Source organism: Saccharothrix sabaoui (genome assembly GCF_051756985.1).
GTDB lineage: Bacteria > Actinomycetota > Actinomycetes > Mycobacteriales > Pseudonocardiaceae > Actinosynnema.
Window position 1 is genome coordinate 1 of the sequence record NZ_JBPKJK010000055.1, and the last position, 53,952, is coordinate 53,952.

Here is a 53,952-nt window from a genome sequence, read left to right on the forward strand (position 1 = left end):
ACGCTGCGCATGAACGTGCCGGCGCGCCACTCCAGCTCCTCCTCGGGCACGGCGATCCGCAGCCCGGGCAGGCGCGTGAGCAGCACCTCCAGCGCCACCTGCATCTCCATCCGCGCCATCGCCGCGCCCAGGCAGTGGTGCGGGCCGTGGCCGAACCCGACGTGCGGGGTCGGCGGCCGGGTCAGGTCCAGCTCGTCGGCGCGGTCGAACGCGTCGCCGTCGCGGTTGGCGGAGCCCAGCGACGCCACCACCGGTTCGCCCGCGCGCACCAGCACGCCGCCGACCTCGACGTCCTCCAGCGCGTAGCGCGCCAGCACGGGGCCGAGGCCCAGCGGCACGTACCGCATGAGCTCCTCGACGGCGCGGGGCACCAGCTCCGGTCGCGCCCGCAGCCCGGCGAGCTGCTCGGAGTTGCGCAGCAGGGTGTAGGTGAAGTTGGGGATCTGGCTGGTGATGTTCTCGTGCCCGGCGCCCAGCAGCACGATGGCGAGGCTGAGCACCTCGTGGTCGGTGAACCGGTCGTCGGCGTCGCGGGCCTGCACGAGCGCGCTGAGCAGGTCGTCGGCCGGTTCCTCCTTGCGCTGCCGCAGCAGGTCGGCCATGTAGGCGCCCAGCTCCCCCACGTACTCGGCCGTCCGCTCGGCGGTGAGCGTGGTGGCCGAGGCGAACACCTCCGACCAGACGAGGAAGTGGTGCCGGTCGGCGGACGGCACGCCGAGCAGGGAGCAGATCATGGTCACCGGCAGCGGGGACGCGAAGTGCTCGACCAGGTCGGCCGGCGCGCCGTGCCCGACCAGCCGGTCCACCAGGGCGTCGGCGACCCGGTGGGCCTCGGGGCGCAGGCGTTCGACGTTGCGCTGGGTGAACGCCTGGGCGGCGAGGCGGCGGATGCGGGTCTGCTCGGGCGGGTCCATCGACAGGATGACGTCGCCGCCGACGGTCTGCGGCGACGTGCGCGGCTCGTCGCGGCCGACCGCGGCGGCGCGGCTGAACCTCGGGTCGCCCAGCACGAGCCGGACGTCCTCGAAGCGGGTGGCGAGCCAGGACTCCTCGCCGTAGGGCATCGTGACGCGGACCAGGGTCCGGCCGGCGCGGGCCCGCGCGTAGCGCTCGTCGAGTTCGAGGTCCTCGGCGCGGTTGAAGGGGTAGTCGATCGGCTCGGCCCGAGTGGTGTCCACGGCGTCCTCTCCCAGTGCTCGCCGGGCCGGGCGGGCGACGCGCGGGTGACCCGGCCTGCCGGTCGGGGAGGTTATGCGGGCGGCATAGCGTCCCCGTAGCACCCGTGGCGGGGGCGGCGCCGCTATCGGGACGATAGCGGCGGTGCCCGACCATGGCGGCCGACCCGTTCCACCCGGCAGGGAGGTCCCGTGACGGCCGCAGCACGCGACACCGGTCCGCCGCTCGTCGTCGTCGGCGCCGGGGTGATGGGCACGGGCATCACCGCGCTCGCCCTGGCGCACGGCCTCGCGGTGGTCCTGGTGGACCCGGACCGCGCCGTGCTGGACCGCGCCGGGGCCGCCGTGGCCCGCCACCTGCGGACCGCGGCGCTGCTGGGCGCGTGCCCGCCGGACACCCCGGTGGGGCCGCTCACCGCGCTCACCTCCGTCGAGGACGCCCTGTCGGGGCCGCCGCCGGCGGCGGTGGTCGAGGCGGTCGTGGAGGACCCGGCGGTGAAGGCGGGCGTGCTGGGGCGGGTGTCGGCGGCCGTGCCGGGCGGCACGCCGCTGGTGTCGAACACCTCGTCGATCCCGGTGGACGAGCTGGCGGGCGCGGTGGCCCGGCCGGAGGACCTGCTGGGCGCGCACTTCATGAACCCGGCGTACCTGATCACCACCGTGGAGGTGGTGCCCGGGCCGCGCACGGCGGCGGCCGCGGTGGCGGCGGTGGCGGAGCTGCTGGGCGCGCTGCGGCGCACGCCCGTCGTGGTGCGCGACTCGCCGGGGTTCGTCACCAGCCGGCTGCTGCACCCGATGATCAACGACGCGGCGCGCCTGGTGCAGGAGGGCGTCGCGTCGGCCGAGGACGTGGACGCGCTGATGCGGGGCTGCCTGGGGCACCCCACCGGTCCGCTGCGCACCGCGGACCTCATCGGGATCGACAACCTCGTCGACTCCCTGGTCGTGCTGCACCGGCGCACGGGCGACGAGCGCAGCCGGCCGTGCGACCTGCTGCTGGCGAAGGTCCGCGACGGGCACCACGGCCGCAAGAGCGGTCGCGGTTTCTACGAGTACGAAGAGGCGCTGACATGACGGTCTCCTCCACGACACCCGACGTCATCGAGCGGGAGCTGATCGAGTTCCTGGAGAACCGGACGAAGGCGGGCTGGACGGCCACCCGCGACCTGTTCGCCGAGGGCGGCCTGTCCTCGTTGTTCGCCATGGAGCTGGTGGTGCACCTGGAGCAGCGCTACGGCGTCGCCATCGGCGGCACGGACCTGAGGCTGCCGAACTTCCGCACCGTGCGCGCCATGGTCGGGCTGGTCGTGCGGCTGCGCGACGCCTGACCTCAGGTCCTGCGCCGCACCAGGGTCATCCCGTCGGCGACGGTCAGCAGGGAGACGTCCACGGACGGGTCGTCGCGCACGAGGGCGTTGACCCGCCGCACGCCCTCGGTGTCCGGGTCGGTCGCCGAGGGGTCGACGACCCGGCCGAAGTACAGCGTGTTGTCCAGCACCACCAGCCCTCCCGGGCGCACCAGCCGCACGCACCGCTCGTAGTAGGCGGGGTAGCCGGCCTTGTCGGCGTCGATGAACGCCAGGTCGAACGCGTCCGCCGCGCCGTCGTCCAGCAGGGAGTCCAGTGTGGACAGCGCCGGGCCGACCCGCAGGTCGATCCGGTCGTCGACGCCCGCCCGCGCCCAGAACGGGCGGCCGACCGCGGCCCAGCGGGGGGTGATGTCGCAGGTGACCAGCCGGCCGCCGGCGGGCAGCGCCCTGGCCATGCACAGGGCGCTGTACCCGGTGTAGGTGCCCAGTTCCAGCACGGTCCGCGCGCCGACCAGGCCCACCAGCAGGCCGAGCAGCTGGCCCTCCTCGGGCATCACCTGCAACGACCGGCCGCCGGGCAGCTGCGCGGTCTCCTCCCGCAGCTCGCGCAGGACGTCGTCCTCGCGCAGGGACGTCGCGCGCGCGTAGTCGGCCAGCGCCGGGGTCAGCTCCAGCCGGTCAGCCACGGTGGCCCCCGGTGGCCGCGAGGTCGACGGCGTCGAGGGTCACGACCCGCGGCGCGGGACGGGGCGCGGGTCGCAGGTGCAGCCGCCGGACGTCGTCGCCGGCGGCGGGGCCGAGGCCGGCGAGGCAGGGGCAGTCCTCGTCGTCGAACCCGGCGAACCGGTAGGCGACGTCCATGATGCGGTTGCGGTCGGTGGGCCGGAAGTCGGCGGCCAGGTGCACGCCGGCGTGCGCGGCCCGGTCGGCGAGCCAGTCGAGCAGGGTGGCGCCCGCGCCGAACGACACCACCCGGCACGAGGTGGCGAGCAGCTTGAGGTGCCACGCGCCCGGTGACCGGCGCAGCAGCACGAGCCCGACCGCGCCGTGCGGGCCGAACCGGTCGGACATGCCGACCACCAGCACCTCGTGCGCCGGGTCGGTCATCAGCCGGCGCAGCGCCGCGTCGTCGTAGGGCACGCCGGTGGCGTTCATCTGGCTGGTGCGCAGGGTGAGCTCGGCCGCGCGGGCGAGTTCCCGCTCGGTGGCGCGGACGACGGTCATGCGCAGGTCCAGGGTGCGCAGGAACTCCTCGTCGGGGCCGGTGAACGCGGCGCGCTCGGCGTCGCGCCGGAACCCGTCCTGGTACATCCGCCTGCGGCGGGCGGAGTCCTCGGTGACCACCGGCGGGCTGAACTCGGCCAGCCCGGTCAGGTGCGCGGCCTGCTCGGCGGGGTAGCAGCGCACCTGCGGCAGGTGGAAGGCGACCTCGGCGCGTTCGGCGGGCTGGTCGTCGACGAACGCCACGGCGGACTCGGCGAAGCCCAGTTCCCGCGCGATGGCGCGCACCGAGGCGGACTTGGGTCCCCAGCCGATGCGCGGCAGCACGAAGTACTCGGCCAGGCCGAGCTGTTCGAGGCGGGCCCACGCGTGGTCGTGGTCGTTCTTGCTGGCGACGGACTGGAGCACGCCGCGCGCGTCCAGCTCGGTGATCACGCGCCGGACCCCGTCCGGCACGACGACGTCGTCGCCCTCGGCCAGGGTGCCCCGCCACAGCGTGCCGTCGAGGTCCCACACCAGGCATTTCACGGTCATGCCGTCCCCGTTCTCATCGGCCGTTGCCGAAGTCGGCGTCGAGCAGCGCGAACAGTTCGTCCGCGCTGGCGGTCCCCAGCCCGGCGGTGCGGGTGGGCGGGCCGTCGCGGCGTTCGTCCCAGCGGCGCAGCAGGGCGCGCAGGCGGGCCCCGACCTGCGCGTCGGCGGGCAGCCCGGCCAGCACGCGGTCGAGCCGGTCGAGGTCGGCGAGCACGGGCGCCACCGGGTCGGGCGGCGCGCACAGCCGCTCGTGCAGGTGGCGGGCCAGGGCGGCGGGGGTGGGCTGGTCGAACACCACCGTGGGCGCGACGGCCAGCCCGGTGGCCGCGGCGAGCCGGTTGCGGAACTGCACGGCCAGCAGCGAGTCGAACCCGGCCGCGGCGAACGGCGCGTCGGGGCGGACCTCCGCCGCCGTGCCGTGCCCGAGGGCGGCGGCGGCCTGGGCGGTGACCAGGCCCAGCAGGACGCGCAGCTGCTCGTCGCGGGGCAGCGCGGCCAGCCGGCCGGCCAGGTCGTCGCCCCCGGTGCTGTGGCGCGCCTCCCGCGCCTTCCGCGCCTCGCGCACGCCGGGCAGGTCGGCGAGGAGGGTGAGCTGGCGGGGCGAGGACACGGCGGAGACGACTGCGGCCCAGTCGACGTCGAGCACCGCGACGTCGGTCTCGCCGTGCTCCAGGGCCTGCCGGGCGGCGGTCATGACGTCGTCCACGCCGACCGGGCGCTGCTCGGGGGCCCACGGCTCCCAGCCGCCGACCGCCACCACCACGCCCCGGGGGAGGGCGCGCACCCGGGCCGCGGCCTCGGCGCACCGCGCGGTGGCGGCCCCCTGCCGCGCCGCGCCCCACAGGCCGCCGAGGGGGTGGAGCAGCACGACGGTGCCGGCGGCGGGCACCTCGGGGGTGTCGCCGGGCCCGGCGGGGTCCGCGTCGATGTCCACGTCGAGGTCCGCGTCCGGCAGCACGGCGGCGGGCGGTTCGGCCGGCAGGACCCGGACCACCGTGTCCGGTGGCCAGGGCGCCTCGCCGACGCGGACGTCCTCGGCCCCGTGCCGGTCGAGCCAGGCGACCAGCTCCGCGGCGAGCCCGGTGTCGGCGCCCAGCACGAGGACCCGGCCGGGGTGCCACGGCCGTCCGGTGCGGGCCGGCGGGTCGAACGGCACCAGCCGCCGGGCGTGGACGCCGTCGGCGCGCACGCGCACCTGGTCCTCGTCGCCGCCGAGCACCCCGGTCAGGCGGGTGAGCACCGCCTCGTCGACGTCGGCGGGCAGGTCGACCAGCCCGCCCCACCGGTCCGGCTGCTCCAGGCCGAGGACCTGGCCCAGCGCCCGGGTCCGGGCCTGGTCCGGGTCGTGCTCGGCGTCGGTGGTGACCAGCCACAGCGGGATCGCCGGGTCCAGCCGCCGGATCAGGTCCAGGGTCGCGGCCGGCGGCAGCGCGGACACCACGGCGGCGGCCCGCCCGACGTCGGCGACGTCGGTGACGACCCGTGCGCCGGGCAGGGCCGCGACGGGGTGGCCCTGCGGCGGGGTGACCACGACCCAGCCGTCGAGGGAACGCGGCGCGGGGTCGGGCAGCCGGCGCCACTCCGCGCGGTGGGTGAGCCGCCGGGTCGGTGCCGCGCCTGCCCGGCCCGGCGCGGGCAGCCAGTACCGCTCGGTCTGGAACGGGTACGGCGGCAGCGCGACGAGCCGGCCGGAGCCGGTGACGGTGCCCCAGTCCACCTCGGCACCCGCGACCCACGCCTCGGCCAGCGCGGTGCGCAGCCGGCGTCGTCCGGCGTCGTCGCGGCGCAGGGTGCCCAGGACGGCGACGGGCCGGTCGGCAATGGGCCGGTCCGTGCCGGGCCGGCTGGTGGCGGGGTGGTCGGCTGCGGGGCGGTCGGCGGCGGTGCTCTCGATCGCGGCGACCAGGACCGGGTGCGGGCCGACCTCCACGAACACGGTGTGGCCGAGGTCCAGGAGCCGGTCGGTGGCCGCCGCGAAGCGGACCGGTTCGCGCAGGTTGCGGTACCAGTAGGCGGCGTCGAGGGCGGTGCCGTCGACGGGTTCGCCGAGCACGCTGGACAGCAGGGGCACGCGCGCGGCGCGCGGCGCGATCCCGGCCAGGGCGGCGAGCAGCCCGTCGCGCAGCGGTCCGACCTGGGCGGAGTGGGCGGCGTAGTCGACGGGGAGGTACCGGGCCCGCACGCCGTCACGCGTGCAGCCGGCGACCAGGTCGGCCAGCGCGGCGGGGTCCCCGGCGACCACGACGGCGTCCGGTCCGTTGACCGCGGCGACCTCGACGCGGTCCGTCAGCCGGTCGCGCACGGCGGCCTCGCCGGCGGCGACGGCGACCATGCCGCCGCGCCCCGCGATGCCCAGGACGGCGCGGCTGCGCAGCGCCACCACCCGCGCACCGTCCTCCAACGACAGCGCGCCCGCCACCACGGCCGCCGCGATCTCGCCCTGCGAGTGGCCCACGACCGCGTCGGGCTCGACGCCGTGGGCACGCCACAGGGCGGCCAGCGACACCATCACCGCCCACAGCGCCGGCTGCACCACGTCCACCCGTTCCAGCGCCGCCGCGTCGCCCAGCACGTCGGTCAGCGACCAGTCCACGTGCGGGGCCAGCGCCCGCGCGCACTCGTCGAGCCGGGCCGCGAACACCGGTTCGACGGACGCCAGCTCCAGCGCCATGCCGGTCCACTGGCCGCCCTGCCCGGGGAAGACGAACACGACCCCGCCGCCGGTGGCGCGCCCGCGCACGACGTGCGGCGCGGTACCGGGGGCGGCGAGGCCGGCGAGGTGGTCGCCGACGACGACGGCCCGGTGCTCGAACCTCGGGCGCGCCACGAGGGTGCGGGCGACGTCGGCGGGCGCGAGCGGGCCGTGGTCGCGCAGGAAGGCGTGCAGGCGGGCGGCCTGGTCGTCGAGCGCGCGGGCTGTCCGCGCGGACAGCGGCAGCGGCAGGTCGTCGTGCGGGAGCAGCGGCAGGTCGTCGTGCGGCGGCACGGGCGGGGTGTCCTCGGCGGGGGCCTGTTCGAGGACGACGTGCGCGTTGGTGCCGCTCATGCCGAACGCGGACACCCCGGCGCGGCGCGGGCCGTCGGCCCACGGGCGGGGTTCGCGCAGCAGCCGGGCGTTCCCGGCGGACCAGTCCACCCGCGGGGACGGTTCGTCCACGTGCAGCGTGCGCGGCTGCACGCCGTGCCGCATGGCCATGACGACCTTGATGATCCCGGCGACGCCGGCCGCCGCCTGGGTGTGGCCGATGTTGGACTTCACCGATCCCAGGCCGAACGGGCGGTCGCGGTCCTGGCCGTAGGCGGCCAGCAGCGCGGTGGCCTCGACGGGGTCGCCGAGCGCGGTGCCGGTGCCGTGCGCCTCCACCAGGTCCACGTCGGACGGCGCGAGGCCCGCGTTGGCCAGGGCCTGCCGGATGACGCGCTGCTGGGCGAGCCCGTTGGGCGCGGTGAGGCCGTTGGACGCGCCGTCCTGGTTGACCGCGCTGCCGCGCACGAGCGCCAGCACGGGGTGGCCGAGCCGGCGGGCCTCCGACAGCCGTTCGACCACCAGGACGCCGACGCCCTCGGACCAGCCGGTGCCGTCCGCCCCGGCGCCGAAGGGCCGGCACCGGCCGTCGGCGGACAGCCCGCGCTGCCGGCTGAACCCCACGAACACGTCCGGGCTCGCCATCACGGCCGCGCCGCCGACGAGCGCGAACGAGCACTCCCCCGCGCGCAGCGACTGCCCGGCCAGGTGCAGGGCGACCAGCGACGACGAGCACGCCGTCTCCACGGTGACCGCCGGGCCCTCCAGGCCGAGGACGTAGGACAGCCGGCCGGACGCCACGCTGGTGACCGTCCCGGCGAGCAGGTGGCCCTCGACGTCCCCGGCCGGGCCGCTGCCGTAGCCCTGGGCGGCGACGCCGACGAACACGCCGCCCGCGCTGCCGCGCAGCGCCGACGGGTCGATGCCGGCGCGTTCCAGCGCCTCCCAGCCGGTGGTGAGCAGCAGCCGCTGCTGCGGGTCGGTGGCCAGCGCCTCGCGCGGCGAGATGCCGAAGAACGCGGCGTCGAAGTCCCCGGCGTCGGGCAGGAACCCGCCGCCGCGGGCGTAGAAGGTGCCCGCCCGGTCGGGGTCCTCGTGGTAGAGGCGCGCGAGGTCCCAGCCCCGGTCGTCGGGCAGGTCGCCGATGGCGTCGCGGCCCTCGTCGACCAGTCGCCACAGGTCCTCGGGGCCGGTCACGCCGCCGGGGAAGCGGCAGGCCATGGACACGATGGCGAGCGGTTCGGCGACCGGGGCCGTCGTCGCGGCCGGTGCCCGGTCCTCCCGTGCCCGCCCGGCCAGGGCGTCGGCGAGGGCGGCGATGGACGGGTGGTCGAACACGGCGGTGACCGGCAGCGCGCGTCCGGTGCGCGCCACGAGCCGGTTGCGCAGCTCCACGGCCATCAGCGAGTCGAACCCGAGGTCGCGGAACGAGCGGTCGGCGTCCAGGCCGGCCGGGTCGTGGTGGCCGAGCACGTCGGCGACCAGCTCCGCCAGCTCCCGCCGGGGGATCGCGGCGGTGACCGCACCGGCTGCGTCGGTCGCGCCGACCGCGTCGGTAGGGGTCGCGGCGCGGGCTTCGGGCAGGTCGCGGAACAGCGCGCTCGGGCGGGTCGCGGTGAACGCGGGCAGGAAGCGGGCCCAGTCGACGTCGGCGACCACGACGGTGGTCTCGTCGCCGTCCAGGGCGTGCCGCAGGGCGGCCAGCGCGACGTCCGGCGGCATCGCGGTCAGGCCGAGCCGGTGGAGGTGCCGCCCGCGTCCGCCGGCGGCCATGCCCTCCCCCGCCCACGGCCCCCAGGCCACGGAGGTGGCCTTCAGGCCGCGTCGCCTGCGGTCGGCGGCGAGGGCGTCGAGGGAGGCGTTGGCGGCGGCGTACCCGGCCTGCCCGCCGCTGCCCCAGGTCGCGGCGACCGAGGAGAACAGCACGAACGCGTCCACGTCGCCGACCAGCTCGTCGAGGTGCCGCGCGCCCAGCGCCTTGCCCGCGGCCTGCTCGGCGAGGTGCCCGGGACCGCAGTCGGCGAGGGGCCGGTCGGCGGCGACGCCGGCGGCGTGGAACACGGCGGTGAACGGGCCCAGCTCGGCGACCAGGCGGGCGACCTGGTCGCGGTCGGCGACGTCGCACGCCCGCACGGTGGTGGGCACGCCGAGGTCGGGTGCCTCGCCGCCGGTCCGGCCGACCAGCACCAACTCGTCGACGCCCTGCCCGGCCAGCCAGCGGGCGACGTGCCGGCCGAGGCCGCCGAGGCCGCCGGTGACCAGCACCCGGCCGTGCGGTCGCCTCCGGGTGGCGGGGCGGGTGCGGGCCGCGCGCACGAGCCGCCGCGCCCGCACGCCGTCCGGGCCGAGGGACACCTGGTCCTCGCCGTCGTGCCCGGACAGCACGGCGAGCAGGTCGGCGACGTCCGCCCCGGGGCGCCAGGCGACGAGCCCGCCCCAGCGGTCGGGGTGCTCCAGGGCGGCGACTCGGCCCAGGCCCCAGAGCGCGGCCTGCGCCGGGTCGTCGGGGTCGGCGAGCACCCACACCGGCGCCTCGGCCCCGGCGAGCACGTCGACCAGCGCGTCGGGCGTGCAGCCGGGCAGCACGAGCACCCCGGCGGGGGTGTCGCCGGCGGGGGTGTCGCCGGTGGGGAGGGCCGCGGCGATGTGGTCGGGCGCGTCGCCGACGACCCGCCAGCTCCCGGGCCGCGGGGTCCCGGTGGGGTGGACGGGCACCCACTCGACGCGGTAGCGCAGCCGGTCCACGGCGGCGGCGAACCCGTCCTCGGGCCAGAACCGCTCCCGCTGGAACGGGTAGAGCGGCAGGTCGACGTGCGGCCCGGCGGGCCAGCGCACGGGCACTCCGCGCAGGTGGGCGCGGGCGAGCGCGGTGACCACGGCCTCCGGTTCGGGGCGGTCGTCGCGCAGCAGCGGCAGCGCGCCGTCGACGAGGGCGGACAGCACGCCGGCCGGGCCCAGCTCGAACGAGGTGCGGGCGTCGAGGGCGAGGACGCCGTCGGCGAACCGCACGGTGGCGCGGACGTGGCGCACCCAGTGCTCCGGGGAGCGCAGCTGCTCGGCGGTGGCGGGCGCGCCGGTGAGGGTGGAGATCACCTCCAGGCGCGGCGGCCGGTAGGTCAGCCCCTCGGCGACCTCGCGGAACGCGTCCAGCACGGGCTCGACCCGGGCGGAGTGGAAGGCGTGGCTGACCGGCAGCGCCTTGGTGCGGCGGCCCCGGTCGCGGAGGGCGCGGGCGACGCGGGCGACCGCGTCGGCGTCACCGGAGAGCACGACGGCGTCCGGCCCGTTGACGGCGGCGACGTCCACGGTGCCGTCGGCGGCGGCGCGGGCCTCGTCCTCGGTGGCCTCGACGGCGGTCATCGCGCCGCCGGGCGGCAGCGCGTCCAGCAGCCTGCCCCGGGCGGTGACGAGGGCGACGGCGTCGGCGAGGTCGAGGACCCCGGCGAGGTGGGCGGCGGTCAGCTCGCCGACGGAGTGGCCCAGCAGCACGTCCGGCCGCACGCCGCGGTCGTCGAGCAGGCGGGCCAGCGCGACCCCGACGGCGAACAGGGCGGGCTGGGCGTAGCGGGTGCGGTCGAGCAGCGCGCCGTCGGCCATCGCCTCGCGCAGGGGCCGGTCGAGGTGCCGGTCGGCCAGGGCGCAGACCTCGTCCAGGGCGTCGGCGAACACGGGGTCGGCGGCGTGCAGGGCGGCTCCCATGCCGGGGCGCTGGCTGCCCTGGCCGGGGAGCAGGAACGCGATCCGGCCGACGTCGCCCGCGGTGCCCACGAGGGGGCGGACGGCGCGCGGGTCGGCGGCGGGGACCACGAGGGCCGCCCGGTGCGGCAGGTGGGCGCGCCGGGTGGCCAGGGCGGCGGCCAGCGCGGGCAGGTCCGCCCCGTCGAGGCGGGCGCGGACCAGCTCGACCTGGGCATCCAGCGCCTCCCGGGTCGCCGCCGACACCAGCAGCGGGGTGGGCAGCCCCGGCGCGTGCCGGGGCGGAGGAGCTTGGTCCGGGTGCTCCCGGTCCGGGGACGCCTGCTCCGGGGCGCTCTCCAGCACGACGTGCGCGTTGGTGCCGCTGATCCCGAACGCCGACACGCCCGCCCGGCGCGGCCCGTCGTGCTCCGGCCACGGTTCGCGCGCCGTCACCAGGCGCAGCACGGCCGGGTCCCAGTCGATCTCCGGGTTCGGCTCGCCGACGTGAGGGCTCGGCGGCAGCTCGCCGTGCCGCAGCGCCAGCACCGCCTTGATCACCCCGGCCACGCCGGCCGCCGCCTGGGTGTGGCCGAGCACCGCCTTGACCGCGCCGAGCAGCAGGGGCCGCCGCCGGTCCGCGCCGTAGGCGGCGCGCAGCGCGTTGCCCTCGACCGGGTCGCCGAGGCGGGTCCCGGTGCCGTGCGCCTCCACCACGTCCACCTCGTGCGGGGCGAGCCCGGCGTCGGCCAGCGCGGCGGCGATCACCCGCTGCTGCGCCAGGCCGTTGGGCGCGGTGAGGCCGTTGGACGCGCCGTCCTGGTTGATCGCGCTGCCGCGGACCACGGCGTGCACCCGGTGCCCGCGGGCGAGGGCGTCGGACAGCCGTTCCAGCACCAGCACGCCCACGCCCTCGCTCCAGCCGGTGCCGTCGGCGTCGGCGGAGAACGCCTTGCAGCGGCCGTCCGGGGCGAGGCCGCGCTGCCTGCTGAACTCGGTGAACAGCCACGGCGTGCTCATCACGGTCGCGCCGCCGGCCAGCGCCAGCGAGCAGTCGCCGCGGCGCAGCGCCTGCACGGCCAGGTGCAGCGCGACCAGCGACGCCGAGCACGCGGTGTCCACGGTCAGCGCCGGCCCGGCCAGGCCCAGCGCGTAGGCGACGCGCCCGGAGAGCACGCTGGCCAGCGCGCCGGTGAGGCGGTGCCCCTCGGGGACGTCGGTGCCGCCGGCGAGCGCGACCGGGTAGTCCTGGCCGTTGGTGCCGACGAACACGCCGACCGGCTCGCCGCGCAACGAGGTCGGCGCGATCCCGGCGTCCTCCACGGCGTGCCAGGTGGTCTCCAGCAGCAGCCGCTGCTGCGGGTCCATGGTCAGCGCCTCGCGCGGGGACACGCCGAAGAACGCGGCGTCGAAGTCGGCCGCGCCGGTGAGGAACCCGCCCTCGCGGCAGTAGCTGGTGCCGGGGTGGTCGGGGTCGGGGTGGTGCAGGGCGTCGAGGTCCCAGCCGCGGTCGGCGGGCCACGGCCCGATGGCGTCGCGCCCGGACAGCAGCAACCGCCACAGGTCGTCGGGGTCGTGCACGTCGCCGGGGAACCGGCAGCCCATGCCGACCACCGCGATCGGCTCGTGCCGCGCGAGGACGGCGGTCGGCGGGGCGGACTCGTGGGCACCGCCGTCGAGGTGCGCGGCGAGCGCCTCCGGCGTCGGGTGGTCGAACAGGGCGCTGGTGGGCAGGCTGCGCCCGAACGCGGCGTTGAGCCGGTTGCGCAGCTCCAGCACGGTCAGCGAGTCCAGGCCCGTCTCGGCGAACGCGGTCCGCGCGCCCACCGCGTCGGCGGAGGCGTGCCCGAGGACGGCGGCCAACTGGGTGCGCACCACCTCCAGCGTCGCCCCGCGCGCCGGGCCGGGCCGCGCCGTACCGGACGGGGTCGCGCCGGACGGGGTCGCGCCGGGCAGTTCGGCGACCAGCGCGGCGCGCACCCCGGCGGCGGTGGTGTAGCGGGCCCAGTCCACGTCGGCGACCACGGTGAGCGGTTCCGCGACCCGGCCGAGCAGCTCGACGGCCCGCGCCGGGTCCATGCCGGGCAGGCCGCGGGCGGCGAGCTTCGCGGCCAGGTCGTCCGGCAGCATCCCCGGCCCGTCCCACGCGCCCCAGGCGATCGACAGGCCGGGCTGCCCGGCGGCGCGGCGGCGGGCGACCAGCGCGTCCAGGGCGGCGTTCGCGGCGGCGTAGTTGGCCTGCCCGGCGTTGCCGACCACGCCCATGACGGAGGAGAACACGACGAACGCGTCGAGGTCGCCGGCCAGCTCGTGCAGGGTCACCGCGCCGGTGACCTTGGCCCGCAGCACCGACGCCAGCCGCGCCGGGGTGAGGTCGTCGAACGCCGCGTCGTCGCGCACGCCGGCCGCGTGCACCACCGCGTCCACGGGGTGCTCGGCCAGCAGCCGCGCGACCGCGTCCCGGTCGGCGACGTCGCAGGCCAGGGCGGTGACCGCCGGGCCGAGGTCGGCCAGGCCGGGCGTGTCCGGCCCGCGGCGGCCGACGAGCAGGACCCGGTCCGCGCCCGAGGCGAGCAGCCAGCGGGCGACGGCCGCGCCCAGCCCTCCCGTGCCGCCGGTCACCAGCACGGTGCCGCGCGGTCGCCAGCCGCCCCCGGAACGCGCCCCGGGCCGCAGCCGGCGACCGTGCAGACCGCCGCGCCGCACCGCGAGCTGCTCCTCCTCGCCGTGCGCGAGCGCGGCCACGACCAGCGCGGCGGCGCGGGCGTCGAGGTCGCGGGGCAGGTCCACCGCGCCGCCCCAGCGGTCGGGGTGCTCCAGGCCGAACGACTTGGCGAGCGCGACCACCGCGGCCTGGCCGGGCTCGACCGGTTCCCCGGCGCCGTCCACCACGGCCGCGCCCCGGGTGAGCACCCACAGCGGCCGGGTCGTCCGGCGCGCCAGCGCGGTGGTCGCCCACAGCGCGCGCGGCAGGTCCGGGTGGTCGGGGTGCGGTTCCCCCCGGTCGAGCGCGAGCAGGGACAGCACCCCGACGACGTCATCGGGCGGCACGTCGTCCGGTCCGCACGCGGTCACGTCCAGCCCGGCGTCCCGCAGGGCCGCGACGACCTCCCCGGCCTCGGGGACGCCCTCCGGCAGCACCGCCAGCCACCGCCCGCCGGGCGCGGGCCGGGGCGTCAGCCGCCGCCAGCCGACCCGGTGGCACCACGCGTCGCCCACCACGCCGCCCACCGCGCCGGCCGGGGGCGCGGGACGGCCGGGCGCCAACCAGAACCGCTCCCCCTCGAACGGGTAGGCCGGCAGGTCGACCCACCCGCGCACACCCCCGAAGAACGACTCCCAGTCCACCGCGACACCGCGCACGTGCAGCCGGCCCGCCGCGAGCAGGACGTGCCGCCACCCGTCCCCGCCGCGCCGCAGCGTCCCGGTGACCAGCGCGCCCGGCACCTCGATCCCCGGTGTCAGCACGGGGTGCGCGCTCACCTCGACGAACGCCCCGAACCCCGCCTCCGCCGCCACCCGCACCGCGTCGTCGAACCGCACCACCCGCCGCAGGTTGCGGTACCAGTACCCGGCGTCCAGCTCCCGCCCGTCGAGCCACCCGGCGGTGACCGACGACAGGAACGGCACCGCGCCGGGACGCGGCACGATCCCGGCCGACGCCGCCAGCACCCCGTCCTCGATCCGCTCCACCTGCGCCGAGTGCGACGCGTAGTCCACCGGCACGCGGCGCGCCCCCGGCACCGACGCCACCACCGCCTCGACCCCGGCGACCTCGCCCGACACCACCACCGACGACGGCCCGTTGACCGCCGCCACCGACACGCCCCCCGGCAGCAGGGCCCGCACCCGCTCCACCGGCAGCGGCACCGAGGCCATCGCGCCGCCGCCCGCGACGGCCAGGATCGCGCGGCTGCGCAGCGCCACCACCCGCGCACCGTCCTCCAACGACAGCGCGCCCGCCACCACCGCCGCCGCGATCTCGCCCTGCGAGTGCCCCAGCACCGCGTCCGGGACGACGCCGTGCGAACGCCACAGCGCGGCCAGCGACACCATCACCGCCCACAACGCCGGCTGCACCACGTCCACCCGCCCCAACGCCGCCGCGTCACCCAGCACGTCGGTCAGCGACCAGTCCACGTGCGGCGCCAACGCCCCCGCGCAGTCCGCCATCGACCGCGCGAACACCGGCGACCGCCCCAGCAGGTCGCGCGCCATCCCCACCCACTGCGCGCCCTGCCCCGGGAAGACGAACACGACCTTCCCGCCCGCGTCCCGCCGCCCCGCGACCACCCCGTCCGCGCCGCCGCCGGACGCGAGCGCGCGCAACCCGGACGCCAGCTCGGCGACGTCACCGCCCACCACCACCGCCCGGTGGTCGAACGACGACCGGGTCCGCACCAGCGCCGCACCCACAGCCGCCGCACCCACAGCCGCCGCACCCACCGGCGCCGACGCGCCGTCCCCGACCAGGGGCAGCAGCCGGGCGGCCTGCTCGCGCAACGCCGACGCCGTGCGCGCCGACAGCACCCACGGCCACGCGCCCCCCGCCGGCTCCGCGACCTCGTCGTCCTCCGGCGCCTCCTCCAGCACCACGTGCGCGTTCGTCCCCGACACCCCGAACGACGACACCCCCGCCAACCGGGCGCGCCCCGCCTCGCGCGGCCACGGCCGCGCCTGCGACACCACCTCCAGGTGCCCGCCCGACCAGTCCACCCGCGACGAGGGCACCTCCGCGTGCAACGTCCGCGGCACCAGGCCGTGCCGCAGCGCCAGCACCACCTTGATCACCCCGCACACCCCCGACGCGGCCTGCGCGTGCCCGGTGTTCGACTTCAGCGACCCCACCCACGCCGGGCGCGCCGCGTCCCGCCCCCGCCCGTAGGTCGCCAGCAGCGCCCCGGCCTCGATCGCGTCGCCCAGGACGGTGCCCGTGCCGTGCGCCTCGACCACGTCCACGTCACCCGCCGACACCCCCGCGTCCGCCAGCGCCGCCCGGATCACCCGCTCCTGCGACGGCCCGTTCGGCGCGGTCAACCCGTTGGACGCGCCGTCCGCGTTCACCGCCGACCCGCGCACCAGCGCCAGCACCCGCCGCCCCCGCGCCCGCGCCGCCGACAACCGCTGCACCACCACCACGCCCGCGCCCTCGGCCAGGCCGAACCCGTCGCCCGCCTCGCCGAACGCCCGGCACCGCCCGTCCGGCGACAACGCGCCCAGCTGCGAGAACTCCACGAACATGGTCAGGTCCGGCAGCACGGTCGCCCCGCCCGCCAGCGCCACGTCCGACTCACCCGACCGCACCGACCGCACCGCCAGGTGCAGCGCCACCAACGACGACGAGCACGCGGTGTCCACCGTCACCGCCGGCCCCTCCAGCCCCAGCGCGTACGCGACCCGACCCGACGCCACGCTGCCGGTGGACCCGGTGAACCCGTAGCCCTGCAACCCCGACGCCGGGTCCAGCGGCGACCCGTACCCCAGCGTGTAGAGGCCGGTGAACACGCCGGTGCGGCTGCCGCGCAACGACCCCGGCGGGATGCCCGCCGACTCCAGCGCCTCCCACGACGTCTCCAGCAGCAACCGCTGCTGCGGGTCCATCGCCAGCGCCTCGCGCGGCGAGATCCCGAAGAACCCGGCGTCGAACCGGTCCACGTCGCGCAGGAGCCCCGCCTCGCGCTGGTAGTGCCGCCCCGGCGTGCGCGGCCTCGGGTCGTACCCCGCCTCGTCCCACCCCCGGTCCGCCGGGAACGGCCCCACCGCGTCCACCCCGTCGACCAGCACCCGCCACAGGTCGTCCACACCGGACACACCACCGGGCAGCCGGCACGCCACGCCCACGATCGCCACCGGGTCGTCCTCGTCCACCACCACCACCGGCCGCGCGACCGCCCCCACGCCGGGACCGGGCCGCGCCACCAGGAAACCCGCCAACCGCACCGGCGTCGGGTGGTCGAACACCACCGTCGCGGGCAGCGGCGACCCCACCGCCGCCGCCAACCGCGCCCGCACCTCCACCGCCGTCGCCGAGTCCACCCCCAGGTCCAGGAACGACCGCTCCCGGTCACCCGCGCCCAACCGGTCCACGCCGAGGACCGACGCCGTCACCGAGCACACCAGCTCCAGCGCCGACCCCGCGTCGCCCATCACCTCGTCGGCCACCACCGCACCCTCGACCGCACCACCGCCGACCGCACCACCGCCGTCGTCGTCCAACGCCACCGGCGGCACCGACGCGTCCGCACCACCCGCGCCCACCGCCCAGTCCACCCGCGCCCCCGCCGCGAACAACTCCCCCCACGCCGCCGACACCGCACGCGGACCCCCCTGCCCGCGCCGCAGGGTCGCGCACACCCCGTCCGCGCGCCCCGCCTCCTCCACCAGGTCCAGCAACGCCCCCGTCAACACCGGGTGCGGCCCCACCTCCAGCAGCACGCGCCGACCACCACCCGCCGGCAACGACCGCACCGCCTCGGCGAACCGCACCCGGTCCCGCAGGTTGCGGCACCAGTACTCGGCGTCCATCGCCACCCCGCCCAGCGGACCACCGGTCACCGACGAGAAGTACGGCACCGACGGCACACCCGGCCGCACCGGCGCCAGGTCCGCCCGCATCCGCGGCACCACCGCGTCGAACTGCGGCGAGTGCGTCGCCAGGTCCACCGCCGCCCGCCGCGCCGACAACCCCGCCGCCCGCATCGCCGCCACCAGCTCCGCCGCCGCGGCCACCCCGCCCGACACCAGCACCGAGGTCGGCCCGTTCACCCCCGCCACCACCAGCTCGCCACCCCACCGGGCGACCCACTCCTCCACCACGCCCACCGGCGCCCGCACCGACACCACGTCACCGCGCCCCGCCAACGGCACCTGCGCGAGACCCCGCAACGCCGCCACCCGCGCCCCGTCGTCCAACGACAACGCGCCCGCCACCACCGCCCCGGCCACCTCGCCCAGGCTCTGCCCCACCACCGCCGCCGGCCGCACACCCAGCGACCCCCACACCGCCGCCAACGACACCTGCACCGCGAACGCCAGCACCTGCACCACGTCGACCCGGTCCAACATCGACCGCGTCGCCGGGTCCGCCACCACCTCCACCACCGGCCAGTCGACGAACGGCTCCAACGCCTGCGCGCACTCGTCCAACCGCGCCCGGAACACCGACGACGCCCCCACCAGGTCGGCCGCCATCCCCGGCCACTGCGCCCCGATCCCCGAGAACACGAACACCGGGTCGGCCCCCGCCGGACCCGACCCCACCGACACCGCACCCCCGCGCAGCCCGCGCGCCAACCCCTCCAGGCCCTCCAGCAACGCCGCCCGGTCCCGCCCCGACACCGAGGCCCGCCACGCGCCCGCCCCCACCGCACGGGCCATCAACCAACGACCCACCTCGTCCGCACCCACGTCCGGCCGCGCCCGCACCCCCGCCGCCACCCGGCGCGCCGCGTCCCGCAGCGCCGACCACCCGTCCGCCGACACCACCCAGGGCAGCGGGCCGAAGTCCCCGACCGGCGACACGTCCATCCGCTCTCCCCTCCGACCGCGCACACCCCGGCACCGCGCACACCCGCACCGCACACCCGGCGCACCGCACACCCGCACCCGGGACGCGCGCCCGGGACGCGCGCCGACAGCGGCCACCCGGTCCGCACCGCCATTGCACCGGTCCCCTCGCCGCGCGCCGATAGCGCCCGCATAGCACCCGTCGCCCACCGTCACCACGCACCACACCACCGGGGAATTGCCGATCACCCGACCCGCCGACGACGATGCGCCCGGCAAGACCACAACAGCCGGAGGCGACGCATGACCACCCAGGACGTGCTCGGCCCCGGCTCCGCCACCTGGGACCGCCTCGGCCAGTGGCGACTCCTGCTCGTCATCCACCGCACCCTGCTGCTCCAGGCGGCCCACCCCGCCATCGGCGCCGCCGTCGGCCGCTTCTCCGTCTACACCGCCCGCCCCTGGCGACGCTTCCTGCGCACCCTCGAAAGCCTCCAGAACTACGTCTACGGCACCGCCTCCGAACGGCAGCGCGAACTCGCCCGCCTCGACCGCCTCCACCGGCGCATGCACGGCACCGACGACCACGGCCGGCCCTTCACCGCCACCGACACCGAAGCCCGCGCCTGGGTGCACCTCACCCTCTTCGAAGCCGTCCTCACGCTGCACGACCTCGGCGGCGACCCCCTCGACCCGGCCGAAGCCCGGCGCTTCTACGACGAGTGGCGCCGGCTCGGCGCCCTCTTCGGCCTCACCGACGCCGACCAACCCGCCGACCTCGACGCCTTCCGCGCCTGGTTCGACCACATGACCACCGACGTCCTGGAGGACAACCCCACCGTCCGCGACCTGCTCTCCGGCAGCATCTTCCGCGTCCCGCCACCCGCCGGCCTGCCCGTGCCCGACCTGCTCTGGGCACCGCTGCGCCACCTGGTCGTCACCGCCGCCGTGCAGGCCACCGCCGCCACGCTGCCCGACGCCTACCGCCGACGCCTCCGGCTCACCACCGCGCCCGGCGCCGGGCTCCTCGTGCTCGGCGCCCACCACGCCGCCAGGGCGCTCACCGACCTGCTGCCCCTGCCCTGGCGCTACCTGCCCCACGCCTCCGCCGCCATCAGGGCCGGCCGCGCCGTCCGCACCCGCCCCGCCACCAGCCCGGACACCCTCTTCACCACCATCCTCGACCAGAGCGGCGACGGCGTCCTGCGCTGGGCCGACCTGCTCGGCATGGCCCGCGAGACCAGCACCCACCTCGACCTCGACGAGGCCGACGAGAACGACGTGCACGACGCCTTCGAGTCCTGGTGGCGACAACTCCTCGCGGCCACCGGCGCACCCGCCGACGGCGGCGTCACCCGCGCCGCCTACCTGACCGCCATCGCCGAGGGCCGCTACCCCGACGACCCCGACCCGCGCGACGGCTACGGCCGCGTCACCGACGTCGTCTGCCGCCTGGTCGACCGCAACGGCGACGGCGAGGTCTCCCAGGCCGAGTACTCCCGCCTGCTCGACCACAGCCCGCGCCGCCACGAGCTGATCGGGGCCCTGCGCTCCCTCGACAGCGACGGCAACGGCACCCTGCGCACCGAGGAGTTCCGCGCGGCCCTGAACGCCTTCCTCACCGGCCGCGAGGACCTGGCCGCCGCCCGCTACCTCCTGGGCCGGGCGTGAGCCGGTCGGGCGCGATCCCCTCGGGCGCGACCGCGTGACCGAGGGCTGACTTCAATCAACACTGAAGTAATAGTGACCAGCGGAGAGCACACGTCCGCCCCGTTGAACGGCAAAAGGGTCCCACCCGACCCCGGACGTACCGGAACCGGGTGGGACCCCGTTGGCGGGCCGTCCGGTCAGGACCGGCCGGTGCCGCCGTCGTACTGCGGTCCCGCCGCGCGGGACGAGGCGGACGTGCCCGCCGCCCCGTACGACCCCAGGTAGGCGTAGATGTCGCCCACCGGGTTGCGCCAGGTGAAGACCCAGCTGCCGTCGGCGCGGAGCACCCCGGACGGGTCGGTGGCCGCCTCGGTGACGTTGCGGATCTCCCACGGGCGGTAGGCCCCGCCGGACACGGCCTCCCCGGTGGTGTGCACCAGGCCCTGCGCGTCGCGCACCGCGAGCTCGATCAGGCCCGACCCGGTGCGCACGACCGCGGGCGACCCGGAGGCGACCAGGTCACCGACGCGCTGGTAGGTGCCGGGGAACCCGCCGCGGTCCTGCTCCAGCTGGGTGTGGACACCGCCGTCCGCGCGCCGGGTGAACACCTGGACCGCCGACCCGAAGCGCGTCTCGGCGGCCACGGCGACCGGCCTGCCCACCGCGTCGTCGCCGCCGAGCGAGCGCCACCCGTTGAGCAGCCGGGACGGGGGCAGCGGGTCGGACGACGCGGCGGCAGCGGTGCTGCTGGTGGTGGGCACCTGCACGGCGGCGTCCGGCATCATCGCGACGCGCACCGAGCCGTCGGTGAACCGCGCGACCACGTGCAGCCCGAAACCGCTGCGCACCACGCTGATGTCGGTCGACAGACCCGTCTCCAGGCTGTCGCGCCACGGCCCGAACGCGCCGTCGGCGGAGAACTGCTGACTGGTCCAGAGCCTGCCCCCGCCGTCGACGGCGAACGCGATCAGCGCGCCGCTGAGCCGCCGGACCAGGACGGGGTCGCCCAGCAGGTGCCCGCCGTGCTCGGTGAGCGCGGACGGCCACGTGCCGCCGACGGCCGACTGGGTCTTGCCGCGCACGTCGGCGTCGGAGTGGCTGTTGGCCAGCACCTCGTAGCGGCCGTCCTTGCGCAGCGCCGCACCCGGCTGACCGGTGAAGGCGCTGTACTCGCCGAAGGACTGGTGGTCGATCAGCAGGAAGTCGTCGTGGCGGCGCTGCTTGGCCACGGTCAGCCTGCCCTGCGCGTTCACGTAGAAGTAGCTCATCAGGCCGTCGCCGCCCTGGACGGGCGTGGTGGGCGCGGTGAAGACCGCCGGCACCGCCGGGCGGGTCGGGCCGGCCGGGCCGCCGACGACCTTGCAGGCGTCCGGGTGGCTCTCGGTCTGGATGCCGGTCACCCAGCCGCCCGGACCGACCACCTTGCCGGAGTCCGCGGCCCAGGCGCCGTCACCGAGGTAGCGGTACCACCGGAGGTTGCCCGTCGCGCCCTCGACCGCCCAGAACACCCCGCCGCCCGCCGCGGCGAAGTCGGTGTACTGGCCCCAGGTCGGCGGGGTGACCGTCCGGGCGTACTCGGTGAAGCGCCGGCTGGTCGCGTGGTACGCGAAGTGGCGCAGCTCGCCGAGCGTCGTGCGGGCGAACAGGCCGCCCTCGCCGGAGGTGAAGATCCGGTCGTAGCTCGTGCCGAAGTTCGGGGCCAGCTGCCGCTCCTCGACCGACCACTGGCCGTTGGGCTTGGTGAACCTGAACCAGCGCAGGGAGTTGTCCGCGGTGATCGCGTAGATGTCCCCGCGCGCGTCGACCACCATCCGGTCGGTCGTGGACCAGCCGGTCCAGCCGGTCCGGAGGGTCTCGGGGACGCCGTTGTTCTCCCAGCTCGACCCCAGCCACCGGTAGCGGTTGAGCAGGCCCTCCGGCGTGAGGTTGTAGACCACGCCGTCCGGGCCGCCCAGCACCAGGCCGTGCCAGCCCGCGCCGATGTTCCGCTGCTCCGTCCAGACCGGGTTCCCGTTCTCGGGCTCCTGGTTGTGCAGCAACCACAGCGACGCGTCCGCGCGCCGGCTGAAGATCGGCACCGCGGTCGTGCACTGCACCGTCGTGTCGGCAGCCTCGGCCACCTCCGCGGTCGGCGCCGCCAGCGCGCCGACCGCGGCCACGGCCGCGAGCACGAGCGCCACACCCCGCCTGTTTTTGAGCAAGCGGACAGAATTCACTCTCACGTGTTGTTCCCCCACGGGTCACGAACTGGGCCCGGTAACCGGTTCGGACGAGCGTCCACCCGTCGCGAACGGTAGCGAGCGATCCTCACCCGCTCAAGATCCGCGCGTCCGCGCACCGTCCGGCGGCCAGTGCGCGAGGAGGTGGTGCAGCGCGTCGAGGGCCCTGGACCAGGAGAGATCGGTGTCGCGCGGGTGGTGGCGGAACCCCCCGGCCGCCTCCAGGGCGGTGAAACCGTGGAGGGTCCCGTGCAGCAGCCGGACGGCGTCGGTCCGGGCCGGCTCGGGCAGGTCGTAGCCGCGCAGCACCGCCCGCGTCATGTCCGAGTGCCTGCGCGCGGCACTGGCGAGCGCCACGTCCGGGGGCAGCTCGAACCGCGTGGCGGCGTACCTGCCGGGGTGCTCCTTCGCGTAGCGCCGGTAGGTGTCGGCGAAGGCGACCAGGGCGTCCTTCCCCGCCCGCCCGGCCAGGGCCTCGGCCACCTCGTCGGCGAGCTCCGCCAGGGCCAGCACCGCCACCCGTTCCTTCAGCTCCCGCACGTTCGCGACGTGCGAGTACAGGCTCGCGTCCTTCACGCCGAACCGGCGGGCCAGCGCCGAGACGGTCACGTTGTCGAAGCCGACCTCGTCGGCCAGCTCCGCCGCCGCCAGGGTCAGGCGCTCGGCGGTCACCCCCGCGCGTGCCATGCCGCCTCCCACAACCTAGAGGGTCTAGGTTATCACCTAATCATTTGCTCCGTTCATCTAGTCGGCGTAGCTTTCGGGTCATGGAACCGCTGACCGAGGGCGCCATCCGCGCGTCGTTCGTCAACTGCACGAAGGGCGAGGCGAAGCGCGCGAACCTGCCCACCGACCTGTCCGAGCGCCCCTGGGAGGACCTGGACTTCCTGGGGTGGCGCGACCCCGCGTCACCCCAGCGGGCCTACCTGGTCGCCGGGTCCGGGGACGGCCCGGTGGGCGTGGCGCTGCGCCTGGCCTCGCCGCACACCGGGCAGCCCCGGCGCACCATGTGCTCGCTGTGCCTGACCACGCACCCCGGCGACGGCGTCACGCTGATGACCGCGCGCAAGGCGGGGCGCAGCGGCCAGCAGGGCAACTCCGTGGGCGGCTACTTCTGCGCCGACCTGGCCTGCTCGCTCTACCTGCGCGGGAAGAAGGACGCCGGGCCGGGCAGCAGGCTGCACGAGTCGCTCGCGCCGGAGGAGCTGGTCGCGCGGACCGCGGCCAAGCTCGCCGGGTTCCTGGGCCGCGTCACCGGGTAACCCGAGGTCGCCGGTCCACTGTGGCCGGCCGGGTAGGCTGGGAGACGATCTTCACCTGAAGGGGGCCGACGTGCCGGGAGTTCGACGGACCGCACCGCTCGGGACGCTGCTGGTCGGCGCGCTGGTGGCGCTCGCGGCGTGCACCTCCGCGCCGAGCGGGGACGCCCCCTTCACCGCCTCCTCCCCTCCGACGTCGTCCGCGGCGTCGTCGGAGGGCAGCGCCCCGCCCACCCCGTCCGGCGAACGCGTGTACGTGTCGCTGGGCGACTCGTACGCGACCGGCTACCGCCCGGCGGCCGACGGCGCCCCGGCGGGTTCCTCGGAGGACGGCTTCGCCCACCTCGTCGCCGACCGGGCGGACCTGCGGCTGGTCAACCTCGCGTGCAGCGGCGCCACGTCCGCGCAGCTGCGGGGCGAACCGGGCTGCTCCCCCGCCAACCGCGCCGCCGGCGCGCCGGACCCGGCGGGCACCCAGCTCGACGCGGCCGTGCGGGAGCTGCGCGAGAACCGGGGGCGGGTGGGCCTGGTGACGGTGGTGATCGGCGGCAACGACCTGGCGCCGTGCGCGCGGGCGTCGGACATCCTGACCTGCGCGTCCAAGGCCGTCGCCGACGTCCGCGCCAACCTGGCCGCCGTCCTGCCCGCGCTGCGCGACGCCGCCGGCGACGCCCCGATCGTGGGGTTGACCTACCCGGACGTGTTCCTCGGGGCGTGGGTGTCCCGCGAGTTCCCGAACGGGCAGGACCTCGCCCGCCTGTCGGTGTCGCTGTTCCGGGACTTCTTCAACAGCGCGCTCAAGGCCGAGTACGAGAAGGTCGGGGCGACGTTCGTCGACGTCACCGCCGAGACCGGCGGCTACGGGCCGTTGACCGAGACGACGCAGGACCCCACCTGGGGCGAGGTCCCGACGCCGGTGGCGAGGGTGTGCGAGCTGACGTACTTCTGCGACCTCACCGACGTGCACCCCACGCCCGAGGGTCACGAGGCCATCGCCGAGGCCGTGCTGGCCGCGACCGGCCGCTGACGGTCGTCCCGGCTGCGGTTGGCGGGAACCGATCGGGTGGCGCGTCCGACCTCTGGGCGACGGCAACCCTGCGGAGGTCAATCGTGGAACGACGTACTTTTCTGCGCGCCCCGGCGCTGCCGGTCGGCGTGACGGCCGGGGAGCGCTTCCTCGGCGCGCGGGTCGCCCAGCGCGCCGAGACGGTGCTGGAGCACGAGCGGCGCGGCACCACGTGGCGGGCCTGACCGTGACCACCCGGCCCGAGGTGGACGTCGCGCGCGGGCGCGCGACACCGGTCCACGAGCACATCACCGACGCGGTCAAGGCGCCCGCGCTCGTCCGGCTCTCCCCCGGCACCGTGCTGGTCCGCTTCGAGACGCTCAAGGTCTACGCCGCGCTCGGCGCGGTCCGCCACCTCCTGGACAGCGGCGTGGTCCGCCCCGGGCAGGCGGTGGTGGACAGCTCCAGCGGCATCTACGCGCTGGCGCTGGCCATGGCGTGCCACCGCTACGGGCTGCGCTGCCACGTCGTCGCCTCCACCACGGTCGACGACGGCCTGCACGCGCAGCTGGAGATCCTGGGCGTCACCGTGCACCGGATGCCGCCGTCGGACGACCTGCGGCTGGACCAGAACCGCCGGGTGGCCCGCGTGCGGGAGCTGCTGGCGGGCGACCCGGACCTGCACTGGATGCGGCAGTACCACGACCCGGTGCACCACCTCGGCTACGGCGAGCTGGCGGGCCTGCTGCGCTCGGCGCTGCCCGGCGAGGCGCTGACGGTGGTCGGCAGCGTCGGCACCGGGGCCTCCACCGGGGGGCTCACCCGCGCGCTGCGCGAGCACGACCCGGAGACCCGGCTGGTCGGCGTGCAGCCGTTCGGCAGCGTCACGTTCGGCAGCGACCGGTTCACCGACCCCGACGCGATCATCGCGGGGATCGGCAGCGCCATCCACTTCGGCAACGTCCACCACGAGCTGTACGACCGCGTGCACTGGCTGGACTTCCGGCACGCCATGGCGGGCACGATCGCCCTGATGCGCGAGCACGCCGTGTTCGCCGGCCTGTCCACGGGGGCGGCGCACCTGGTGGCGCGCCGGGAGGCCGCGAGCTGCCCGTCCCGCACGCACGTGGTCATCGGCGCGGACACCGGCCACCGCTACACCGAGCGGGTGTTCGCCCGGCACCGCGAGGCGCTCGACCCCGCGCTGCTGTCGCCCGTGGAGATCACCTCGCTCGACGAACTGACCCCGCCGTGGGCCGCGATGGAGTGGGCGCGGCGCCCCCGCGGCCCGCTGGTGCCCGCGCAGGAACGCCGGAAGGACCCCGTGCCGTGACCGTCGCCCTGCTGGAAGCCCTCACCTTCGGCCTCGGCCGCCTCGCCGACGCGGCCCGCTCCGCCGGCCACGACCTCGTGCTGCTGACCGGGGACCGGTCGATCTACGCCCACGAGCTGTCGCGGTGCGGCGACCGGGTGCGGGTGGTCGACGTCGACACCACCGACGTGGCGGCGTGCGAACGCGTGCTGCGCGACCTGCCCGACCTGGCCGGGCTGATCAGCTCCACCGACACGTGGGCGCTGCCCGGGGCGGAGCTGGCCGACCGGCTGGGGCTGCCGGGACCGGCGCCGGCCGCGGTGCGCGTGCTGCGCGACAAGGGCGCCGTGCGGGCGCTGCTGCACGAGCACGGCCTGAGCCGCGGCGGCCCGCTCGACCCCGCCGCGGCGGACACCTTCCCGTTGGTGCTCAAGGACTCGGCGGGCACGTCGTCGCGCGGGGTGTGGCTGTGCCGCACGCCCGCCGAGCGCGACGCCGCGCTGCGCGAGGCGGCCGGCACCCCGCTCAAGGGCCGCCTGGTCGCCGAACCGTACTTCGCCGGTCCCCTCTACAGCGCCGAGACGGTCACCTGGCGGGGCCGCACCAGGCTGCTCGGCGTGCTCAGCCGGCAGCTGTCGCCCGAACCCGTGCGGCGGGAGGAGGCCGCCGCGTTCCCGGTCGCCCTCCCGGCCGACGAACTGTCCGGTGTGGACTCGTGGATCGGCCGGGTGCTCGCGGTCGTGGGCCACGACAGGGGGTTCGCGCACACCGAGTTCGTGCTCACCGCGGACGGTCCGGAGGTGGTGGAGGTCAACGCGCGCATCGGCGGCGCGCTCGTCGGCGAGGCGCTGTGCCGGGCGCTGGGCGTGAACGCCTACACCGCGATGGTGTCGATGGCGCTCGGCGAGGAGCCCGTCCTGCCGGACGGGGCGGTGCGGACCGCGACCGGGTTCGTGCTGCTCTACCCGCACCGGGCCGGCGTGCTGGAGGGCTGGTCGGGGCTGGACCGCCTGGCGGAGCTGCCCGGCGCGCCGGAGTGGTACCCGACCGCGAGGCCCGGTGACGTCGTGGAGCACCTGACCGACCAGCGGTCGTGCACCGGCATCGTGCTCGCCGAGGGGCCGACCGCCGAACTGGCCCTGCACCGCGCGCTGGCGGCCGCGGGCGGCATCGCGCCCCTGGTCCGTTCGGCGCACGAGTTCCCGCCGGGACGTGGTTACGATCCGGAGTCGTGACAACACGTGACGACGAGGTTACGCGGTGGGCACTGCGCGCCCGAGCGGGCGACCGGGACGCGCTGGAGCGGTTCGTGCGCGCCACCCAGCGCGACGTGTGGCGCTTCGTCGCCCACCTGGCCGACGTCGGGGTGGCCGACGACCTCGCCCAGGAGACCTACGCCCGCGCGCTCACCACCCTGCGTCGGTTCGCCGGGCGCTCGTCCGCGCGCACCTGGCTGCTGGTGATCGCGCGCCGGGTGGTGGTGGACCAGGTGCGCATGGCGCGGTCGCGGCCCCGGCTGTCGCCCGGCGCGGACTGGGTGCGGGAGGCCGACCGCGCCGCGCCGCACAGCGGGTTCGAGGGTGTGGTGGAGCTGAACGTGCTGCTCGACGCCCTCGCGCCGGACCGGCGCGAGGCCCTGGTCCTCACCCAGGTGCTCGGCCTGCCCTACGCCGAGGCCGCCGACGTCGTGGGGTGCCCGATCGGCACGATCCGCTCGCGCGTCGCCCGCGCGCGCGAGGACCTGCTGCGCGCGGCGGGCCACGACGAGGCCACCGAGGTGGGCTGAGGGGCGCCGCGCGGGGTCTACGGTGGCGGTCGTGGACGAGAACGACTCCCCCTGGGAACCGCCCCTCGCCGGCACCGAGGCGGAACACCTCGTCGGCGCGCTCGACCGGCTGCGCACGACCTTCCGCTGGAAGGCGGACGACCTCGACGACGCCGGGCTCAAGACCCGCGTCGGCGCGTCCTCGCTGACCCTCGCGGGCCTGCTCAAGCACCTGGCGTTCGTGGAGGACCACGCGTCCACGGTCAGGCTGCGGGGCGGGTCGCCCGGCGCGCCGTGGGACGCCGTGGACCCGGACGAGGTGGACGGGTGGGCGTTCGCCTCCGCCGCCGACGACACCCCCGAGCGGCTCTACGCGCTGTGGGACGGCGCGGTGGCGCGGTCGCGGGCGCGGCTGGCCGAGGCGCTGGCCGACGGCGGGCTCGACCAGCCCTCCCACCTGGTCTGGCCCGACGGACGTCGCGCGAGCCTGCGCCGGGTCGTCTTCGACCTGGTCGAGGAGTACGGCAGGCACACCGGGCACGCGGACCTGATCCGGGAGGCCGTCGACGGGCGCGTCGGCGAGGACCCGCCCGCCGGGTGGCGGCCCCGGAGCGGAACGCCCTGACCGCCGGCGGGCGCGGGGTTCAGGAGGCCGCGCCGGACCCCGGTCGGGCGGCCAGGGACCACAGGTAGCCCAGGGTCTCGCCGTCCGGCTCGTCGCGCCCGGCGAACTCGACGAGCAGGGCCTGCACGCGTTCCTTCAGCTCCGCCTGCGACTCCGCGCCCAGCCGCAGCACGCCGCGCGCGGTCTCGCGGACGGCGTCCGGTCCCGCCTCCAGGACCTCGGCGCGGTGGGCGGCGAGCAGGGCGAGGTCGACCTGGTGCCCCAGCCCCTCGCCGGAGTCGTCGGCCAGGCCGAGCCGCCACGTGCGGCCGGTCGCGCGGTAGGGGCGTTCCAGCGCGCCGCGCGCGCCCGTGCGCACCGGTTCGGCGGCCAGGAAGTCGGTGCGCACCAGCGCCCGGACGTGCCGCAGCACGGTCGCCGGGGCCACGCCCAGCAGCTGGGACAACTCCTTGTTGGTCAGCGCCCGGTCCCAGCACAGCCGCAGGATGCGCCAGCGCAGGGAGTGCGCCAGCGCCTTCAACTCGGCGACCGTGGCGTCGCGGGGCGGCTGGTCGGGCACGGCGGGCACACGCAGAGGTTAACGCACCCCGCCTTGCCGCACCCGTGACCGATTTGCTTGACTGCTATCGATTGCAGGAAGTGAAATCACTTGGGGGTGGGCGTGGAGCCGAACGGGAGCCGAACGGCGGGCTGGACGGACTTCGAGTGGCTGTCCGGCGCGGAACCGAGCCCGGACGGCGAGGCCGTCGCCTACGTGAGCGACCGGTCCGGCAGGCCGCAGCCGTGGGTGCTGCCCCTGGCCGGCGGACCGGCGCGGCTCGTCGAGGTGCCCGGCTCGGTCGGCCGCTGCCTGTGGCGGCCGGACGGCGAGCGGCTGCTGGTGGTGACCGACCTCGACGGCGGCGAGGACCACCGGCTGGCCGAGGTCGACCCGGTCACCGGCGAGGTCGGGTGGCTGGCCGCCGAGGAGGGCGTGCGGTACGAGGTCGGCGTCCCGCACGGGCACACCGGGCGGCCCTACAGCGCGGACGGCGCGCTCCTGGCGTACGCGAGCAACGCCCGCGACCGCGAGGTGTTCGACGTGCGGGTGCGGGACCTGCGCACCGGCGAGGACCGGATCGTGCTGCGCGGCGACGACCGGTACGTGCCGATGGGCTTCTCCCCCGACTCCCGGCTGCTGCTCGTGCTGCGGCTGCACCAGAACACCGACCACGCCCTGTTCGTGTGCGACCTGGTGGACGGCACGACCCGGCGGGTCACCCCCGACGACGGCCCGGCGAAGCACGAGCCGGTCGCGTGGCTGCCCGACTCCTCGGGCTTCTACCTGTGCACCACGTGGGGCCGGGACTTCCTCGGGCTCGCGCTGCTGTCGCTGACCGGGGAGCTGACCCGGGTGGACGCGCCGGCGGCCGACGTGGAGGGCGCGGCGCTGTCGCCGGACGGCACGCGCCTGGCGTGGGGCCGCAACGAGGACGGGTTCACGCGGCTGCGGTGGGCCGAGGTCGGCGGCGAGGCGCGGGACGTCGAGGGGCTGCCGCCGGGGGTCGCGGTGACCGAGTTCGGGCTCGACGGGCACGTCCTCCGGTTCACGCCGACCGGGGAGCTGCTGGTGCAGCTCGGGCGGCCGGACGCGGCGACGGACCTGTACCTGGTCGACCTGCCGCGCGGCGCGGCCCGCCGGTTGACCGACGCGGGCGCCGGGCTGCCCGGCACGCCGGTGGTGCCGGAGGTCGTGCGGGTCACGAGCGCGGACGGCCTGACCGTGCCGTCCCTGCTGTACCGGCCGCCGGGGGCGGACGCCGGTCACCCCGTGCCGCTCGTGGTGACCGTGCACGGCGGTCCGGAGTGGCAGTCGCGCCCGGTGTTCGACCCGTACGTGCAGGAGCTGCTGGCGCGCGGCACCGCCGTGGTGGCGCCCAACGTCCGCGGCTCGTCCGGGTACGGGCTGCGCTACCAGCGGTCGGTCTACCGCGACTGGGGCGGCGGGGACCTCGCCGACCTGGAGGCGGTGGCGCGGCACGTCCGGGAGCTCGACTGGGTCGACGGCGACCGGCTCGGCGTGCACGGCGCGTCCTACGGCGGGTTCGCCGCGCTGGCCTGCCTGAGCGCACTGCCCGACCTGTGGCGCGCCGGGGTCAGCGAGTGCGGCTCGTCGGACCTGCTCACCGACATCCGCTCGTTCCCGCCGACGTGGCGCAAGCGGGCTGTCGAGTGGATCGGCGACCCGGACGACCCGGCGGACGTCGCGCTGCTCACCGCCCGCAGCCCGCTCGCGAACGCCCACCGGATCAGCGCGCCGGTGCTGATCATGCACGGCGAGAACGACGCGCGGGTGAGCCCCGAGGAGTCCGAGCAGATGTACCGGCGGTTGGTGGAGCTGGGCAAACCCGCGGAGCTGGTGCTGCACCCCGGCGTGGGGCACGGCATCGACCGGGCCGGGCTGGCGGCGACCGTGGACCTCGTCGCGTCCTGGTTCGCCCGGCACCTCCGGTAGGGCCGGCTAGAGGACCAGCAGCAGGTACAGGCCGACGAGCAGGCCGCACGTCACGGTGTGCGCGACCTTGTTCTGCACCAGCAGCGCGGCGAACTCGCGCAGGAAGGCGCTCGGCAGGAAGTACGCCGCCGTGGGCGCGCCGATGATCTGCATCCGCAGCCTGAGCCGGCGGGCGGTCACGGCGGCGCGGAAGACGTGGAAGTTGTTGGTGACGCCGACCGCGCGGCCGTGCCACCCGTGGTCGGCTAGCACCTTCGCGCTGTAGGCCAGGTTCTGCTCGGTGGTCGTGGAGCGGTCCTCCAGCAGGACGCGGTCGTCGGGGACGCCGCGGCGCAGCAGGTAGTCGCGCATCGCCGCCGCCTCGGACACGTCCTCGCCCGGCCCCTGCCCGCCCGAGACGACGACGAGCGGCGTCCGCCCGGAGCGGGTCTCCCGCTCGTAGACCCGGATCGCGCGGTCGAGCCTGCTCGCCAGCAGCGGCGGCACGCGGTCGCCGATGAGGCCCGCGCCGAGCACCACGACCGCGTCGTAGCCGCTGCGCCGGCCGAGACCGCCGTAGACGACCGAGTACAGCAGGAGGCTGACGAAGAGGAACGCCACGTAGGCCGCCACCACCAGCAGCGACCCGATGACCGCGTCCACCGCGGGGCCGGTGCGCCTGGTGAGGAAGCCGAACGCGGCCACCACGCCGAAGATCGCCAGACCGGCCAGCAGCGACAGCAGGTTGGCCAGGCCGAACCCCTCGCGGCGCAGCACCAGCACCCCGTTGGCGATCAGCGCGACCGGCAGCACGAAACCCAGCCCCAGCATCAGGACCACGAACGCGTACCCGAGCGCGACCTCCGGCCACCCCTCGGTCCGGGCGGCCCGGAACAGCACCCACAGCAGCAGGAGCAGCAGCGTGACGCCGAGCCACACCGCGTTGCTCACCCGCCTCCGGTCGCGCACGACGCCGACGACGAAGAACAGCGCCGGCACGACCGCGGCGATCCCGAAGATCATGCGGCCAATCTAGGCGGCGGCCCCCGCGGTCGCCGCACGGGCACCACCGCGGCGGCGGGCGTTCGCGACCCGGCGGCGCGGGACGGGGGTCTGCGTCCCCGTCCCGCGCCGCCGGGTGTGCGGGCCGTGCCGTCAGATGTGCGGGACGTCGACCTGGACGGTCCGGCCGTTGAGCGGCTGGGGCGCCCGGGAGTTGCCCTCGTAGAACATGTGCTGGAAGCGGGAGACGGTGGCCTGGGTGACCGTCTTCTCCTGCATCAGGAACCACTGCACGCCCTCGGTGAAGGGGGCGGTGGTCAGCGAGCCGGTGTAGCGGGCGGTGGCGCGGTTCGCCGGCAGCAGGGTGTTGAGGTCCACGTCGGCGATGTGCACCTCCTCGCCGCACTCGGGCGCGAGGTGCGCGAGCACCCGGTCCACGGTGGACGGGGCGCCGACGCGCAGCGGGACGCCGATGACGAGCAGCTTGCCCGCGGCGCTGCGGTGCACCAGGTGCATCTCCAGCGGGTCGGCGTGGCCGGCGAACCGGTGCTCCGACGGCGTGTGGAAGTGGAACTGGACGAGGTCGTAGCGGACCCCGGACAGCGTGACGTGACCCGCGCCGGGCTCGACCTCCGCCTCCTCGGTCTCCTCGTGGTCGCGCACCGAGCAGCCGCTGGCGGTGGCCTGGTCCTTCTGCACGTAGTGCAGGCCCAGGTCGGCGTGCCCGTAGGAGACCTGGAGGTGCGGCAGGCCCGGGTTGAACCGGATCGAGGAGGGCGAGATGTCGATGGGGCTCTGCAGCGGCACCTGCGACTCGGCCGGGGCGACCCCGGCGGTCAGGAGCGCGCTGAGGACGACGGGGATGGCGATGGCGACGACGCCTTTTCTAGCCACGATGGGTGCAGCCCTTCAGGACACATAACCCAGACGGGGATCGACCCGCCTGGCGGGACCGCATCATCTTTCACCCGGACGAGTGAAAGCGAAAAGGCAATAAATCACCGGTTTAGGTCAATCTAGACATATCACTTTGTGCTTTGCGTCACGAAGTTCGACTTCGACTGCATATTCGGGAAATTGCTTTAGCACGAATGGAGCAACGACCGGGAAAACCCGGGACGTCGTGCGACCGCACGACCGGATGACGACGTGACGGCCGGACGGTCGAGAGGCTTCACCCGGTCGCGTGTTTGAGACACCCGACCAGGGGATACCTGAGACCGACGCCTCGAAGTCGTCGAGGTGTTGGAGGTGTGCGTGTGATGAAGATGGCGGGGCCGCTGGACCAGGGCCTCGACCTGGTGCTCGACGAGGTGCCGACGCCGCCCGAGGTGGACGTGTGGGTCCGCCACGTGACGCGGGGCGTGGGCATCCGGCCGGTGGACGACTTCGTGCGGATCGCGGCGGAGCTGATCGACAACGCCCACCGCCACGCCGAGGGTCCCTACCGGGTGAGGCTGTGGCGCGTGGACGACTGCGGCGCGCTGCGGGTCCAGGTCGTCGACCGCAGCCCGAGCGACCTGCCCGTGCTGGGCAGACCCGACGTCCCGGCGCTGGGCAGCGGGCTGGTCATGGTCAACCGGTTGTCCTCGCACTGGGGCTTCGAGTGCGACCACGGCGACAAAACCGTCTGGGCCGAAGTCAGACCCTAGCTCCCCACCCTCCCCCACCCGAGAGTCCAACGCCCAGACCTCGAGAGTCCAACGCCCGGGACCCGAGAGTCCAACCTCCAGGAACCCTGAGTTCTTCATTCGGGCATACCGACCGGTCGGCTCGAACGAAGAACTCACCGGGCCTGGGCGTTGGACTCTCGCGGCTTGAGCGTTGGACTCTCGGGGCCTGAGCGTTGGACTCTCGGCACGGTCGGGGGGTTGGTGGTTGCCGGTCGGCGGGCCGGGGTAGCCGTGGGCCTACTCCGGAGGAGGTCGTGCGCATGGCGGTGGACGGGCGGCAGGCGGTCGTGGTCGGGGTGGACGGCTCCGCGCAGTCGCGGGCGGCCGCGTCGTGGGCCGCGCGGGAGGCGGCGAGCAGGAACCTGCGGCTGGTGGTCGTGGCCGCGGTGCACGGGCCGTTCCCCGAACTGGTGTTCACGGTCGGCGCCGCGCCGCTGCCCGAGGTGGTCACCGAGGAGTCGGTCCGCGAGTTCGCCGGGTCCCACCTGCGCGAGGTCGCCGAGGAGTGCCGCGCGATCACGCCCGACGTCGAGGCGCACCTCCTGCCCGGCCGCCCGGCCGAGGTGCTGCGGGAGGTCGGCGCGGACGCGGAACTGGTCGTGGTCGGCTGGTCGGGCCGCACGGGGCTGGCCAAGGCGCTGCTCGGCTCGACGGCCGCCGACCTCGTGCACCACGGCGACCGGCCGACGGTCGTGGTCCGCGACTCCGGCGTGCTGGGGCAGGCGGTCGTGGTCGGCGTGGACGGGTCGCCGTCGAGCGGCCGGGCCGCGGACTTCGCGTTCGACCACGCCGCGCGCCACGGCCACCGCGTGGTCGCCGTGCACGCGTGGGCCGACGCGGTGATGCCGGTGGCCGTGCCCGAGCTGGGCTGGAACCACGACTGGGACCGCGTGCGGGTCGCCGCCGAGGAGGTCGTCGAACGCGACCTGGCCGAGCGGCGGCGACGGTACCCGCAGGTCGAGGCCGAGCTGCTGCTGGCGTTCGACAACCCGGCGCACGTCCTGCTGGAGCAGGCGCACGGCGCGGCGCTGCTGGTCGTCGGCAGCCGCGGTCGCGGCGCGGTGCGGCGGGCGCTGCTGGGCTCGGTGAGCCACGCGGTCGTCTACCACGCGCCGTGCGCGGTGGCCGTCGTCCACGGGGAGTGAGGCCGTGACCGACGACCTGCCCCCGCCGGCGCCGCCGCGCAGCGCCCTCACCCTGCGCCTGTGGCTGGCCGGGTTCGGCATCGTGTTCGACGGCGTGGCGGCCTGGTTGTGCTTCCGCGCCGGCCTCACGTGGGCGGGCGTCGCCCTCGCCGTGCTGGCCGTCGTGCTGGTAATCGACTTCGGCTGGGTGGTCCACCGCAAGCGGCGCGGTGATCAGGGCTAGCCTGTCCGGCCATGCGCCTGATCCTCGTGCGCCACGGCGAGTCGCTGCACCACGTCCGCGGTATCGCGTCCGCCGAACGCGGGTGCCCCGGCCTGTCCGACCTCGGCCGGCTCCAGGTGTCGGCGCTGCGGGACCGGTTCGCCGCCGAGCGCCTGCACGCCGACGTGCTGCTCACCAGCCCCGCCGTCCGCGCCCGCCAGACCGCGGACCTGCTGCGCCACGCGCTCGGCGAGCCGCCGGTCGTGGAGGAGCGCGGCCTGACCGAGCTGCGGCTGGGTGAGGGCGACGGCCTGAGCGGCGACGAGTTCCGCGCCCGGTACGAGCCGTTCGACCTGGTCGCCGAACCGGACCGGCCGATCTGCCCCGGCGGCGAGACGTGGCACGGTTTCAGCTCCCGCGTGCGGGACACGCTCGACGGCCTGGCCGCCGAGCACCGGGGCCGGACCGTGGTGGCCGCCACGCACGCCGGTTTCGTGGTGCTCGCGTTCCTGGTGCTGTTCGGCGTGCCCCGCCCCGGCACGGGTGCCCGGCTGGACCCGGACTTCGCGTCCGCCACCGAGTGGGAGCACGACGGCGCGTCGTGGCGGCTGGTCCGCCTCAACGACACCGCGCACCTCGGTTAGCCGCGCCCCACCGTGCTGCGCCTCGGGACGAGCCGGTGGGCGGCGCGCACCTCCACCCCCGGCAGGGGTTCGGCGCTGCCGATGCGCTCCAGGACGCGGTCCACGGCGGTCGCGGCGATGGCCGCCTTGTCGGGTGAGACGGTGCTGATCGGCGGGTTGGAGTAGCGGCCCTCCTCGATGTCGTCGTACCCGATGAGCGCCAGGTCCTCGGGCACGCGCAGGCCGCGCTCCAGCGCCGCGTGCAGTGCGCCAAGGGCGACCAGGTCGCTGTAGCAGAACACGGCGTCCGGCGGGTCGGGGCGGTCGAGCAGCAGGTGCATCGCGCCGGAGCCGTCGGCGCGGTTGAACCTCGGGGTGGGGACGATGAGCGACTCGTCGACCGGGAGCCCGGCGTCGGCGTGCGCCTGCCGGTAGCCCCGGGTGCGCAGCTGCGCCGCCTCCCCCGTCGGGTACGGCTGGTCGCCGATGGCCGCGACGCGCCGCCTGCCCAGGCCGATCAGGTGCGCGGTCGCCTCGCGGGACGCGGTCACGTCGTCGATGCCGACGTGGTCGAACACGCCGTTCGACACGCGTTCGCCGAGCACCACCAGCGGCAGCGACGGGTCCACCGCGGCCAGGTCCTCCTGGGACAGGCCGAGCGGGCTGAAGATCATCCCGTCGAACAGCAGGGCGCGGCCGGCGCGGCGCACCAGGTCGCGCTCGTGCCCCGGGTCGCCGTCGGTCTGGTCGACCAGCACGGTGTACCCGCGGTCGCGGGCGCGCGGGATGATCGCCTGGAGCAGTTCGGCGAAGTACGGCGTGTCCAGGTAGGGCACGACGACCGCGAGCTGCCCGGACCGGCCGTAGACGAGGTTGCGGGCCAGCACGTTGGGCCGGTAGCCCAGTTCGGCGATGGCGCGCTCGACCTTCTCGCGGGTGCGGTCGGTGACCCGGGCGTACCCGTTGACCACGTTCGACACCGTGCGCGGGGACACGCCCGCGAGCAGGGCCACGTCACGCAGCGTGGCGTCGCGCATGGTCCTCCTCCGCCCGACCGGGACGGGTGCCGGGTGCTGGCGGGAAGTGTGCACGCCACCGACGCGCACGACAAACAGGGCGCGCGGTTGGTTCGAATGGCGCACCGATCGGGTCTTGCAGCGCGGTAACACGGGGTGGATAGTGCTTTGCAGCGCAGCAAAACCCGGTGCCACGGCGGCATCCCGGGTCGGTGCCCACCGAGCCCGGCGGTCGTGGTGCAACGCCTGATCGGTTCCGCGGCCCTCGCGCGGGATCGCCGCCGCACCCCCCACTTCCCGTCGCGGTCACCCACCGCGACGACAGCCGCGCGCCCGTCCGCGGCGGAGAGGCGCTGTCCATGATCAAGCGGTTGGGAAGGCTCGCGCACGTGCTCGCCGCGGGCGCCCTGCTCGCGGTCGCCGGCTGCGGCGGCGCGGCGGACGACGACGGCCCGGTGCGCGTGTCCGTGTGGGCCTGGTACCCGGAGTTCAAGAGCGTGGTGGAGGCGTTCAACGCCTCCCACCCCGGCATCCGGGTGGAGTGGACCAACGCCGGCACCGGGGCGGACCACTACGCCAAGCTGAAGACCGCGTTCACGGCGGGCAGGGGCGCGCCGGACGTGGCGATGGTGGAGTTCCAGCAGATCCCGACGTTCGTCATCCTCGACGCCCTGGTCGACATGGGGCAGCACGGCGCCAACGACGACGAGGCCCTGTACGCCGAGTGGGCGTGGGACCAGGCCACCGACGGGGACCGGGTGTACGCGATCCCGGTGGACGGCGGCCCGATGGCGCTGATGTACCGCCGGGACCTGTTCGAGCAGCACGGCATCCCGGTACCGGCCACCTGGGACGAGTACCGCGCCGCCGCCGAGCGCATCAAGGCCGTCGCCCCGGACTCGTTCGTCGCGAGCTTCGGCAGCGACGGCGGCTGGCTCAACGGCCTGATGTGGCAGGCCGGGTGCCGCCCCTACGGCTACTCGTGGACGGGGGCGCGCGACCGGGTGCGGCTCGCGCTGACCGCGCCGGAGTGCCGCAAGGTGGTCGACTTCCACGGCGACCTGGTCTCCCGGGGGCTCATGGCCGGCGACCCGTTCTTCACCGCCGACGCCACCGCCGCGCTCGACTCCGGCAAGTACTGGACGTGGGCCGCCGCGGGCTGGACGCCCGGCTACGTGGCCGGGTCGCTGAAGAACACGGCGGGCAAGTGGGCGGTCGCGCCGATGCCGCAGTGGACGGCGGGCGCGGACGAGCAGGGCGACTGGGGCGGCTCGACGTTCGCCGTCACCAAGCAGGCGAAGGACCCCGGGGCGGCCACGACGGTGGCGCGCGAGCTGTTCGGGAGGTCCGCCGAGGCGTGGGACGTCGGGCTGAACAAGGCGTTCCTCTACCCGCTGGTCAAGGAGGTGGCGGCCGACCCGGCGTTCACCGGCAAGCCTTACGAGTTCTTCGCGGGCCAGAAGGTGAACGAGATCTTCGTGCCGGTGTCGGAGAAGCTCGACGAGTTCGAGTACACGCCGTTCCAGGACTTCGTGTACGGCGAGCTGGAGGACCGGACCGCCGAGGCGGTGGCGGGCAGCAGGCCGTGGGGCACGGTGCTGGAGGCGGCGCAGGACAACGTCGTCGCCCACGCCGAGCAGCAGGGCTTCAAGGTCGACCGGTGACGGGGACCGGGGGGACGTCGAGGAGGCGCGTCACCGCGCACCCCGTCGCCGGGGCGTTGTTCGTCCTGCCGTTCTTCCTCGTGGTCGTGGCGTTCCTGGTGGTGCCGCTGGGGTACGCGTTCTGGCTGAGCCTGTCCAGCCGCAGCCTCGCGCTGGGCACCCGGTTCACCGGCCTGGAGAACTACGCCCGCGCGTTCACCGACCCCGTGCTGCTCGACGGGCTGCTGCGGGTGGTGCTGTTCGGCGCGGTGCAGATCCCGGTCATGCTGGGCGTCGCCCTGGCGGGCGCGCTCGCGCTGGACGCCGTGACGACGCGGTTCGCGGTGGTGTTCCGGCTGGTGGCGTTCATGCCGTACGCGGTGCCCGCGGTGATCGGCGCGCTCATGTGGGGTTTCCTCTACAGCCGCACGTTCGGGCCGTTCGGCGACGTGCCGACGTGGTTCGGCGGCGAGCCGATCGACTTCTTCGGCACGCCGTGGCTGCTGGTGTCGCTGGGCAACATCGTCACCTGGGCGTGGACCGGCTACAACATGATCGTCCTGTACTCGGCGTTGCGGGGCGTGCCGCGCGAGACGTACGAGGCGGCCGTGGTCGACGGCGCGTCGCAGGTGCAGCTCGCGCTGCGGGTGAAGGTGCCCGCGATCCGGTCGGCGATCGGGCTGGCCGCGATCTTCACCGTCATCGGGACCATGCAGTTCTTCACCGAACCGCAGGTGATGGCCCGGTTCGCGCCGCAGATCTCCAGCGGGTACACGCCGAACCTGTACGCCTACAACCAGGCGTTCGCCTACTCGGACTTCCACTACTCGGCGGCCATCTCGTTCGCGCTCGGGTTCGTGGTGTTCGTGGTGGCCTACGCCGTGGTCTTCGTCCGGCGGAGGGGGACCCGGTCGTGACCGTACGCACGAGGCTGCCGCACCTGCTGATGTTCGCGGGGGTCGTGTACTTCCTGGTCCCGCTGCTGTGGGTGCTGATCGCGGCCACCAAGAGCCAGCAGGGGCTGCTGTCCAGCCCGGCGCTGTGGTTCGCCGACGAGTTCAGCCTGGTGGACAACATCAGGCAACTGTTCCGCGAGGACGACGGCGCGTACGGCCGCTGGGCCGCCAACACCGCCCTGTACTCCGGGGTGAGCGCGGTGGGCGCGACCTCGCTGGCCGCGCTGGCGGGCTACGGGCTGGCGCGGTTCTCGTTCCCGGGCAAGCGCCTGTTCGAGACCGCGCTGCTGGGCATGATCATGGTGCCGGCGACGGCGCTCGTGCTGCCCACCTACCTGATCCTGTCCGAACTGGGTCTCGTGGACACGGTGTGGGCGGTCGTCCTGCCCTCGCTGCTCAGCCCGTTCGGCACCTACCTGATCCGGGTGTACGTCGCGGAGAGCGTGCCGGTGGACCTGCTGGAGGCGGCGCGCATCGACCGCGCGGGCGAGCTGCGGATCTTCTGGCGGATCGCGCTGCCGATGATGCGCCCAGCCCTCGTCACCGTCTTCCTGTTCACCCTGGTGGCGACCTGGAACAACTACTTCCTGCCGCTGGTCATGCTCAGCGACGCCGACCTGTACCCGCTGACCGTGGGGCTGACCACCTGGTTCAACACCGCGCAGCAGGAGGCGGGCACGCGCGTGCTGTTCAACCTGGTCGTCACCGGCTCGCTGCTCGCGATCGTCCCGCTCGTCGTCGCGTTCGTCCTGCTCCAGCGCTTCTGGCGCAGCGGCGCGAGCGCGGGCACCTTCAAGTAGGAGGACCATGCTCACCGCTTCCCTCGCCCTGAGCCCCGACCACGTGGTCGCGCCCGTGCGCCGCCGGCTGTTCGGGTCGTTCGTCGAGCACCTGGGCCGGTGCGTCCGCACGGGCATCCACGAACCCGACCACCCGACCGCCGACGAGGACGGCTTCCGCCGCGACGTGCTGGAGCTGACCCGCGAGCTGGGCGTCACCGTGGTCCGCTACCCGGGCGGCAACTTCGTGTCCGGCTACCGCTGGGAGGACGGCGTCGGCCCGGTCGCCTCCCGGCCGACGCGGCGCGACCTGGCGTGGCGGAGCATCGAGGACAACGCGGTGGGCCTGGACGAGTTCGCGCGCTGGGCCCGCAAGGCGGACGTGGAGGTCATGTACGCGGTGAACCTCGGCACGCGCGGCGTGGCCGAGGCCCTCGACGTGCACGAGTACGCCAACCACGAGGGCGGCACGCACCTGTCGGACCTGCGGCGCGCCAACGGCTCCCCGTCGCCGCACCGGATCGGGCTGTGGTGCCTGGGCAACGAGATGGACGGCCCGTGGCAGACCGGGCACAAGACCGCGCACGAGTACGGCCGGCTGGCGGCGGAGACGGCGCGGGCGCTGCGCCAGGCCGAACCGGGCCTGGAGCTGGTCGCGTGCGGCAGCTCCGGCTCGTCGATGCCGACGTTCGGCGCGTGGGAGGACACCGTCCTGGAGCTGACCTACGACCAGGTCGACCACATCTCCCTGCACGCCTACTACGAGCCGCTGGACGGCGACGTGGCCAGCTTCCTCGCCTCCGCCGCGGACATGGACCGCTTCATCGAGCGGGTGGTGGCGACCGCCGACGCGGTGGGCGCGCGGCTCAAGAGCGACAAGCGGATCACGCTGTCGTTCGACGAGTGGAACGTCTGGTACCTGAGCCGGTTCCAGGCCGACCCGCCCACCGAGTGGCGGGTCGCGCCGCCGCTGCTGGAGGACGTCTACGACGTGACCGACGCGGTGGTCGTGGGCAGCCTGCTGATCTCGCTGCTGCGGCACAGCGACCGGGTGGCGGTCGCCTGCCAGGCCCAGCTGGTCAACGTGATCGCGCCGATCCGCACCGAACCCGGCGGGCCCGCGTGGCGGCAGACGACGTTCCACCCGTTCGCGCTGACGTCGCGGCTGGCGCGCGGCGACGTGCTGCGGGTGGTCGTGGACTCCCCCACCACGCCCACCGCGCGCCACGGCGACGTGCCCGCGGTGGACGCGGTCGCCACGCGGTCCGACGACGGCGGCACGGTGCTGTTCGTGGTCAACCGGCACCTGACCGAGCCGGTCTCGCTGACCGTGCCGCTGGCCGCGCTGGGTCCGCTGGAGGTGGCCGAGGCGTGGAGCCTGCACGACGAGGACCCGTCGGCGAGCAACACGCGCGACGCGCCCGACCGCGTCACCCCGACGGCGCTGTCGGTCGACGTCGGGGACGGCGTGCTGCGGACGACCCTGCCGCCGGTGTCGTGGCACGTCATCCGGTTGGCCCAGCGGGGCTGAGACCGCCGTCGTGCGTTGTGCCCGCGGGTACGGTGGACCGCATGGGCGGACCGCTGTGGACGTTCCTGATGGGGTTCGGCCCGATCCGCCGTGAGGTCGAGCACGCGATCGCCCTCGCCGTGGACGAGCGGTCGCGCGCCGACCGGCAGGTCGTCGAGGAGGTGCGCGAACGGCTGGTCCGCGAGTGCGACGAACGCCTTGAGGGCCTGGTCGTGGCCAACGCCGCGCTGGAGACCGAGACCGCCGACGCGAAGCGCCGCGCGGCCGGGCTCCGGGCCGCGGTCACCGAGTTGGAACGCCGGTTGGCCGAGTGCGAGGCGGCGGGGCCGGAGCGGGGCGGCGGGACCGGGTAGGACGCGGTGCGCGGGTCCCCGGGCGGTCCCGTCCCGTCAGGGCCGCCAGCGCCCGTCGTCCTCGTCCCGGTCGTCGTCCACGAGGTGGGCCAGGGCGGCGCGGGCGGCGATGAGGGCGGCCCTCGTGGCGTCCGGGTCGCCGCCGGCGGCGTGCGTGAAGGCGTTGCCCAGGTAGCCCTGGACCAGGGTGAGCGGGTCGGACGGCGATCTGACCACCAGTCCCGCCTGGACCGGGGCCACCGCCGCGGTGAACGCGGTCAGCATGGATTCGAGCACCGGACCGGCCTCCGCGTCGCGCAGGGCGCGCGGGGACAGGGCGGCGATGGCGGCGTCCACGGCGGTCGCCAGCACGACGACCGGCTCGGGCGCGGGCCCCCGGTCGTGGGCGGTGGCCGACCCGGCGCGCGTCTGCCGCGGCACTGCGAGGGGCGACGGCTCGCTGTTCACGTGACGAGGGTAAGGCCGGCGCGGGGAGCCGATTGCCGTGCATCTGCACGTGCACCCGCACGGAGCAGTCGGGATATTCCACGGCAGCCCGCCCACCTGCGGGAACAGCCCTGCCGGCCGCCCGGTCGGGGGACTGCGGGGATGCCTTCGGGGTCGGGCGCGTCCCCGCCCCCGTCCCCGCCCCCGTTGTCGTGACCGGAGGTCCGGTGGGCCAGAATCGCGTCCTGGTCACCGATGCCCGAGGGGGATGACATGTGGGAGGAAGGGGCACCGGGGGTGCTGCGCCTGCCGTCCGGGCGGCTCGTGCGGGGGCGAGGTTTGCGACGCCCGCTGCCGGAAGGGCCGGAGCCGCGGTTCGGCCTCTACCTGCTGGGCTCGGAACCGCCCGCGACGGCGTGGGAGCGGCGGTGGGTGCGGTGGCCGGACTTCTGGCTGCCGTCCGACCGCGCCGACTTCGGCGAGGCCCTGCGCGACCTGCTGGCGCGTGCCGACGGGGAACGCGTGGAGGTCGCCTGCGGGGGTGGCGTGGGCCGCACGGGCACCGCACTGGCCTGCCTGGCGGTCCTGGACGGCGTGCCCGCCGGCGAGGCCGTCGCCTACGTGCGCACCCACTACTCGCACCGCGCGGTGGAGACGCCCTGGCAGAAGCGCTTCGTCGCCCGCTTCGGCTGAACGCCGTCAACCGGTCCGCGCGCCCGCGAGGGCGGCGGCGGTCCAGTGCGGGGCGCCCGCTCGGCGGGCCACGGCCTCGGCCCGGCGGTAGTGGGCGGCGGCCTGCTCGTGGTCGCCCAGGGCCCTGGCCAGGTCGCCGAGGTGGTGGGCGACCGGGCCGAGGGTGAGCAGGCCGCTGCCCGCGCCCGCCAGTTCGTCGCGGGCCGGCAGCAGGGCGTCGTGCAGGCGGGCCGCGGCGGCGCGGTCGCCGGCGGCGAGGGCGGCCCGGGCGTGCAGGCAGAGCCTGACCTCCAGCAGCAGGTCGTGCGGCGGGTCGGGGATGTCGGCGGCCGGTCGGGTCCACGGCTCGTGCGGTCCGGGGTCCGCGTCCGGCTGCGGGAGGTCGAGGGTGAGCAGGGCCAGGGGCAGCAGGCCCGCGGACAGGCCGGGCATGCCGGTGGACGGCAGGCGCGCGGCGGCGGCGCGGTAGGCGGAGGCGGCCTCGTCGCGGAGGCCGGTGATCGCCAGGCGCAGGGCGGCGTACCAGTCCGTGAAGACGGAGACCAGCGGGAGGTCGTGGCGGTCGGCCAGCGCGTCGGCCTCGGCGGCGTGGTGGTCGGCGGTGGCCAGGTCGGCCAGCGCGGCGTGCGCCTGGAGCTGGATCAGGTGGGCCAGCACCTCGAACGCGACGAGGTGGTGGCGGGCGGCGAGGGCGTGCAGCTCCGCGCCGATCCGGGCGCGTTCCGGCGCCAGGCCCGTGCGGTGGAACTCGTGGAGGAAGCGGCCGTTGAGGGCCAGGGCGAGGAGGAGCGGGTCGTCCAGCCGGCGGGCGAGCGCCTCGGCCTCGCGGGCGGCCCCGGCGCCGCGCGGACCGGTGTCGGCGCGGCGTTCCAGGGCGATGGTGACGAGCAGTCGGGCGCGTTCCCGGTCGTACCCGGCGGGCAGGGCGGCGAGGGTGCGCTCGGCGGCCGTGACCAGGCGGGCGGACAGGGCCTCGTCGTCGTTGGTGGTCCAGATCGCGGGCACGTCGGACGACCCGATGACGGCGGCCGTGCGCACCGGGTCGCCCAGCGCCTCGGCCGCGGTGACGGCGTCGGCGCGGTACCGCCGGGCGGCGGGCAGGTCACCGGTGACGGACAGGGTCCGGACCAGGCCCATGAGGGCGTCGAGGCGGTCCGGGCCGTCGAGGCGGTTCGGGCCGTCGAGGCGGTTCGGGGCGTCGCGGCGGTCCGGGGCATGGCGGCGGTCCGGGGCGTCGGTGCCGGTGAGGTCCAGGACCGCGCGCCACAGGCGGGCGGCCTCGTGTGGCGCGAAGCGGTGCTCGGCGCGTTCGGCGGCGGCGCGGGCGTGGTGGGCGGTGCGGCCCGGGTCGGCCCGACCGCCCGCGCGCAGCAGGTGGTGGGCGACGGCCTCGACCTCGTCCGGCCGGATCGCTTCGAGGACGTCGGCGACCGCGAGGTGCCACCGGGCGCGGCGGGCGCGGGCGGTGTCCTCGTACAGGGCTTCCTGGACGAGGGCGTGGGCGAACCGCAGGTGGTCGGCGTCCCGTTCGACCAGGAAGCCCGCCGCCAGCGCGGACTCCACCGACGTCAGCACGCCCTCCTCGTCGCCCGCGAGCCGCACCAGCACGTCCAGGTCGACGTCCTGGCCGAGGACGGCGGCCTGCCTCAGGTGCGTGCGGGTCCCCTCGGGGAACGCGGCCAGGCGGTGCCGGATCACGTCGCGGACGCCGGTCGGGACCGCGTGCGGCACGGCGTCGCCCCCGGCCCGCCACAGCCGGGTCAGCTCGCGCACGAAGAACGAGTTGCCGCCGCTGCGCCGGTGGATCATGCGGACCTCGGCGGGTGTCGGCCGCCGCCCCGGGGTGGCCCGCACCAGCTCCCCCACCTGCGGTTCGGTCAGCCCGCCCAGGTAGGCGCGGACGGGTTCGGCGCGGGCGGCCCGGGCCAGCGCGCCGGCCAGCGCCGGTGAGATCTCGGTGGACCGGTACGTGCCGACGACCAGCACCCGCTCGGCGGCCGGGTCGGTGACCAGCGAGATCAGCAGGGCCAGGGTCTCCTCGTCGGCCCAGTGCAGGTCGTCGAGCACCAGCAGCACGCGCCCGAGCCCGCCCACGGCGACCGCGACGGCCCGGTGGCGCTCGAACCGCGACCCGGAGGGGACGTCGGGCAGCCCCAGCGCCTCGCGCACCTGCGTCCACGGCCAGTCGGCGGGCGCGCCGGGCGGTTCGGGGCACGCGCCCCACGCGACGCGCCACCCCGCACCGTCGAGGCGACCGGCGAACGCCCTGGCCAACGCGGTCTTCCCGGCACCGGCCGCGCCGGAGAGCAGCACCAACCGCCGCCCCTCCCCCGCCGCCCGGTCCAGCTCGGCCAACTCGTCCGCCCGTCCGACGAACGGGTATCCGGAGCCGGCCGAGGTCGCGCCCGCCCGGTCGGCCGGCGGCACGTCCGATGCAGGGTCCGACACGGCCTGCGGCGGGGTGCCCGGCGCACTGTGCGGCGCAGGGTCCAGCGAGGTGCCCGCCTCGGCGACCGGTGACAGGTCGAGGTGCGGTGCCTGGGCCAGCACGTCGTGCTCCAGCCGCCGCAGCCCGGCTCCCGGGTCGACGCCCAGCTCGGCCCGCAGCACCTCGCGCGCCGACCGCAGCTCGGCCAGCGCCTCGCCCTGCCGCCCGGTCCGGTAGAGGGCCAGGGCCAGCAGCGCGCGCCCGTCCTCGCGCAGCGGGTTCGCCGCGACGTGCGCCCGCAGGTCCGGCACCGACTCGGCCGCCAGGCCCAGCGCCAACGCCGCCTCCGCCCGCCGTTCCAGGGCGAGCAGCCGCAGCTCGTCCAGCCGGTCCGCCTCGCCGCGCGCCCAGCCGTGCCCGGCGAACTCGGCGTACGCCGGTCCCCGCCACAGCGCCAGCACCTCGTCGAGCAGCGCGCGGGCCTCCGCCGGCCGGTCCGCCAGCAGGCGCGTCGCCCCCGCGACCCCCTCCTCGAACCGCCAGGCGTCCACCTCCGACGCCCTCAGCGCGTACCCCGGCGCGGCGGTGACGAGCAGCCGCGCGGGTGTCCTGGGTGGACGGTCCGGCTCCAGCGCCTTGCGCAGCGCGCCGACGAACGTCTGCACCGCCCCGACCGCGCCGTCCGGTGCGCCGTCCTCCCACAGGTCGTCGACCAGGCGCTCGACCGGCACGACCCGCCCCCGCGCGACCAGCAGGCGCGCCAGCACGGCGCGGTGCCGGGGCCCACCCAGGCCGACCGGCCCGCGCGCGTCCTCGGCCACCACCGGCCCCAGCACCCGGAACTCCACCATCGCGGGGACCAACCCTACGCGGCACCCGCGGTGGTGCCGGCCAAGCGCGGACCGGGTGCTGATCGGGCGCTGACCGGGTGCTGACCGGGTGCTGATCGGCGGGCCGCAGCCTGGTGGCACACCACGAAGGAGTCACCATGCCCCCCAGGATCACCGGGTTCACCGAGCAGCGCGTCACCGTCGCCGACGGCGTGTCGCTGCACGTCGCCGTCGGCGGCTCGGGCAGCCCCGTCGTGCTGCTGCACGGCTTCCCGCAGACCCACCTGATGTGGCGGCACGTCGCCGCCGACCTGGCCGCCGACCACACCGTGATCGTCCCCGACCTGCGCGGCTACGGCGCGAGCGACAAGCCCGCCGACACCGACGGCCGCACCTACTCCAAGCGGGTCATGGGCGACGACGTGGTGGCCCTGGCCCGCGCGCTCGGCCACGAGCGGTTCGCCCTGGCCGGGCACGACCGGGGCGCGCTGGTCGCGGTCCGCGCCGGCCTCGACCACCCCGGGGCGGTGACCCACCTGGCGTCGCTGGACGTGCTGCCGACGCTCGACACGTGGGACGTGATGCACGGCACGAGCGCCGCGGTCGGCTTCCACCTCTACCTGATGGCGCAGCCGCCCGGCCTGCCGGAGGCGATGATCGCGGGCGCGGCGGACGAGTTCTTCGGCCACTTCCTGGACGTCTGGGCCACCGACCCGGCCGCGATCCCGGCCGACGTGCGCGCCGAGTACCTGAGGGCGTCGCGCGAGGCGGTGCCGTCGATCGTCGCGGACTACCGGGCCTCCGCCGGCGTCGACGTCGAGGACGACCGCGCGGACCTGGCGAACGGCGTCGTGCTGCGGATGCCGGTCACCGTGCTCCAGCAGGACTGGGGCGCGGCCCTCGGCTTCGACGCCGCCGCGCGGTGGCGGGCGTGGGCCCCGGACCTCGACCACCGGACGGTGACGTGCGGGCACTTCATGGCCGAGGAGGCGCCGGCGGAGGTCGTGAAGGCGCTGCGGGACCTGCTCACCCGCTAGCGCGGTGCACCACCGCGCCCAGGCCGGCGCGGTTGGTCAGGCCCAGCTTCCGGAACACCCGCTCGACGTGCTTGTGGACGGTGCGCACGCTGATGCCGAGGCCCCTGGCGACCTCGGCGTCGGTCGCGCCCTCGGCGATCCAGTGCGCGACCTCGCGCTCCCGCGCGGTCAGGTCGGCCAGCGCGGTGGGCGAGCGGAGGTGCTGGGCGTCGAGCAGCGCGCCGGTGCGGGTCGCGGCGCCCAGGGCCGCCAGCCGGGCCCGCTGCCGCCTGGCCTGGCCGAGGTGCGGGACGAGCAGGTCGAGCACCGCCCGGTCGCGGCCGGTGAAGCCGGGGCGCGACCGGTTGAGCACCGCGGTCAGGCCGATCCTGCCGGTGAGGCGGATGATGCCGAGCAGTTGGTCCGCTGTGCCCTGCGGGCGGTAGAAGTCCGCGTAGAGCGGCAGGCGGCGCAGTTCGCGCGGCGTGACCAGGTCGGTCAGCGCCACCGACTCGCCCACCGCCAGGCGGCCCGAGCGGTAGGCGGCGAAGCCGGGGTGCCCGGACACGGCGTCCGCGAAGCCGGGCCTGCCGGTCAGGTCGCGGTCGGGGTGGGTCAGCGTGACGGCGGCGAGCCTGCGCGACACGTGGTCGCTGTCGATCACGCTGACCTGGTCGCACCCCACCAGGCGACCGAGCAGGACGAGGCCGGTGTCCTCGGCGTCGTCCTCGTGCAGCGCGTGCACGACGTCCAGGGCACCCCGCAGGTCGCGTGCGTGGAGTTCGGCCATGTGGGTTGAGGAGGCGGCACGCCCCGCGCAGATACGGACGCCAGGAGCCCCCAGTGCCCCTGGCGTCCGCGCGCCGGCCCCCGCGGGCGGCTCACGTCCATGAGAGCAGTCGGGGACGCCGGTCCGGCATGGGGAGAACTGCGTACGCCCGGCCGGGCCGCGACGCCGTTCCCGGGCCGCAGCACGTCCCGCCGAACCGACCTCCCGGCGGTGGTCGCGGCGGCACGACCGGGCACCACCCCCGCGTCACGACGTCGGCAGCGTCACGAACCCCTCGCGCACCAGCCAGTCGCGGGCGACGAGGGCCGGGTCGCGGCCGTCCACGTCCACCTCGGCGTTGAGCGCCAGGACCGTCTCGTTGTCGAGCTTCGCCACGATCGGCGCCATCACCCGCTCGACCTGCGGGTGCGCCCGGTGGAACTCCTCGCGCAGCACGATCGCCGCGTTGTACCGGGGGAAGAACCCGCGGTCGTCCTCCAGCGCCAGCAGGTCCAGCGCCAGGATGCGGCCGTCGGTGGTGAACACCTCGCCGACGGTGCACAGGCCGGTCGCCGTGGCGGTGTAGATCGTGCCGATGCCGAACGTCTTGACCTCCACCGCGGCCGGGTCGATGCCGTAGGCCGCCGCCGCGCCCGGGAACCCGTCGCCCCGGCTGAGGAACTCGGTCTCCAGGCAGAACACGCCCTTGTCGGGTTCGCGGGCGACGAGCGCGGCCAGGTCGGAGGTGGTGCGCAGCCCGTGGGCGCGGGCGAACTCCCCGGTGACGGCGAACGCGTAGGTGTTGTTGACCCGCGAGTACTCCAGCCAGCGCAGGCCGTTGCGCTCCAGGTCGGCGTCGCGGACCGCCTCGTACTGCGCCCGTTCGTCGGGGATCGGCTCGGTGTTGCCCAGGTAGCTGATCCAGCCGGTGCCGGTGTAGTCCCACGACAGGTCGACGTCGCCGGTGATCAGCGCCTGGCGGGAGCTGTTGGAGCCCTGGATGTTGGTCATGTCCCGCACCTCGGCCCCGGCGGCGACCAGGGCCACCTCGGCGAGGTAGCCGAGGACCTGGTTCTCGGTGAAGTCCTTGGACCCCACCGCCACCTCGACCCCGGCCAGCTCCGGTACGGGCCGGATCGACCCGGGCGCCACCTCGAACGGCAGCGCGAACGACGACTCCAGGCCGCAGCCCGACGCCAGCAGGGTGGTCGCGACGAGCGCGACGCGGGCGAACCGCGCCTTCACCGCAGCCCCTTCGGTCCCAGGTACGCCTCGGCGACCGCGCCCAGCCAGTCCACCAGCAGCGCGAGCCCCACGGCCAGCACCGCGCCGGTGACCAGGACGGTCACCCGCGAGAGCTTGTAGCCGGTGTCGATCAGCAGGCCCAGGCCGCCGCCGTTGACGAACACCGCGAGCGTGGCCACGCCGACCGCGTGCACCAGCGCGGTGCGCAGGCCGGCCAGGATCAGCGGCACGGCCAGCGGCAGCTCGACCCGGCGCAGCACCGCGCCGGCGGACATGCCGATGCCGCGCCCTGCGTCCACCAGCGCCGGGTCGACGCCCTGGAGGCCGACCACCGTGTTCCGCAGCACGGGCAGCAACGTGTAGAAGGCGATCGGCAGCACCGCCGCCCACAGCCCTTCCAGGCCGGAGACCAGGAAGAACAGCACCAGGATGCCGATGGCGGGCGACGCCTGGCCGATCGTGGCGACGCCCAGGAACACCGGGGCGGCCCGCCGCGCCCACCGCCGGGTGAGCACGACGCCCAGCGGCACGGCCACCACCAGCACCAGCGCGGTCACCACGACGCTGATCACCAGGTGGTCCCAGGTCGCGGACGCCAGCGTGGGCACGTTGATGCTGCCCCGCTCGATCGAGTCGAGGTCGCGGGTGAACGCCCAGGTCAGCACACCGCCGACGAGCACGAGCACGGCCAGCGGCTGGACCAGCAGGCGCAGCCGCTCGGCCCGCTGCCGCGAGGCGGCCACACCCGCCACACCCGCCACGCCCGCCACGCCGGCCACACCGGTCATGCCTGGGCCTCCGCCCGGTCGTCGGCGGCGTGGTCGTCGCGCAGCTTCTGCACGGTGCCGATGACGGCGTCCACCTCCACCAGGCCGACGTACTCGCCGCGCGCGCCCGTGACGACCGCCGCGCCGCCCTCGGTCAGGATCGCCTCCAGCGCGTCCTGCAACGTCGACTGGAGCGTCACGGGGTCGCCGACCGGCCGCGCGGTGCCCGCGTGCACCCAGCTGACCGGCCGGTCGCGCCCGTCGAGCAGCAGCGCGTACCGGTGCGGCGAGCCGGCCAGCCTGCGGCCGACCTCGGCGGGCGAGTCGTGCACCGAGGCCGTCAGCGCCCGGCTCAGCGCGACCTCGCGGACCCGGCGCAGCCGCAGCTGCTTGAGCGACGCGCCGGCGCCGACGAACCCGGCGACCGTGTCGTCGGCGGGGTTGGCCAGGATCGCCTCCGGCGTGTCGTACTGGAGCACCGACGAACGCGGGCCGAGCACCGCGATCCGGTCCCCGAGCTTCACCGCCTCGTCGAAGTCGTGGGTGACGAACACGATCGTCTTGCGCAGCTCCGCCTGGAGCCTCATCAGCTCGTCCTGGAGGTTGCCGCGGGTGATCGGGTCCACCGCGCCGAACGGCTCGTCCATCAGCAGCACCGGCGGGTCGGCGGCCAGCGCGCGGGCCACCCCGACGCGCTGCTGCTGGCCGCCGGAGAGCTGCCGCGGGTAGCGGTCGCGGTACTCGGCCGGGTCGAGCCCGACCAGGTCGAGCATCTCGTCCACCCGGTCGGCCACCCGCGCGCGGCCCCAGCGCAGCAGGCCCGGCACCGTGCCGACGTTCTGGCCGACGGTCAGGTGCGGGAACAGCCCGGCCTGCTGGATGGCGTACCCGATGCCGCGGCGCAGCTCGTCCGGGTCGAGCGACAGCGTGTCCCGCCCGTCGATGGTGATGCGGCCGGACGTCGGCTCGATCAACCGGTTGACCATCCGCATCGTGGTGGTCTTGCCGCACCCCGACGGCCCGACGAGCACCACCGTCTCCCCCGCCGGCACGGTCAGGCTGAACGACTCCACGGCGGGCTCCCGCACGCCGGGGTAGCGCTTGGTCACGTCGACGAGTTCGATCTCACTGGCCACGGATCCCCCTGGAGACGGTGCAGCGGCCGATCAGCGCGAAGATCCCGTCCAGGACCAGCGCGAGGACGACGATGCCGAGCGTCCCGGCGATCGCCTGGTTGGTCGCGTTCGCGCTGCCCGCCCTGGTCAGGCCGGCGAAGATCTCCACGCCCAGCCCCGGGCCGCGCGCGTAGGCGGCGATCGCGGCGATGCCCATCAGCATCTGCGCGGCGACCCGGACGCCGGTCAGGATCGCGGGCCACGCCAACCGCAGCTCGACCCTGGTCAGCACGGTCACCCGGCTCATCCCGACGCCGCGCGCCGCGTCGCGCACCGCGTGGTCCACACCGCCCAGGCCCACGATCGTGTTCCGCACCACCGGCAGCAGGCCGTACAGCACGAGCGCCACCACGGTCGGTTCCACCCCGAGGCCCAGCACCGGGATCAGCAGGCCCAGCAGGGCGAACGACGGGATGGTCAGGACCGCGCTGGTCAACGCCGTCGCCAGGGCCGACCCGACCGGGCTGCGGTACACCGCCACGCCGATCGACACCCCGATCACCGCGGCCAGCAGCGCGCACTGCACCACCGCGCTGACGTGCAGCAGGGCCTCGACCAGCAACCGGTTCCACCGGTCGACCACGAACTCCCAGAAACTCAACGAGGCCCCCCGGTCCGCGCGGGGCGGTCGCCGTGACCGGTGGTCCCCCGACCCGACCATAGCCCGGCGGTGTCCGTTCCGCCCGCCGTTCGGCGGGTCCGCCCGTCGGGCCGGTCGCTCACCCGGCCGGTCTCGGCACGATCAACCCGGTCTCGTAGGCGACCACGACGGCCTGCGCGCGGCTGGACAGGGCGAGCTTGCCCATCATGCGCTTGACGTGCGTCTTCACCGTCGCTTCGCTGAGCACGAGCCGCTGCGCGATCTGGGCGTTGGTCAGGCCGTTGCCGACCAGGCGCAGCACCTCGGTCTCCCGCGCGGTGAGGGTCGCGAGCTGCGGCGCGCCGATCGACGTGGCCCGGTGGTGCTGGGCGTAGGTCTCGATGAGGCGGTGCGTGATGTGCGGGGCGATGAGGATGTCGCCCGCCGCGATGGTGCGGACCGCGGAGATGATCCGCTCCGGCGGGGTGTCCTTGACGAGGAAGCCCGACGCGCCCTCGCCGAGCGCGGTGTAGACGTACTCGGGCAGGTCGAACGTGGTCAGCACCACCACGCGCGGCGGGTCCTCCCCCGCCTCGGCCAGGATCTCGCGGGTGGCGGCGATGCCGTCCAGCACCGGCATCCGGATGTCCATCAGCACCACGTCCGGCGCGGTGGTCGCGGCCAGCGCCACGGCCTGCGCGCCGTCCGCCGCCTCCCCCACGACCTCGAACCCGGGCGCGGCGGTGAACAGCGCGACCAGGCCGGCGCGGATCAGCGCCTGGTCGTCGGCGACGAGCACGCGGACGGTCACCGGTCACCCCCCGTCGACGAGTCCCCCAGCGGCAGGCGCAGGACCACGCCGAACCCTCCCCCGGCACGCGGTCCGGCGGTGAGCACGCCACCGTACAGCTCGGCGCGCTCGCGCATCCCGCGGATGCCGTGCGAGGTCACCGGCAGCCGGAGCGGGACGTGCGCGGCGGACGTGCCGTCGTCGGTCACCGCCAGCGTCAGGGTCTGCGGCCCGTAGTCCACCTCCACCTCGGCACGCGCCGCGGCGGCGTGCTTGAGGACGTTGGTCAGCGACTCCTGCGCGACGCGGTACGCGCACAGGTCCGGTCCCGGCGGCAGGTCCCGGACCTCGCCGGTGACCCGCACCACGACGGTCAGCCCGGCGCCCCGGGCCCGGGCCACCAGGTCGTCCAGGTCGGCCAGCCCCGGCTGGGGCCGGTAGTCCTCGTCGGGGTCGACCCGCAGCACGTCGAGCAGCCTGCGCATCTCGGTGAGCGCCTCGCGGCTGGTCTCGCCGACCGTGCCGATGGCCTGGCGCGCCGTCGCCAGGTCGGTGTCCAGCACGTAGGAGGCGAGACCGGCCTGCAACGAGATCACCGACATGTGGTGGGCGACCACGTCGTGCAGCTCGCGCGCGATCCGCACCCGTTCCGCGGCCACCGCCCGCGTCGCCTCCTCGGCGGCCCGCTCGGCCCGCTCGGACCACCGGCGCGTGCCCTCGCCCAGCACCCACGCGCCGACCACCACCACCGCGGACTGCACGATCTCCGACCACGCGGCCTCGGCGTCGACCCGCAGCACCACGACCGCCAGCACGCACAGCGCCACCGCGACGACCGCCGCCGCCACCGCCCGCGGCCGGAGCACGGCCACGGTGAACACGCCGACCAGCAGACCCACCCCCGCGTTGGGGATCAGGCCGGTGGCCAGCCCGCTGTACGCGGCGACCGCGGCGATGACCACCGCCACGGTCGCCACGGGCGCGCGCTGGCGCAGCGCGATGGGCGCCACCGTGAGGGCCGCCAGCACGCACTCGTGGAACGGCACCGGTCCGTCCGCGCGGCTGATCACCGTGTCCAGGGTGAGCCAGGTCAGCACCAGGGCGAGCAGGACGTCGAGCCGGGCCGGGGTCAGCTGGAAACGCACGGCGCAAACCTAGTCGCGGCCCCGACCACCGTCGCCCACCCGCGGGGTGAGATCGCGCTACCCCCGTGGGGGTAGGGCCCGGTCACGCGCCCAGGTCGGTCAGGCCGGACTCCCAGCGCCGCCTGCGCTCCTCGTCGGACTGCTCCCACCACGGCGTGCCGCGCTCGCCCAGCGCCACCTTGGCCAGCTGGACGCGGTCGCGGGCGCGGCGCTCGGCGTCCGGGTCGCCGGCCCGCAGCGCCCGGCCCACGTCCCGGCGGGACGCCATCAGGGCGCCGCGCAGGCGGGCCGCGGCGTCGTCGGGCACGGTCGGGTCCGTCGCCCGCCACCGCCTGCCGTCGATCACGACGTACCGGCCGTCGGGCGTGCGGGGCGGGGGTTCGTCGCGCGGCACCCGGTCACCGTCGCAC

42 protein-coding genes are annotated in these 53,952 nt (G+C 75.9%); 22 read left to right on the plus strand and 20 right to left on the minus strand.

The genetic code is table 11. The annotated features are described in order from the left end of the window. On the minus strand, window positions 1-1,178 hold a 1,178-nt coding region (locus tag ACR807_RS18860), incomplete at its 3' end, for a cytochrome P450 (RefSeq protein WP_438922646.1). A gap of 189 nt (window positions 1,179-1,367) precedes the next feature. Here ACR807_RS18860 and ACR807_RS18865 point away from each other — a divergent pair. Together ACR807_RS18865 and ACR807_RS18870 are read left to right on the plus strand one after the other, a co-directional pair. Continuing rightward, window positions 1,368-2,249 (plus strand): 3-hydroxyacyl-CoA dehydrogenase family protein, encoded by an 882-nt coding sequence (locus ACR807_RS18865; RefSeq protein WP_438922647.1) that lies wholly within the window; start codon window positions 1,368-1,370, stop codon window positions 2,247-2,249. After that, window positions 2,246-2,503: an acyl carrier protein gene (locus tag ACR807_RS18870; protein WP_438922648.1), complete on the plus strand. Its 258-nt coding sequence runs from the start codon at window positions 2,246-2,248 to the stop codon at window positions 2,501-2,503. Before ACR807_RS18865 ends, ACR807_RS18870 begins: the two co-directional genes overlap by 4 nt. Before the next feature lie 2 nt (window positions 2,504-2,505). Here ACR807_RS18870 and ACR807_RS18875 read toward each other — a convergent pair whose 3' ends face one another. The 3 genes from ACR807_RS18875 to ACR807_RS18885 are packed head-to-tail and all read right to left on the minus strand — an operon-like array spanning window position 2,506 to window position 18,467. After that, window positions 2,506-3,171: a class I SAM-dependent methyltransferase gene (locus tag ACR807_RS18875; protein WP_438922649.1), complete on the minus strand. Its 666-nt coding sequence runs from the start codon at window positions 3,169-3,171 to the stop codon at window positions 2,506-2,508. After that, on the minus strand, window positions 3,164-4,240 hold the full coding sequence (locus tag ACR807_RS18880) for an HAD-IIIC family phosphatase (RefSeq protein WP_438922650.1): 1,077 nt from the start codon (window positions 4,238-4,240) through the stop codon (window positions 3,164-3,166). Before ACR807_RS18880 ends, ACR807_RS18875 begins: the two co-directional genes overlap by 8 nt. Window positions 4,241-4,253: 13 nt before the next feature. Continuing rightward, a complete protein-coding gene (locus ACR807_RS18885) occupies window positions 4,254-18,467 on the minus strand; it encodes an SDR family NAD(P)-dependent oxidoreductase (RefSeq protein ID WP_438922651.1) in 14,214 nt (4,737 codons plus the stop codon). Window positions 18,468-18,749: 282 nt separating this feature from the next. Between ACR807_RS18885 and ACR807_RS18890 the strand changes: the two genes are divergently transcribed. After that, window positions 18,750-20,117, plus strand: coding sequence for an oxygenase MpaB family protein (locus tag ACR807_RS18890; RefSeq protein ID WP_438922652.1), 1,368 nt, complete (start codon window positions 18,750-18,752; stop codon window positions 20,115-20,117). A gap of 176 nt (window positions 20,118-20,293) precedes the next feature. Here the strand turns inward: ACR807_RS18890 and ACR807_RS18895 are convergent, their stop codons facing one another. Beyond that, window positions 20,294-22,276 carry a tachylectin-related carbohydrate-binding protein gene (locus ACR807_RS18895; RefSeq protein WP_438922653.1) on the minus strand — a complete coding sequence of 661 codons (1,983 nt, stop codon included), beginning with the start codon at window positions 22,274-22,276 and terminating at the stop codon, window positions 20,294-20,296. A 135-nt stretch (window positions 22,277-22,411) separates the two neighbouring features. After that, complete coding sequence (locus tag ACR807_RS18900) at window positions 22,412-23,002, minus strand: TetR/AcrR family transcriptional regulator (protein ID WP_438922654.1); 591 nt, start codon at window positions 23,000-23,002, stop codon at window positions 22,412-22,414. A gap of 80 nt (window positions 23,003-23,082) precedes the next feature. On the opposite strand from ACR807_RS18900, the gene ACR807_RS18905 reads away from it, so the two are divergent. The 7 genes from ACR807_RS18905 to ACR807_RS18935 all read left to right on the plus strand — a co-directional run bounded on the left by ACR807_RS18905 (window position 23,083) and on the right by ACR807_RS18935 (window position 28,282). Continuing rightward, complete coding sequence (locus ACR807_RS18905; RefSeq protein ID WP_438922655.1) at window positions 23,083-23,577, plus strand: FBP domain-containing protein; 495 nt, start codon at window positions 23,083-23,085, stop codon at window positions 23,575-23,577. 70 nt (window positions 23,578-23,647) lie between these two features. Continuing rightward, window positions 23,648-24,601, plus strand: a complete 954-nt coding sequence (locus tag ACR807_RS18910; protein ID WP_438922656.1) for a GDSL-type esterase/lipase family protein — start codon at window positions 23,648-23,650, stop codon at window positions 24,599-24,601. 83 nt (window positions 24,602-24,684) lie between these two features. Beyond that, entirely contained in the window at window positions 24,685-24,825 is a 141-nt protein-coding gene (locus tag ACR807_RS18915) for a hypothetical protein (protein ID WP_438922657.1), read from the plus strand. 2 nt (window positions 24,826-24,827) lie between these two features. After that, window positions 24,828-25,913 carry a pyridoxal-phosphate dependent enzyme gene (locus ACR807_RS18920; RefSeq protein WP_438922658.1) on the plus strand — a complete coding sequence of 362 codons (1,086 nt, stop codon included), beginning with the start codon at window positions 24,828-24,830 and terminating at the stop codon, window positions 25,911-25,913. After that, on the plus strand, window positions 25,910-27,127 hold the full coding sequence (locus tag ACR807_RS18925; RefSeq protein ID WP_438922659.1) for an ATP-grasp domain-containing protein: 1,218 nt from the start codon (window positions 25,910-25,912) through the stop codon (window positions 27,125-27,127). Before ACR807_RS18920 ends, ACR807_RS18925 begins: the two co-directional genes overlap by 4 nt. After that, window positions 27,124-27,678 (plus strand): sigma-70 family RNA polymerase sigma factor, encoded by a 555-nt coding sequence (locus ACR807_RS18930; protein ID WP_438922660.1) that lies wholly within the window; start codon window positions 27,124-27,126, stop codon window positions 27,676-27,678. Before ACR807_RS18925 ends, ACR807_RS18930 begins: the two co-directional genes overlap by 4 nt. Before the next feature lie 31 nt (window positions 27,679-27,709). Then, window positions 27,710-28,282: a mycothiol transferase gene (locus tag ACR807_RS18935; protein ID WP_438922661.1), complete on the plus strand. Its 573-nt coding sequence runs from the start codon at window positions 27,710-27,712 to the stop codon at window positions 28,280-28,282. A 19-nt stretch (window positions 28,283-28,301) separates the two neighbouring features. On the opposite strand, the gene ACR807_RS18940 is transcribed toward ACR807_RS18935, so the two are convergent. Then, window positions 28,302-28,850 (minus strand): ArsR/SmtB family transcription factor, encoded by a 549-nt coding sequence (locus ACR807_RS18940; RefSeq protein ID WP_438922662.1) that lies wholly within the window; start codon window positions 28,848-28,850, stop codon window positions 28,302-28,304. A 93-nt stretch (window positions 28,851-28,943) separates the two neighbouring features. On the opposite strand from ACR807_RS18940, the gene ACR807_RS18945 reads away from it, so the two are divergent. Continuing rightward, window positions 28,944-30,776, plus strand: coding sequence for a S9 family peptidase (locus ACR807_RS18945; protein WP_438922663.1), 1,833 nt, complete (start codon window positions 28,944-28,946; stop codon window positions 30,774-30,776). Between the two features lie 6 nt (window positions 30,777-30,782). Here ACR807_RS18945 and ACR807_RS18950 read toward each other — a convergent pair whose 3' ends face one another. Then, window positions 30,783-31,778, minus strand: coding sequence for a YdcF family protein (locus ACR807_RS18950; protein ID WP_438922664.1), 996 nt, complete (start codon window positions 31,776-31,778; stop codon window positions 30,783-30,785). A 132-nt stretch (window positions 31,779-31,910) separates the two neighbouring features. Then, window positions 31,911-32,651, minus strand: a complete 741-nt coding sequence (locus ACR807_RS18955) for a carbonic anhydrase family protein (protein WP_438922665.1) — start codon at window positions 32,649-32,651, stop codon at window positions 31,911-31,913. A 359-nt stretch (window positions 32,652-33,010) separates the two neighbouring features. Between ACR807_RS18955 and ACR807_RS18960 the strand changes: the two genes are divergently transcribed. From ACR807_RS18960 to ACR807_RS18975, 4 genes are all read left to right on the plus strand, one after another. Then, entirely contained in the window at window positions 33,011-33,409 is a 399-nt protein-coding gene (locus ACR807_RS18960) for an ATP-binding protein (RefSeq protein WP_438922666.1), read from the plus strand. 281 nt (window positions 33,410-33,690) lie between these two features. Continuing rightward, entirely contained in the window at window positions 33,691-34,575 is an 885-nt protein-coding gene (locus ACR807_RS18965) for a universal stress protein (RefSeq protein ID WP_438922667.1), read from the plus strand. Between the two features lie 4 nt (window positions 34,576-34,579). Beyond that, a complete protein-coding gene (locus tag ACR807_RS18970; protein WP_438922668.1) occupies window positions 34,580-34,798 on the plus strand; it encodes a DUF6343 family protein in 219 nt (72 codons plus the stop codon). Between the two features lie 11 nt (window positions 34,799-34,809). Then, complete coding sequence (locus ACR807_RS18975) at window positions 34,810-35,421, plus strand: histidine phosphatase family protein (protein WP_438922669.1); 612 nt, start codon at window positions 34,810-34,812, stop codon at window positions 35,419-35,421. Here ACR807_RS18975 and ACR807_RS18980 read toward each other — a convergent pair. Beyond that, window positions 35,418-36,437, minus strand: a complete 1,020-nt coding sequence (locus ACR807_RS18980; protein WP_438922670.1) for a LacI family DNA-binding transcriptional regulator — start codon at window positions 36,435-36,437, stop codon at window positions 35,418-35,420. The two genes, ACR807_RS18975 and ACR807_RS18980, sit on opposite strands and share 4 nt — an antisense overlap. 338 nt (window positions 36,438-36,775) lie before the next feature. On the opposite strand from ACR807_RS18980, the gene ACR807_RS18985 reads away from it, so the two are divergent. From ACR807_RS18985 to ACR807_RS19005, 5 genes are read left to right on the plus strand one after another with little or no spacing between them, the layout of a single operon-like run. After that, the gene (locus tag ACR807_RS18985; RefSeq protein ID WP_438922671.1) at window positions 36,776-38,080 is read left to right on the plus strand and encodes an ABC transporter substrate-binding protein; all 1,305 of its coding nucleotides are present in this window, start codon (window positions 36,776-36,778) and stop codon (window positions 38,078-38,080) included. Then, window positions 38,077-38,976, plus strand: a complete 900-nt coding sequence (locus tag ACR807_RS18990; RefSeq protein ID WP_438922672.1) for a carbohydrate ABC transporter permease — start codon at window positions 38,077-38,079, stop codon at window positions 38,974-38,976. The genes ACR807_RS18985 and ACR807_RS18990 overlap by 4 nt, the downstream gene beginning before the upstream one ends. Beyond that, on the plus strand, window positions 38,973-39,815 hold the full coding sequence (locus ACR807_RS18995; protein WP_438922673.1) for a carbohydrate ABC transporter permease: 843 nt from the start codon (window positions 38,973-38,975) through the stop codon (window positions 39,813-39,815). The genes ACR807_RS18990 and ACR807_RS18995 overlap by 4 nt, the downstream gene beginning before the upstream one ends. 7 nt (window positions 39,816-39,822) lie before the next feature. Continuing rightward, window positions 39,823-41,325, plus strand: coding sequence for an arabinosylfuranosidase ArfA (arfA, locus tag ACR807_RS19000; RefSeq protein ID WP_438922674.1), 1,503 nt, complete (start codon window positions 39,823-39,825; stop codon window positions 41,323-41,325). 41 nt (window positions 41,326-41,366) lie between these two features. Next, window positions 41,367-41,678, plus strand: a complete 312-nt coding sequence (locus ACR807_RS19005; protein ID WP_438922675.1) for a hypothetical protein — start codon at window positions 41,367-41,369, stop codon at window positions 41,676-41,678. 36 nt (window positions 41,679-41,714) lie between these two features. On the opposite strand, the gene ACR807_RS19010 is transcribed toward ACR807_RS19005, so the two are convergent. Further along, window positions 41,715-42,125: a hypothetical protein gene (locus ACR807_RS19010; RefSeq protein WP_438922676.1), complete on the minus strand. Its 411-nt coding sequence runs from the start codon at window positions 42,123-42,125 to the stop codon at window positions 41,715-41,717. Between the two features lie 252 nt (window positions 42,126-42,377). Between ACR807_RS19010 and ACR807_RS19015 the strand changes: the two genes are divergently transcribed. Continuing rightward, on the plus strand, window positions 42,378-42,797 hold the full coding sequence (locus ACR807_RS19015; RefSeq protein WP_438922677.1) for a protein-tyrosine phosphatase family protein: 420 nt from the start codon (window positions 42,378-42,380) through the stop codon (window positions 42,795-42,797). A 6-nt stretch (window positions 42,798-42,803) separates the two neighbouring features. On the opposite strand, the gene ACR807_RS19020 is transcribed toward ACR807_RS19015, so the two are convergent. Beyond that, window positions 42,804-46,076, minus strand: a complete 3,273-nt coding sequence (locus ACR807_RS19020; RefSeq protein ID WP_438922678.1) for an ATP-binding protein — start codon at window positions 46,074-46,076, stop codon at window positions 42,804-42,806. 137 nt (window positions 46,077-46,213) lie between these two features. On the opposite strand from ACR807_RS19020, the gene ACR807_RS19025 reads away from it, so the two are divergent. Next, window positions 46,214-47,092, plus strand: a complete 879-nt coding sequence (locus ACR807_RS19025; protein WP_438922679.1) for an alpha/beta fold hydrolase — start codon at window positions 46,214-46,216, stop codon at window positions 47,090-47,092. On the opposite strand, the gene ACR807_RS19030 is transcribed toward ACR807_RS19025, so the two are convergent. The 8 genes from ACR807_RS19030 to ACR807_RS19065 all read right to left on the minus strand — a co-directional run. Next, entirely contained in the window at window positions 47,082-47,861 is a 780-nt protein-coding gene (locus tag ACR807_RS19030) for a helix-turn-helix transcriptional regulator (RefSeq protein ID WP_438922680.1), read from the minus strand. The genes ACR807_RS19025 and ACR807_RS19030 overlap by 11 nt on opposite strands. Window positions 47,862-48,107: 246 nt before the next feature. After that, a complete protein-coding gene (locus tag ACR807_RS19035; RefSeq protein WP_438922681.1) occupies window positions 48,108-49,085 on the minus strand; it encodes a glycine betaine ABC transporter substrate-binding protein in 978 nt (325 codons plus the stop codon). Next, the gene (locus ACR807_RS19040) at window positions 49,082-49,873 is read right to left on the minus strand and encodes an ABC transporter permease (protein WP_438922682.1); all 792 of its coding nucleotides are present in this window, start codon (window positions 49,871-49,873) and stop codon (window positions 49,082-49,084) included. The genes ACR807_RS19035 and ACR807_RS19040 overlap by 4 nt, the downstream gene beginning before the upstream one ends. Then, on the minus strand, window positions 49,870-50,988 hold the full coding sequence (locus ACR807_RS19045; protein WP_438922683.1) for an ABC transporter ATP-binding protein: 1,119 nt from the start codon (window positions 50,986-50,988) through the stop codon (window positions 49,870-49,872). Before ACR807_RS19045 ends, ACR807_RS19040 begins: the two co-directional genes overlap by 4 nt. Then, window positions 50,978-51,628, minus strand: coding sequence for an ABC transporter permease (locus ACR807_RS19050; protein ID WP_438922684.1), 651 nt, complete (start codon window positions 51,626-51,628; stop codon window positions 50,978-50,980). Before ACR807_RS19050 ends, ACR807_RS19045 begins: the two co-directional genes overlap by 11 nt. 118 nt (window positions 51,629-51,746) lie before the next feature. After that, on the minus strand, window positions 51,747-52,418 hold the full coding sequence (locus ACR807_RS19055) for a response regulator (protein ID WP_438922685.1): 672 nt from the start codon (window positions 52,416-52,418) through the stop codon (window positions 51,747-51,749). Further along, entirely contained in the window at window positions 52,415-53,542 is a 1,128-nt protein-coding gene (locus ACR807_RS19060; protein ID WP_438922686.1) for a sensor histidine kinase, read from the minus strand. Before ACR807_RS19060 ends, ACR807_RS19055 begins: the two co-directional genes overlap by 4 nt. 82 nt (window positions 53,543-53,624) lie before the next feature. Continuing rightward, window positions 53,625-53,952, minus strand: a 328-nt coding sequence (locus ACR807_RS19065; RefSeq protein WP_438922687.1) for a hypothetical protein, incomplete at its 5' end; no start/stop codon positions are given.

Coding starts and splice junctions, on each gene's coding strand:
- ACR807_RS18870 (WP_438922648.1), top strand. CDS start 2,246: ATGACGGTCTCCTCCACGACACCCGACGTCATCGAGCGGGAGCTGATC.
- ACR807_RS18880 (WP_438922650.1), bottom strand. CDS start 4,240: ATGACCGTGAAATGCCTGGTGTGGGACCTCGACGGCACGCTGTGGCGG.
- ACR807_RS18885 (WP_438922651.1), bottom strand. CDS start 18,467: ATGGACGTGTCGCCGGTCGGGGACTTCGGCCCGCTGCCCTGGGTGGTG.
- ACR807_RS18890 (WP_438922652.1), top strand. CDS start 18,750: ATGACCACCCAGGACGTGCTCGGCCCCGGCTCCGCCACCTGGGACCGC.
- ACR807_RS18900 (WP_438922654.1), bottom strand. CDS start 23,002: ATGGCACGCGCGGGGGTGACCGCCGAGCGCCTGACCCTGGCGGCGGCG.
- ACR807_RS18905 (WP_438922655.1), top strand. CDS start 23,083: ATGGAACCGCTGACCGAGGGCGCCATCCGCGCGTCGTTCGTCAACTGC.
- ACR807_RS18950 (WP_438922664.1), bottom strand. CDS start 31,778: ATGATCTTCGGGATCGCCGCGGTCGTGCCGGCGCTGTTCTTCGTCGTC.
- ACR807_RS18965 (WP_438922667.1), top strand. CDS start 33,691: ATGGCGGTGGACGGGCGGCAGGCGGTCGTGGTCGGGGTGGACGGCTCC.
- ACR807_RS18975 (WP_438922669.1), top strand. CDS start 34,810: ATGCGCCTGATCCTCGTGCGCCACGGCGAGTCGCTGCACCACGTCCGC.
- ACR807_RS18980 (WP_438922670.1), bottom strand. CDS start 36,437: ATGCGCGACGCCACGCTGCGTGACGTGGCCCTGCTCGCGGGCGTGTCC.
- ACR807_RS18985 (WP_438922671.1), top strand. CDS start 36,776: ATGATCAAGCGGTTGGGAAGGCTCGCGCACGTGCTCGCCGCGGGCGCC.
- arfA (WP_438922674.1), top strand. CDS start 39,823: ATGCTCACCGCTTCCCTCGCCCTGAGCCCCGACCACGTGGTCGCGCCC.
- ACR807_RS19005 (WP_438922675.1), top strand. CDS start 41,367: ATGGGCGGACCGCTGTGGACGTTCCTGATGGGGTTCGGCCCGATCCGC.
- ACR807_RS19015 (WP_438922677.1), top strand. CDS start 42,378: ATGTGGGAGGAAGGGGCACCGGGGGTGCTGCGCCTGCCGTCCGGGCGG.
- ACR807_RS19020 (WP_438922678.1), bottom strand. CDS start 46,076: ATGGTGGAGTTCCGGGTGCTGGGGCCGGTGGTGGCCGAGGACGCGCGC.
- ACR807_RS19025 (WP_438922679.1), top strand. CDS start 46,214: ATGCCCCCCAGGATCACCGGGTTCACCGAGCAGCGCGTCACCGTCGCC.
- ACR807_RS19030 (WP_438922680.1), bottom strand. CDS start 47,861: ATGGCCGAACTCCACGCACGCGACCTGCGGGGTGCCCTGGACGTCGTG.
- ACR807_RS19040 (WP_438922682.1), bottom strand. CDS start 49,873: ATGACCGGTGTGGCCGGCGTGGCGGGCGTGGCGGGTGTGGCGGGTGTG.